Raw genomic sequence first — 57671 nt, 5'->3', positions numbered from 1 at the left:
TCGACCAGGTCGGCTATGCCAATAACGGCACGACGCCGCTTACCGACCACGAGGTGTCCGCCCATGACATCAAGTGGGTCGGCCCGGCCATCCAGAAATATGCAGTGGGCCAGGGCGCTGCCGATCAGAGCCGCCTCGTCTGGGGTTCGGAAGCCGCCGTCTTCAACGAGAAGGACAAGGTCTTCTATCTCACGCGCAACAACATGCGCACCGATGTCTATCTCGGCCAGATCGCCGATGACAACGGCATGCCGATCCTGACCAACCTAACGCTCGACGAAAAGAAGACGCTGCTCGACTGCGCCAGCAAGGATCCGCGCTTCCAGCAGGCGATTGCCGAATACTGCATCGACGATCACAGCTTCATCGACGAGACGCTGATCAAGGATGGCGGCACGGTGATTGTCGATGAGGATGCAGCCCTTGGCGGGTCCCAGGCGAAGGTTCGCCTTGCCGATGGCCGCCTGCGCATCGCTGGCACCGGCATGACGTCGCTTGACCGCGATGTGGTGCTGGAAGGCACGGGTGGCGCGCTCGACATTCAGTCCGCCGGCAATTCCGTCACCATGGCCCGCACCATTTCCGGCACCGGCGCACTCACCAAGGAAGGCCTCGGCCGCCTCAACCTCACGGGCACCAACACCTATACCGGCGAAACGCGGGTGGCCGGCGGCACGCTGTCGGTCAACGGTTCGATTGCCAGCTCGTCGCTCACCACGGTTCTCGATGGCGGCACGCTCGGCGGCACCGGCACGGTCGGCAATCTGCGCATCGCCAGCGGAGGCACGCTGGCGCCCGGCAATTCCATCGGCACGCTGACCGTCAACGGCAATGTCACCTTCGACCAGGGCTCGACCTACCGTGTTGAAGTGGATCAGGCCGGCAATACCGACCGTCTGGTCGCCACCGGCGCGATCACGCTGAACAACAGCGCGCTGTTCTTCGTCCCGACCAATACCAACTACCTGCCGCAGACCGATTACACCATCTTCTCGGCGGCCGGCGGCATCACCGGCACCTTCGGTTCCGTTGGCTCCAGTGCGGCCTTCCTCAACCCCTATCTCACCTATTCGGCGAGCAGCATCAGCATGAAGCTGGTGCGCAACGACGTGGACTTCGCCGATGTCGCCACCAGTGCCAATGGTCGCGCCGTCGCCGCCGTCATCGATGCGCTCGGCTCGGCGGATCCGGTGTTCGATGCCATCCTGCCGCTGCAAGCCTCTTCCGCGGATCAGGCCTTCCGTCAGCTTTCGGGCGAATTCTACGCCTCGATGGCCGGCGCCTTTGCCGAGGAAAGCCAGTTCGGGCGTGATGCGGTATCGACCCGCCTTCGCGCCACCGCTCCGGGCTTTACCGATGGCGTCTGGCAACCCTGGATGCAGGCCTATGGTGCGCATGGCCGCACCGATGGCGATGGCATCGCAGCCCTCAATCGCAACAGCGGCGGCGTCTTCTTCGGCAGCGATACCGGCGTGGACGAGACGACCCGGCTCGGCGTGATGGGCGGCTACGGTTACTCGCACCTGTCGAGCAAGGGCTATAGCGCAACCGCCGACGCCGACAGCGGTCTCATCGGCCTCTACGGCACGACCGTGCTGCAGGGCCTGCGCCTCACCTACGGCTCGTCGGTCGCCTTCGGCCAGGCGGATGTCGATCGCACGGTCGCCTTTGGCAGCTTCTCCAACGCGCTGCGGTCCTCCGTCGATCTGACGACGGCACAGGTCTTCGGTGAAGCGGCCTATGCGATGAAGCTGGAGCAGGCCACCATCGAGCCCTTTGCGGGCCTTGCCCATGTGCGTGTCCGCACCGGCTCCTTCAGCGAAAGCGGCGGCGCGGCAGCTGTGTCCGGCGGCGCATCGGATTATGATGCGACCTTCGTCAGCCTCGGCCTTCGCGCCTCCACCGAGATCCAGCTCGGCGAGAAATCTGCCCGCCTCTCTGGGGAAGCCGGCTGGCGCCATGCCTTCGGCGATACACCGGATGCCACGCTCGCCTTCAACCGCGGCGCGGCCTTCTCCGTCGAAGGCGCCGGCGTCAATCGCGACCGGGCCCTCGTCAAGGCGGGTATCGATGTCAGCCTTCAGGACAACACCTCGCTGTCGCTCGATTATGTCGGAGGTTTCTCCTCCGAAGGTGGCACGCATGGCGTGAATGCCGGCCTGAAGGTCAAGTTCTGATCCCTCCTATCAGCCAGTCACCAGCGCAGGGCGGAGCAATCCGCCCTGTTTGTTGTGTGATGTCGCCGTCCCTGCCATTGCCCGGCGGTGGACGACGGGCTAACTTTTTTGAAAAAGCTGCACGCCCAGATGCGGCAATACCCATAAGGGGCAAGGAATGGATAAGAAGACCCGGCGACAGTCGGAACTCCTGCGTCAGCTGGAGCAGGTCCGCTATATTTCGCTGGAGGACATCGGGCGGCATTTCAACGTCACCACCCAGACGGCGCGCCGGGACGTCCAGGAGCTGGAGTTGCTGGGCAAGGTGCGCCGCCTGCATGGCGGGGTGACGCTCGCCCAGCCCATCGATCCGGTGGTGCTGCGCGCCCGGCGCGTTGAAAATGCCGATGCCAAGGAGCGGATCGGGCTTGCGGTGGCGCGCCGCATCGCAAACGGCTCGGCCGTGTTCATCGACACGGGCACCACCTGCGAGGCGATTGCCCAGGCGCTGCTCGGCCATACGGGACTGCGCGTCGTCACCTATTCGCTGCGCGTTGCAACGCTGCTGAGCGAGGGCGCGAACTTTACCGTGGCGGTGCCGGGCGGTTTCGTACGCCCCGTCGATGCGGGTGTCTTTCGCGCCGAAACGCCGGAATTCATCGGTCGCTTCAAGTTTGACCTCGCCGTCATCTCGGTCAGCGGCATCGATTCGGCCGGCGACATCGGCGATGACGACCATTCGGAAGTCGCTGCCGTGCAGGCCGCCATGCGCCAGTCCGAGCGCATCCTGCTGGCGGTGGATAACAGCAAGTTCGGCCGGCGGGCGCTGGTCAAGCTTGCCCATGTCGGCGACGTGCACGAACTGGTCTGTGATGGCGAACCCGACAAGGGGCTGCGCGCCCAGCTCGACCAGGCCGGCGTGCGGGTCACGGTTGCGCCTTGACCCGCCCTTGATCCGTCAAAGACGCTTCAAGCAATAGGAAAAATGCGCGTCCGGCTCGACGGTCATGAATTCGAACTGCCAGTCGAACTCGACGCAGAAGCGGTTGACCGCCTGCACGACGCCATAGACCACCGGCTTCAGCACATTGCCGGTGCAGAAATCATGGCCGCAGATGCGCCCGTCCGGCTTCACCTTGGCATTGCACAGCACCAGTTCGTTCCAGGTATTCTGGTAGGAATGGTCGGTGTCGATATAGACCCAGTCGAAGGTCGCATCGGCAAAGCTGGGCAGCATGTCCGTCGAGCCGCCGACATGCAGTTTGACGCGCTCTGCCGCGATCTCGTCGGCAAAGGCGGAGCGCACGGTCTCATAGCCTTCGTTGTAGCGGCTGAGATCCCAGGCATCGATGAGATGCAGCTGGCGCGGCTTGTTCAGCGCCATGATCTCGCGCGTATAGTCGCCGAAGGCAACCCCGATCTCGGCCGCCACGCCGCCATGCGGCAGGCGGTTCAGAAGCTCGGTGCGGTTGGGCAGCAGCCGGCAGTTTTCCGTATGATGCAGCGACAGCATGGTGCGCGGCATGCTCTGCTTGAGGGCCAGCCGTTTTTCGGGGGACAACATGTGCGATCAGCCTCCAGAGCAGCGGACGGGTCCTGTCGCCCGGGCTGGAACGCGGACCGCCTGCCGCCGTCTGTAGAGCAAGCGGCGCCGAAGGCCAACGCCTTTGTGGCCGCACCAAGTGTTGATGACGCGCCAGGCGCTCAGAGACGGCGCAGGCAGAAGGAAAAATGCCCGTGCGATTCCATCGTCAGGTATTCGAACTGCCAGCCCGCATCCTGGCAGAACTTCGTCACCGCCTCGACGACGCCATAGACCACCGGCGTGATGATGTTTCCCGTGCAGAAATCATGGCCGCAGATGCGCCCGTCCTTCTTCACCTTGTGATGACTGAGCACCAGTTCCTCCCAGGTGGTGTGGAAGGTGTGGTTGGTGTCGATATAGACCCAGTCGAAGAACTGGTCGGGAAACTCCTTGAGCTTCACCGTCGACAGGCCCTGATGGATCTGCAGCTGGCCCTTGTCGATGCGCGCCTCGAATTTTTCGCGGATCTGCTCGAGCCCGATGCGGTAACGGTCGGTGTCCCAGGCGTCGATCAGATGCAGCTGGGCCGGATGGTTGAGGCTCAAAATCTCGGCGGTGAAATCGCCATAGGCGGCGCCGATCTCGGCCGCCACGCCACCGCGCGGCAGACGCTGCAGCAATTCGCTGCGATTGGGCAGCAAGCGGCAGTTTTCCGTGTGGTGCAGACCGAGCGTGGTCTGCGGCATGCTTTCCTTCAGGCGCTGGCGCTGCTCGACCGTATCCATGAAGACATCCCTTTCCCGGAGGCGCCGGCCCGGCGCCCGTTGTTTTCGAATGTGCGGATATGGTCACACGCATCTTGCGCCAGGATGACCTCGCGCGCGACATTCCGTTCCCAATTTGTTTCGCTGCACTCTTCCCTTTCGCCGCCAACGCCTCCATATTCCGGCCATGTCGAAAGCTCCGAAAAAATCCGCCGCCCAGAGTTTTGATCCGGGCAAGACCTCCCGCCCGGCAAACGCCTCCGGTTTCGAGGAAGCGCCTCAGGCCGCCTTCGAGGGCGCGCCCCTCTCCGGCTCGGTCTCCGACTGGGTGAAGCAGCTGGAAGCCGAAGCGGAAGCCTCCGGCATAGAGACGCAGCGCGAGATCGCCTCCAAGGCCGGCAAGCACCGCAAGAAGATCGAGATCGCCGCCCGCGAGGCCGCAATCCGCGAGGCGAAAGAGGAAGCAGACAGAGCAAAGCGCAGCGGCCAGGCGGCCGCCGCCGGGCGCCCGGCGCCCCGTGCGGAGGCCAGCCCGAAGGGCGGTGCGGCCGTGAGCACCAACAAGAACACCACCGCCTCCAAAACCTCCCGCGGCGTGTCGATCGGCGCTTCCTCCGATCCGAAGACGCGTGCCGCCGCCGGCCTCAATCCGGTCGCGGGCATGGATCTTTCGCTGGAGGATGCCCAGTCGCTGGCGCCGGGCGCGGTCACCGCCACCGTCGACGCCCTGTCAAAACTGATCGAGAGCGGCAATCCGCTGTTCAAGGACGGCAAGATGTGGACGCCGCACCGGCCCGCGCGCCCGCAAAAATCGGAGGGCGGCATCCCCATCCGCATGGCCTCCGATTACGAACCCGCCGGCGACCAGCCGACGGCCATCCGCGATCTCGTGGAAGGCATCAATTCCGGCGAACGCTCCCAGGTCCTGCTCGGCGTCACCGGCTCCGGCAAGACGTTCACGATGGCAAAGGTCATCGAGGCGACGCAGCGCCCGGCCGTCATTCTTGCGCCGAACAAGACGCTGGCTGCCCAGCTCTATTCGGAGTTCAAGAACTTTTTCCCCGACAACGCGGTGGAATATTTCGTCTCCTACTACGACTATTACCAGCCGGAAGCCTATGTGCCGCGCTCCGACACGTTCATCGAGAAGGAATCCTCGATCAACGAGCAGATCGACCGCATGCGCCACGCCGCCACCCGCGCCATCCTGGAGCGTGACGACTGCATCATCATCGCCTCGGTCTCCTGCATCTACGGTATCGGCTCGGTCGAGACCTACACCGCCATGACCTTCCAGATGGAATTGGGTGACCGCATCGACCAGCGCCAGTTGCTCGCCGATCTCGTGGCCCAGCAATACAAGCGCCGCGACATGGATTTCACCCGCGGCTCGTTCCGGGTGCGCGGCGATACGATCGAAATCTTCCCCGCCCACCTGGAAGATGCCGCCTGGCGCATCTCGCTGTTCGGCGATGAGATCGACAGCATCACCGAGTTCGATCCGCTGACCGGCCAGAAGACCGGGGACCTGAAATCGGTGAAAATCTACGCCAATTCGCACTATGTCACCCCCCGCCCGACGCTGAACGGCGCCATCAAGGCGATCAAGGAAGAGCTGAAGCTGCGCCTCGCCGAGCTGGAAAAAGGCGGCCGCCTGCTCGAAGCCCAGCGTCTGGAACAGCGCACCCGCTACGATATCGAGATGATGGAGGCCACCGGCTCCTGCGCCGGCATCGAGAACTATTCGCGCTATCTCACCGGCCGTCGCCCCGGCGAGCCGCCGCCGACGCTGTTCGAATACATCCCCGACAACGCCCTCCTCTTTATCGATGAGAGCCACGTCTCCGTTTCCCAGATCGGCGGCATGTATCGCGGCGACTTTCGCCGCAAGGCCACCCTTGCCGAATACGGCTTTCGCCTGCCGTCCTGCATGGACAACCGACCCCTGCGCTTCGAGGAATGGGATGCCATGCGCCCGCCGACGGTCGCCGTCTCCGCCACACCCGGCAACTGGGAGATGGAACAGTCCGGCGGCGTCTTTGCCGAACAGGTCATCCGCCCGACCGGCCTCATTGATCCGCCGGTGGAAGTGCGCTCCGCCCGCACACAGGTGGACGATGTTCTGGGCGAAATCCGCGAAACCGCGCAGAAGGGTTATCGCACGCTCTGCACGGTGCTTACCAAGCGCATGGCCGAGGATCTGACCGAATATCTCCACGAACAGGGTGTTCGCGTGCGCTACATGCACTCGGACATCGACACGCTGGAGCGTATCGAGATCATCCGCGACCTGCGCCTTGGCGCCTTCGACGTGCTCGTCGGCATCAACCTCTTGCGCGAGGGCCTCGACATTCCCGAATGCGGCTTCGTCGCCATTTTGGACGCCGACAAGGAAGGCTTTTTGCGCTCGGAAACGTCCCTTATCCAGACCATCGGGCGTGCGGCACGTAACGTCGACGGCAAGGTCATCCTCTACGCCGACAAGGTCACCGGCTCCATGCAGCGCGCCATGGATGAAACCGCGCGCCGCCGCGAAAAGCAGATGGCCTACAATACCGAGCACGGCATCACGCCGGAATCGGTCAAGGCACGCATTTCCGACATTCTCGACAGCGTCTATGAGCGCGACCACGTCCGCGCCGACATTTCCGGCACCGGCCAGGGTGGCAAGGGCTTTGCCGATGGCGGCCACCTCGTCGGCAACAACCTGCAGAGCCACCTCAACGCGCTCGAAAAAAGCATGCGCGATGCCGCAGCCGACCTCGATTTCGAAAAGGCCGCTCGCCTGCGCGACGAAATCAAGCGCCTCAAGGCCGTCGAACTCGCCTCCATGGATGACCCCATGGCACGCGAAGAATCAAAGGCGATGGAAGGCATCAAGCGCAACGCCAAGGCCACGCGGGAATCCCTTCTCCCCAGCGGGGGTCCAGAGGACGGGTCGAGACCGGCGGCTCGACCCCGGCAGGTGCCCGACAGGGCGGATGAGGGGGGCGCCTCACCTGCCACCGCGTCGTCCTACTTCGCCAAACCCAAGCTCGACCACATGGGCCCCGGCACCGACGCCACAAAACCGCTGTTCCGAAAGAACACGCTGGATGAAATGACCGTCGGCCGCACCGAAAAACCCGTGATCGGCAAACTCCCGGAAAAACCGTCCGACGCGTCTGCCAAACGCTTTTCACCCCTCCTCGAAGGCCAGCCCGACCGCGCCCCCAAAGACGACCCCCGCCCTATCGTCCGCGGCAAGGTCGGCGCCGGCAGTTACGAGGATGCAGGTGATCAGAAACGCAAGTCGCGGACCAAGGGGAAAACGGGACGACCGGGACGCTAACCCCATCGCCCTTCTCCCCGTCCCGACGGGGAGAAGGTGGCGGCAGCCGGATGAGGGGCTGGCAAGGACTTAATTTATTAGGCTTCAGCATCGAATTATTATAATGTAACCTTAGGAATTCAAAGTAACGGATGTTTCATTGTGCAAGATAAATTTGAATATTTGGACGTTCGATCTGAAATATCCAGGCTTTTAGCCAGTCTTAGGCAGACTGTAGGCGTGCGCTTCGTAAGCAGAAGTCCAGAAGAATTTGAAGATGCCCAAAGATTTTCAATGCGTATCGAGGGCGTAAGATTCCTGTTAAATTCGCTTCACGAGGGTCATAGGCGCCTTGGTCAGGGAAGAGATATCAAGTTTCTTCAGGAAAAAATTCGCCGCGAACTAAATTCTTTGGAAAATTGCGAAGAACTAAATACACTAGGCGCAACACCAATCAAACTATTGAATGGCACTCAAGCAGGGAGGGGAAAGCTTTTACTCGAAGAGAATTACCAGCTTTCCGGCCAGAATATTCGAACTTGACTAAAAGTTCTATCCAAGCTTTTTGAGATAGTTAGAACAGAAGACTATCAACAAAATCTTTTCGAAACAAGAGGCGTACACTTCAGCTCCGAAGCGGTGAAAAAAATTGTTCCTGAACAAAAAATTTCGCCTGTAAAATTTTATTTTGATGATGGAAGACTTAAAGTCCTAAGCGAGGTAAATATAAAAAACTCTCGCGACACCGAGAATATTCGGCAGGCCCTTGACGCAATAATTCAGCAAGGCAACGCGTTAATCGAAAGCCTAATAAACTCGAACTGCGATAAGAGGCTTCTAGAAAGCGTTACAAACATCAGAAAAAACCTCGAAGAGGATACAAATATAGTCAAAACGGGGCTTATGAATATAAGCTGCTCCTCTATTTCGTCCCAGTTTGAGCAAGAACTGCCATCGGCCATAAACGGCATGCTCAAGGGGTTCACAGCATCCGTCCATCTCTACATATCCCAATTTCCGGCTTGGGAACAGTTTGTGGAAAACGCCGCTAACACTGAATTTGATCGCGCTGATGTCGGTACAATTTTGTCGGCCGCTGATGGACTTGCTAAAAACTTGTCGCAATTAGAAGATCATGTAGACGACAATGTACCAAAATCCATACTACTTCTCAGGCATGCGATTGAATCACCTGAGATTTTTTCCAAACGTGCGGCTTTCGCCCTACTGCGGACGGTCGAAAATTTGGTAGCAAAGGTCTACCAATATGGCGCAGAGTTTCTTGATGACACTATTAAGAGCGTATCGAAGGGCACTTCCTCTGCAATCTCCAAGGCCACAATAATTGCAATCTTGAGTTTCACCGTTGCAAATGCAGCGCAGTTATCAACGGTAGTAGTGAAAATCGGCGAAATGCATTGGATGCACGAAGCAACCCTTATGATTCAGCGACAGTTAGATGCGATAACTCGATAAGATAATATATCGGAAGTGCCCCCACGTTTTGAGCTTCCTTTTGCTCATTTGCTGCCCGAGGAACGCGGTGATGGCGGCAGCCTCCCATCCAGTCACTGTGCCTTTACCCGCCCAATTTCGATCCACCCTTCCACCGCAAGCAGATCCTCGGGTCAAGCCCGAGGATGACGACCGTAGGCGGCCCTGCCCCAACATTGTCCCCGCAGTCACTACTTTGCCAACTCCACGAGTGCACACCGCTACCCTCACTTGTGGCACCACCGCCCTCACATACGCCGTCATCCTCGGGCTTGACCCGAGGATCCACCGCCGCATCCGGAACATCTCGGCCCGCTCCCGGTTCGCCTCATGCCCCAATCACGAGGAGAACCCCATGACCGACCATTCATTGTCGCCTGCCGCCTCCCCTTCACGAAGAACGAACACGCTGACCCCACAGTGATCTCCCCACCTGTGGGGGAGAGGCAGGCAGGCCAGAGGGGGGGTAACTCAGCTGCGACACCTGATGCCCGGCCCTGTTCACGTTCCACAAGAACATCCACCGACAGCAGATCCTCGGGTCAAGCCCGAGGATGACGACCGTTGGCGGCACACCCCCTTCAAAGCCCCCCCAGGCGCCCCCACCCTAAAAAAAAATCTGCCCTCACATTTTCCCCACCCCCTGCCCGTGCCCCTATAATGCCTCCGTCCCGCAGCGGATACACCGGCAGGCGTGCCGGCGATGCGGGGCCGGCGCTTGGCGGGAAGAGACGACGCAGGTCTTTCCGAAAAGGGTTCGCGGAAATTGGTCTCCCTCCGGCGACACGGGGGAAATGGCGGGGCATCGGATGTCTTTGGCCGTTTCCAGTCCAGCAAGCGCGCCGGGCGTGTCTGTGCGGCACACAGGGGAACCGCAGGCGGGCATCGGCCGCCCGTGATCCGTCCGGATCTTTTCCCTCCGGGAGAGTTTTCGGCGCGGGCGGCGGCAAAGGTGCTGGCCTTCGGTTCAGGCAGAGAGGCCCCAATCGCGAGCATAAACCGCCGAACGGGACGCTGAGAGGTGTCATTTACTCCAAACCTTATGCGGCAGCTCTCAGCGGCCCGACCGGTTTGATGATTTCGTAAAAATTTCACCACGGGCCGATGCGGCCGCGCGGGTCTTTGGCCTGCGCGAAAAACAGGGGAAGAACCATGGCTGAACAGCTTTTTACCCAGGAGACCTATCTGCGCCGGGTGGCCGAGGGGCTTGGCCACCCGCAGTTCTGTTGCAAGCTGCGGGCCTGCCGCCGTGCGGGCCGCTGCTGCGGCGCCATGATCTATGACGGGCTGCCCGTCTGCGTCGACAGGAGCCTCACCTGCAACAAAACCTATTCCGATGGATTCGTCAGGCTGTGCTCAAACATGTTCGCCGGTTTCGCCCAGCCCACGCTGCCCGCCGATTGGGCAAAGCACGCCGATCCCGATCAGATGGTGGCGGCCGCCGCCGTCATGCGCTCGCTTCTGCCCAACCGCTTCTGGCGCCGGCTTCACCGCTATCTCACAAAAATCACAGCGGAGACCGGCGCGCAAACCGATGCAGAGGTCAGCCCCCGGCCCTGATCAGGCACTCTCGGCCATGTCGGCGCGCGCAGCACTGTCCGCCCCCCGCGTCGGGCCGCCGGCAATATCCACGGCGGCAAAGGCCCGCGCGATCAGCTCCGGATCGATGCCGGGTTTTGTCGCTTCCGAGGAGAGGATCTGGCGATAGCGCCGCGCCCCGGCAAAACCCTGGAACAGGCCAACCATGTGGCGCGTCACATGGTTCAGCCGTCCGCCGGAGGCCATCACGCGCTCGGCATAGGCCATCATCGTTTCGCACAGCGCCTGCCAGTCAAAATCGCGATGCGGCGCGCCATAGATCGCATGGTCCACGCCGGTCAGCAGTCCGGCATTCTGATAGGCCGCCCGCCCCAGCATCACGCCATCGACATGATTCAAATGCTGAAGCGCCTGATTCAGATCCACAATTCCACCGTTTATCCCGATGAAAAGATGAGGAAAATCCCGCTTGACCGCATGCACCAGATCGTAATCGAGCGGCGGAATATCGCGGTTTTCCTTCGGCGAAAGCCCCTGCAGCCAGGCTTTTCGCGCATGGATCCACACCGCATCGGCGCCGGCATCCGCCATCTGCGCAACAAACGCCGGCAACACCTTTTCCGGCTGCTGGTCATCGACGCCGATGCGGCATTTCACCGTCACCGGCACGCGGGCGGCAGCCTTCATCGCCGAAACGCAGTCGGCCACCAGATCCGGCGTCTTCATCAGGCAGGCACCAAACGTCCCGCTCTGCACCCGGTCGGACGGGCAGCCGACATTGAGGTTGATCTCGTCATAGGCAAAATCGGCCGCGATCCGCACCGCCTCGGCGAGCTTCTGCGGGTTCGACCCGCCAAGCTGCAGCACCACCGGATGCTCGGCCGCATCATGCCCGAGAAGCCGCTCGCGCGGCCCATACAAAATCGCATCGGCCACCACCATTTCCGTATAAAGCACGGCCCGTTCGGACAGCTGCCGGTGAAAGAACCGGCAATGCCTGTCAGTCCAGTCGATCATCGGCGCAACGGCGAAGACGGGGGCCTTGGAAGGCTTGGTTTCCGCACGTTTTCCAGGCTCTTGCTGCATGTCTTTCTCCGTCTTGTTCATGCTTGTCCTGGACCAAATTCGGCGATGTCAGCACCGGATCCGGTCCAGCGAACCCGAAGTGATCTCCGTCGGTCGCAACGGACCGTGGCCTTATGCGCTCTCGGTGCGCGGAAGCGGAAGGACGGCAGCGTCACCGATCGGGCGTGGCTGCGCTTGACCCAGGACGGCGCCACATATCACGGGACGGAGGCTTTTGACAGACGTCCGGCAGCCATGGCGTGGATGAAGACACGCACGGGGTCGCGCACCAATCCGGGCTCACGGCTCAATGGCAAACTTTGGGATGCGTTGAATGCCGAAGGGAGAATGGGCGGGTCCCGGCTTTGCTGCGCGTCCGCCACGGCAGTCTCACCCTATTCCGATTTCATGGGCTAGCACGGCAAATCAATGCGCCGCCCCAACGCGCCAAGATATTCTACAGAAACCATAGAAAAAGAATAACCAGTCTTTCTCTCCGGGCGACGGCATCGCTAGGCTCATAGCATTGGTTCAACCCGGATTTGCCAGGAGGAAAACATGCCGAAAGCGCCGCGCTCGACCGTCGACCTCGCTCGATCCTGTAGCTGTTGCCCAGGTTGACGCACCGATTGAACGCAGCGCCGAGGCCGCAAGGGCATCGCGCATTCCTCCCTTGATCTGCCACTCGAAGACCAGGATTTCAAATGTCACACCTTGCACAGTTCGTTTCAATCACCCGCCGCCGCCTGCTGACCGCCGGCTCCGCGTTCCTTCTCGCTGGAGCGGTCACCTTCACCGGCGTCAATCCGGCGCTGAGCGCGGAGGATCCGCGCAATGGCGGCGATATTGTCTTCCTGATCGACTCGCTCGGCGGGACGTGGATCCCCAACAACAGCGCGATCTCCAGCTTCCAGGGTCACGTCTGGGGGCATGTCACGGACAAGCTGGTCTACGTTGACGCGGATGGCAAGGTGAGCCCGTGGCTTGCGGAGCGCTGGGAGCAGAACGCAGAGGCGACCGAGTTTACGCTGCATCTCAAGAAGGGCGTGACCTTCTCCGACGGGACGCCGCTGGATGCCGCTGCGGTCGTCGCCAATCTCGACATCTGGTATGCCGGGCGCAAGAACGAAGGCATCAACCCGATCGCCCTTTTCCCGAAGACCTATGATCGCGCCGACGTCATCGACCCGCAGACGGTCAAGGTGACGTTCAAGAAGCCGACGCTCGGCTTCATCCCGACGCTTGGCTACCATGGCTCGATCCTGATTTCACCAAAGACGCTGGCGCAGCCGGCAACGCAACAGGCCGATCTGGCGAAGACCTCCGGCAGTGGTCCCTATGTGGTGGAATCCTGGAAGGAAGGCGATCACGTCACGCTGGTCAAGCGCAAGGACTATAACTGGGGGCCGCCCGCCGTCGGCCATACGGGGCCGGCCTACCTCGACAGAATCACCTACAAGATCGTCAGCGAACCTTCGCTGCGGGTGTCCGCCGTCCAGTCCTCTCAGGCCGATGTCGCCTACAATGCTTCGCCCCAGGAACTGAAGTCCCTGAAGGATGAGGGTTTCACCGTTGCGACGCCCCGCTATCTCGGCTTCGTCAATGGCTGGGCGATCAATACCAAGCTCGAGCCCTACAACGACGTGAAGGTGCGCCAGGCCCTGCAGGCCGCGATCAACCGCCAGGAGATCATCGATACGGTCTATACCCCCGACTGGAAGCTGGCGACGTCCTTCATCCAGAGCAATGTGCCCGGCGCCACGGACCAGTCCGCTCTGCTGGCCTATGATCCGGCCAAGGCGGAAAAGCTTCTGGACGAGGCGGGCTGGGTGAAGGGTGCGGATGGCGTCAGGGCGAAGAACGGCAAGCCGCTGACACTGACCCTTCATTCCAATCCGTATCTTGCCACCGCAAAGGCCATTGACGAACTGATTGCCCAGCAGCTCGGCAAGATCGGCTGGAAGGTGGACATCCGCGCCTTTGACGTCGTCACCTTCACGGACCGCGTCAAATATGGCGGGCCGACCGTGCCGGCCTATGAAGTGACGCGCAGCTTCATCGATGCCGGCACCATCGCGAGCATCCTGACCAATGCGAACAATGGCGAAAACTGGTTCAATCTGGACGACAGCGACAAGACGCTGAACGAGCTGCGCGACAAGATCGCTGGCGCCGCCTCAACCGACGTGCGCAATCCGCTGCTGAACGAGTTGCAGAAATATGTGCTCGAACAGGGCTACTTCATTCCCCGCACGCAGATCGTCCAGCGCATCTATGTGCAGTCGCCGACGCTGAAGGGTGAAGTCTACAACGGCGTTGCCTATGCAAGCTACTACACGGCCTACAAGAGCGAATGACGCCGGCTGTTGCGACAGAGCGTGAGGAGGAAGCGGCATGAACCGTTCCTATCTGGACTACGCGGCAAAGCGCATCGGCCAGGCGGTCATCGTGATCCTGCTGTCCTATGTGTTCACCTTCATCGTCGTCAGCGTCCTGCCCGGCGATCCGATCACCAACGTTCTGCGGGATCCGCAGAACGGCTTCTCCGAACAGGAGATCCAGCAGATCATCGCGGCGCAGGGCCTTGACCGGCCCGTGCTCGTGCAGCTGTGGGCTTCGCTCAGCCAGTTCCTGTCCGGGGATCTCGGCCTGTCGATGCGCTCCAACCGGCCGGTATCGACCCTCATCGCGGAGGTCTTGCCGTCGACGCTGGTTCTCGCGACCTCCGGGCTTGCCGTCGCCATCGTCCTGGCACTGGTCATTGGCTACGGAACGCAGTTCCTGCCTCGCCGCTATGGCCAGGGTCTACTGAGGGGCTTTCCCTCCCTGTTCCTGTCCGTGCCGAATTTCGTCATCGGTCTCGTGCTGATCCATATCTTCGGGTTTCAGCTGGGGCTCTTCAGGGTCATCAATGCGGACAGCTTCTGGGCGACCTTCTTTGCCGCCGTGGCGCTTGGCATCCCGGTGTCCGCCCAGATTGCCGAAGTGCTGATCGCCAATCTCGACCACGAAGCCCGGCAGGATTACGCAGCCGTCGCCAGGGGTCGGGGCATCTCCCAGTCCCGGTTGTTCTTCCGCCATCTCCTGAAACCCTCCGCACTGCCTGTGGTCACGGTTGTCGCGCTCACCGTCGGCGAACTTCTGGGCGGGTCGCTGATCACAGAAACGGTCTACGGACGCACCGGGATCGGCAGCCTCGTGCAGCGGTCGGTCACCACGCAGGACCTGCCGGTGATCCAGGCCGTGGTGTCGCTCGCAGCCGTCGCCTTCGTCGTGGTCAACCTCCTTGCCGATCTCGTCTATCCGCTGCTTGATCCGCGCGTAAAGCTGATCGGAACGGTGAAACCGCGTCCGGCAACGGGCGATGACGCCTTCGATGACCGTGTTGAAGGAATCCCCTCATGAGCGTCGTCCTTTCATCGCACCCGGTTGAGGAAACGGAGCGCAGGAACGGGAAGCGGCTCAGCATCCCGATCAGCGTCGCGCTCTCCCTGGCCATCATCATCGTCGTGATTGCCTGGTCCGTGGCACCCGGCCTGTTTACCAGCTACAGCCCGGTCGTGGGCGTGCCGGCACAGAAGCTGCTTGGCCCGAGCTTTGCGCACTGGTTCGGGACGGACCATCTGGGACGCGATGTCTATGCACGCATCGTCTATGGCACGTCGTCATCGGTCACCAGCGCCCTGATCGCCGTTGTCATCGGCGTCGTCATCGGCGGCCTGATCGGCCTTCTCTCCGGTTTCCTGGGGGGCTGGACGGATATCGTTCTGGCGCGGCTGGTCGATATGCTGCTGGCCATTCCGAGCTTCCTGCTGGCGGTCATCATCGTCACCGCGCTCGGCTTCAACACCACCAATGCGGCCATTGCCACCGGCATCTCCGCCGTCGCGATCTTTGCCCGCGTCATGCGGTCGGAAGTGATCAAGACCCGGCAGGCCGTCTTCATCGAAGCCTCCTTCATTCTCGGCGGATCGCGCTGGTACATCCTCATCCGTCACATCCTGCCAAATGCCTCGCGCTCGGTTCTGCCGCTTGCCGTGCTGCAGTTTGGCCTCTCCATCCTCGTCATCGCCGGACTTGCCTTTCTGGGCTACGGCGACCCGCCGCCCGCTTCCGACTGGGGCCTGCTGATCTCGATCGGCAAGGATTATCTCAAATGGCCCTGGCTGGTTTACGCCCCTGCGTTCGTCACGATCGTGACCGTCCTCTCCGTCAACAGGATCAGCCGATGGCTTCGCAAGACAAACTGACTCAACGCCCGGACACCCTATCCGCTCTTCTGACGCCGCCGCTGCTCAAGGTGGATGGCTTGTCGGTTGCCTATGGTCGACGCACCGTCGTCGATGATGTGGGCTTCGATCTCGCGCGTGGCAGGAGCCTGGCCCTGATCGGCGAATCCGGCTCCGGCAAATCGACGATTGCCAAGGCCGTCCTGCGGCTGTTGCCGGACGGTGCCCATGCCGATGGCCGCATCGCCTTCAACGGGCAGGATATCCTCAAACAATCCGAACGGCATTTCCGGACGCTGCGCGGTCGCGCCATCGGCTTTGTCCCGCAGGATCCGGCCAATGCACTCAATCCGGTGCGCGCCATCGGCGCGCAGGCGCAGGAGGCCGCCGCCCTCACCGACGAGCCGAACAAGGCACTGCGCAAGGCGCTGATCCTCGACACCTTCGCCGAAGTCGGCCTCGACAATCCGGGCCGCGTCTACGACTCCTACCCGCACCAGCTCTCGGGCGGCATGCTGCAGCGCGTGCTGATCGGGCTTGCCGTGCTGCCGCGTCCGGCGCTTCTGGTGGCGGACGAGCCGACCTCGGCTCTCGACGTCACGATCCAGAAGCGCATCCTCGACCTCCTGTCGCGCCTGCAACACGATCTCGACATCAGCCTTCTCCTGATCACGCATGATCTGGCGATTGCCTCGGAACGGGCGGACAAGCTCGTCGTGCTGAAGGACGGCACGGTGCAGGAGGCCGGCAGGACGCAAGATGTGTTCTCCGCCCCCTCTTCCGCCTATGCCCGCAAGCTGCATGCAGATGTCCCGGCGCTCAATCCGGATCGCTATGCGGCGCTCAGGGACCCCGGTTTTCATCGCCTCGACGGACGGGAGGGCACGGCCACGAAGATTGCCGTCGAGGGCGTGAGCAAGACCTTCTCCGTCGATGGCAAGTCGCTGACGGCTGTCGACAGGATCAGCTTCTCGGTTGCCGCAGGCACCACCCACGCCCTGGTCGGCGAATCCGGCTCCGGCAAGACGACGACGATCCGGCTGCTTCTCGGCCTTGACGAGCCCGATGCCGGCCGCATCACCGTGTCGGGTGAAACAATATCCGGCTCCGACCGGGGCTCGCAGCGCGCGGTGTGGCGCCATCTGCAGCTCGTCTACCAGAACCCGTTCACCTCGCTTGACCCGACCTGGTCGGTCGAACAGCTGGTGCGCGAACCGCTCGATCGCTACCGGATCGGTACGGTCGCTGAACGGCGCGCACAGGTGCGGGAGGCGCTCGCCAATGTCGGACTGGGCGACCACCTGCTGCAGCGCAAACCGGGCGCCTTGTCCGGCGGGCAGCGCCAGCGGGTCGCCATCGCGCGCACCCTCGTCCTGCGGCCGGATGTGATCGTGCTCGATGAGCCGACCTCTGCGCTCGATGTCAGCGTGCAGGCCGACATTGTCGAGGTCCTGCTGTCGCTGCAGGCCAACCTCGGCCTCACCTATGTCTTCGTCTCTCACGACCTCGCTCTGGTGCGACAGCTCGCCCACACCGTTTCGGTCATGCGCAAGGGCCGCATCGTCGAACACGGGTCCGTGACGGACATCTTCGATACCCCCCGCCAACCCTATACCAGGGCCCTCCTGGATTCGATCCCGGCCGGGGTTCACGCCTCACAGACCGCGACACACAAGGCAGCCAACCTGCGTCAGGAGATATTTGCATGACCCTCGCTTTGCAACAGACCGTCGCGGCTGCGCACTTTCGCCCGAAGACGCGGCTCGGCTTCAATACGCGCGTGTCGTTCAACGACATCGACGGACCGGCGAAGGGCCTGCGCGATGGCATTGCCCTTTATCAGGCCGCCGAAGCTTTCGGTTACCAGTCCGGCTGGTCCTATCAACGGCACTTCGACAACTATCTCTCCTCACCGCTGCCATTCTTCGCGGCCGTCGGTCAGCATACCAGCCGCATCACGCTGGGCTCCGCAGTCATTCCGATGCGCTACCAGGATCCGATCCTGCTGGCGGAAGCCGCCGGCACGACCGATCTTCTCGTCGATGGCCGGCTGGAACTTGCGATTTCGACCGGAGAAAACGCCGCCTTCGATGCCGTCTTCGGCGCCGTCGACACAGACTCGAGAACCGAGGCGAAACGTCGGCAGGCACGCTTCCTGGCCGCCGTCGCCGGCGAGGTGCTCCACACGGTGGACGGTCCCGGCCAGGGCGCTCCGGAAGGAACGCAGCTGCGCGTGACGCCCCACAGCCCGACGCTTCGCAACCGTATCCGGCAGGGCGTCGCAAGTGTGTCGTCCGCCATCCAGGCCGCCGAACTCGGCATTGGCCTGATCACCGGAACCGTGCAGCACGGCCATGCGGAGGGCGAAAGCTTCGGTGCCTACCAGGCCCGGATCATCGAGGCCTATCGCTCGGCCTGGCGGCGGATCTGGCAGACCGAGCCGCCCGCGGTCGCCGTCGCTGCATCCATTCTTGTCGGCACGACCGCCGAACTGCGGGAAAAATATGCGGCCTATGATCTGGAGCGCCGCACGCTCGGGATCGCCGCTTCGCGGCCAAAGGGCGCGCTTACGCCGGTGGCTCCGGGGCAGCTGCCTTCGGGCAGACAGATTTCCCCGGTGTTTCAAGGGACGCCCGACGAGGTTACCGAAGCAGTTCTCGCCGATCCTGGTCTTGCGGCCGCCGACGAACTCGTCCTCTTCCTTCCGCCCGCCCATGGCCTGGAGGAGAACCTGCGCGTGCTGCGCGATCTCGCCGAGACGGTGGCGCCGCACCTCGGCTGGACACCAGCCACCTGACAAAAGCAGGACAGGCGCGGCCATCGACCGCGCCTACCCGACAGGAACAATATTTTCCATTAATTCGATAGAATAGAAAGACCTGTCTTTCTCCTAGATGTTCAGCCCCTTAGCCTGACCCTATCGCTCGGCAATCGGAATGGAGACCTCGTCAGATGCCCGTAGAATTTATCAGTGCAAGCTTCGCCAACGCCTCCAATGACCTAACCCCCATTCCCGATGCGCCGGTCGATCCGCTGTTCCTGGAGAGATATGCCCGCGCGCTCGACGATTACGGTTTCAACTACACGCTCATCCCCTACTCCTCGGCGTCCTTCGATCCGTTCACGCTCGGCGCGACGATCCTCGCACACACGAAGCAGATCAAGATCATCGTGGCGCTGCGTCCCAACACGGTCTATCCGACAGTGGCCGCGAAATCGCTGGCCACGCTCGACCAGTTGAGCGGCGGGCGCGTCGTCGTCCACTTCATCGCTGGCGGCAGCGACGAGGAACAGGCGCGGGAAGGCGATTTCCTCAACAAGGAACAACGCTATGAGCGCCAGGAAGAATATATCCGCATCCTGCGCCTCGCCTGGACGTCCACCGAACCCTTCGATTTCGAGGGGAAATACTACCAGTTCAAGCAGTTCCGTGCCGCGGTGCGCCCGACGAAGGGCCTGATCCCGATCTCGCTCGGCGGTTCCTCGGACGCCGCCTATCGCATCGGCGGCTCGCTTTGCGACATCTTCGGCCTGTGGGGCGAGCCGCTGGCGGAAACCAAGCAGCAGATCGACCGGATCTATGACGAGGCGGCCAAGGCCGGGCGCAAGGATCGCCCGCGCATCTGGGTCACCTTCCGCCCGATCATCGCGGAAACGGATGAACTCGCCTGGGCAAAGGCACACCGTGTGCTCGACCGCCTGAACGAAAACCGCCAGAAGGGCCTGAGCCGCGCGCCTCTCTCGGCCGCTCCACCCGCCAATGTCGGTTCGCAGCGCCTGCTCGACATCGCCAAGCGCGGCGACGTGCATGACCGGGCGCTCTGGTATCCGACGGTCACGGCGACCAATGCCAGCGGTGCGACAACCGCCCTTGTCGGTTCCCCTCGCACCATTGCCGACTCGATCCTCGATTATGTCGATCTCGGCGCCGATCTGATCTCGATCCGCGGCTACGACAATTTCAACGATGCCGTCGATTATGGCCGCTACGTGCTGCCGCTGGTCCGCGAGGGACTACGCGAGCGTGAGAACGCCAAGAACAAGGCCGCGGCCTGAGCCTTTGTTTCCGGCAGGAGGGATATCTGCCGGAAACCTTTTTCTCGATGCCTCCTCTCCTCAAGGGGCGGCAGCCAATTTTAGGTCATTTTGAAAGGGCCTCTGCCGATGGTTCTCGATCCCCGCCAGCTCGACCAGATCGTCCGCGCCGTTGCAGACGCAGCGCCCGAGGTCGATCGCAGTGGTGCATTTCCCTGGGCAGGCATTCGTGCCGTTCACGCAAGCGGCCTCTTGGAAAGCACGGTGGCGAAACGCTATGGCGGCAGGGGTGCTTCCCTTCTGGATACCGCCCATATCCTTGCGGCGCTCGGCCGTGGCGACCCGTCGGTCGCCTTGATCACCGCCATGACGCTCTTCAACCATCTGGCGCAGGCCTCCAGAAACCACTGGCCGGAAGACCTTTATCTCAGCCTGCTGGCTGAGGCGAAAGAGCGTCCGCTTCTCCTCAATGCAGCCCGCGTCGAACCGGAGCTTGGCTCGCCTGCCCGTGGCGGACTGCCCGCAACCCGGGCCCGCCGGACCGCAAGCGGCTGGTCGATCTCCGGCCGCAAGCGCTTCGTGACGGGTGCGCACGGGCTGACGCATTTCCTCGTCTGGGCCCATACCGACGAGGCGCCAACACGGGTCGGCACCTTCGTGGTCCCGAATGGTCTACCCGGCATCCGCATCATCGAGAACTGGGACAGCCTCGGCATGCGGGCCAGCGGCTCTCACGACGTGGAATATGAGGACGTGGAAATTCCCCTGCAGAATGTGGTGGACCTGACGGGAACGGAGGTTGCCCAGCAGGACAATCGCGGCCACGCGGCCATGACATTGGCCCTGACCTCGCTCTATCTCGGGGTTGCCGAAGCGGCCCAGGCGGCGTTCAGCCGTTTTGCCCATGAGCGCGTTCCGACCAATCTCGGGCACCCCGTCGCGCGCACGGAGCGGTTCGTGACGTTCTCCGGCGAGATCGATCTCCTGATCGGCGGTGCGCGGCAGCTCATCTTCGACGCCCTGTCGACAGGACAGGCCGATGCGGAACGTCTGGTCCGTGCACGCCTTCTGGCCGGGCGCCAGTTGCGTGATGCCGTACAACTGGCTGTCCGCGGTCTGGGCAATCCCGGGCTCGGTGCCGAGCTGGGCCTTGAGCGGCATTTTCGCGATATCCAGGCCGTGCTTGTGCATGCGCCGCAGGAGGATACGTCGATTTCCATGCTCGGGCGTACGGCCTTCGATCGCTGGCAGCTTGACGAGCGAAATGCCTCTGTGGAGCAGCCGGTTCTTCGCACCGCCTGAGCTCTTTTCCGTTTCACCGCCATCACCTCCTCCCGTCAAGACATGATCCCATGACACGCTACATCATCATCGGAGCCGGCGCTGTCGGCGCGAGCCTTGCTGCGGAATTCGAACAGAGAGGCATCGCCTATGCCCTTGTCGGTCGCGGACAACAGGCGGCCCATATCGCCACGCACGGGCTCACCTATCGCCGGCCGGCGGAAACCCGCACGGTGCGCCTGAACATTCACGACACGGCAAGCCCGCCAAGCCTCGCGCCGGGCGATATCCTGCTGCTGACGGTCAAGTCGCAGGACGTGGAGGCGGCAACGGAGTTCTGGGCCTGGCAGCCTGTCGAAGGCGGCGGCCTTGCGGCAGACCTACCGCTGGTCACCTTCCAGAACGGCCTTGCCGCCGAAGACATCGCCCTTCGCCGGTTCTCGCACGTCTATGCCGCAAGCATTCTCATTCCGGCACGCTTCACGGTCACGGGCGAAGTCGTCGTCGGCAGCGAACCGCAGCTCGGCGTGGTGACTGTCGGGCGGTACCCGCACGGCCTTGATGACACGGCCCGCACCATTGCCGCGGATCTTACGGCTGCAAACTATCTGGTGGAGGCGCGGGCCGATATCCGGCGCTGGAAGGCCGCCAAGCTGGAGCATAACGTGACCAACGTCGTCGAGCTGTTTGCTGGAGATGCGGACGTGCGGACGACGGCTGTGGACGCGCTGGTCGCGGAGGCGCGCCGCGTTCTTCAGGCCGCCGGCCATGACCCCGCCGCCCGCTCCGAACGAACCGTCGACATTTCCGGATGGCGCATCGCCGAAGGCAGCGGCATCGAGCGGGGCCAGCAATCCACCTGGCAGAGTTTTACGCGGGGTGCCTCGAGCGAGGTCGATTATCTGAACGGCGAGATCGTCAGGCTGGGCCGGCTGCATGGTGTCGAGACGCCCCTCAATGCGGCCTTCCAGCGGGCCGCCGCCGAACTTGCGCGCGACGGACACAAACCGGGGACCCGTGACATTCGCGCGGTTGCCGCGTTCTGACATCGTCACCACGAGGCGAAAGGGCGGCCCCCTTCCGTTGAGAGCGCCGAGCGCGGAGCACCAGGACAGACACAATGACCATTCCCATCCAGGACCAGATCCTCTCCACTGCAGGCGCCCTGTTTTACCGGGACGGCATCCGTGCAGTCGGCATCGACCGGATCATCGAGGAGGCCCGCGTTGCCAAGGCGACGCTTTATCGACACTTCCCCTCCAAGGATCATCTTGTCGCCGCCTACCTCTTGCAACGACATGAGCGGGTGGTCGCGTCTCTGGAGGATGTTCTTCGCACTGTCGAACGGCCGCGCGATCAGGTGGATACGATCTTCCAGCGTCTCTTCGAAAAGGCGGAAAGTCCGGATTTTCGCGGTTGCGCCTTCGCGCTTGCGGTTGCCGAACATGGTGATTCCGAACGGGTCGTCTCGGTGGCGCGACGGCACAAAGCTACGATCCTCGACATCTTTGGTCGCATCACCTCCAGCGCAGGCATTCCGTCCGATGAGACGGGCCTCAGCCTGGCATCCCGCCATCTCGCCCTTCTCTACGAAGGCGCACTGGCCACCATCGCCGTCAATCGGGAGCCGCAGTCCGCACTGGTTGCCCGCGATTGCGCCCTTGCACTCTTTGACAGTCTTTATGGAACGGCACGCACATGACACAGGTCATCGACTACTTCTTCGGCATCGGCTCGCCCTGGGCCTATATCGGCTTTGACGCCTTTCTCGAGGTCGCCGCCCGCCATAAGGCCACGGTGCAGCCTCACCTCATCCCGCTGATCGAGGAAAACGGCGCGATCTATTCCCGCAATCGGCCCGAGGCGCGGCGCGCCTACTGGCTGCGTGATCTCAGGCGCTGGGCCTCTCTTCGCAACAAACCGCTGGCCCTCGACAACCGTGCCGGTCTTTCGGATCCGACGCCAGCCGGCCGGCTGGTGGTCGCCGCGCAGATCGACGGCCTCGACTGGATCGCCCTCACCCAAGCCCTGCAAACGGCGCTCTGGGGACGGGCAGACAATATCGGCGCGCCCGATGTCCGCGCAGCCATCGTAACCAAGGCCGGGTTCGACGCGCAGCGGCTGGAGGCCCGCGCCGGCGACGCCGATATTCAAGCCGTTCTGGATGCCAATTTTTTGCGCGCAAAGCAGGCCGGTGTCTTCGGAATCCCGACCTTCCGGTATGAGGATGAACTGTACTGGGGGCAGGACAGCCTGCCCTTCCTCGAGCGCCACCTCGCCGGCGAACGTCTGGTCGCCTGATTTTTCCTCCCGCTTGACGAGACAGACCATGTCCATCTCCCTGCCCGGCCCGCTGGTCTCCACCCGGTGGCTTGCCGATCACCTTGGCTCCGACAACCTTGTCCTCCTGGACGGCTCCTACAAGCTGCCCGGCGTGACGCCGACCGCGACGGAAGATTATGCGCGCCAGCATATTCCCGGCGCCCGGTTCTTCGATATCGACCGGATCGCCGCATCCGGGACGCCCCTCCCGCACATGCTGCCGGAGGCCGCCGAATTCGAAGCGGTCGCTGGCAAGCTCGGCGTCGGAAACGACACGCTGGTGGTGATCTATGACACGCATGGGCTGATGTCGGCGCCACGGGTCTGGTGGACATGGCGCGTCTTCGGTCATGACAAGGTCGCCATTCTGGATGGCGGCTTCAAGCGCTGGCTTGCAGAGGGACGCGCCGTGACGACAGAGGTTCCGGCACCCCGGCCCGCATCGTTTACGGCGCGCTTTCGCGCAGACCTTCTGCGGGACAAGACAGCACTCCTCACAAACCTCACCACGCAGGCGGAACAGGTGATCGACGCGCGCTCCGCACCACGCTTCGAGGGGACGGAGGCGGAAGTCCGGCCCGGCCTTCGCGCCGGCCACATTCCCGGCAGCCGCAACCTGCCGTTCACGACGCTCAGCAATCCGGCCACGGGAGAGGTGCTGTCGCCGGACGCCATCCGCGCGGCCTTTGTTCGCGCCGGTGTCGATCTGGACCAACCGGTCGTCGCGTCCTGCGGTTCGGGGGTCACGGCAGGCGTCCTGCTGTTCGGCCTTCACCTCATCGGCAAGGAGGATACCGCGCTCTATGACGGCTCATGGGCCGAATGGGGCATTCCGGGCGACACACCCATCGCGACGGGACCCGCGGAACATCCGGCATGAGCAGCCTTGCCCCGGATCTTGCCGCAGCCCTGACGGCTCGCTTCGGTGACCGGTTTTCCCAGGGCGAAGCCCTTCGCCAACAGCATGGTCGCGGTGAATCCTATCATGCGGCCGCCGCTCCGGATGCGGTGGTGTTTGCCGAAAGCACGGACGATGTCTCTTTCATCGTGCGCCTGTGTGCCACCCATCAGGTCCCCGTCATCGCCTTCGGCGCCGGCACCTCGCTGGAGGGCCATCTCTCTGCAGTAAAAGGTGGAGTATCGATCGATCTGTCCGCCATGAACCGCATCCTCAGGGTAAGCCCCGAGGATCTGGACTGCACCGTGGAGGCCGGCGTCACGCGCGAAGCCCTGAACAGTTGGCTTCGCGACCGCGGTCTGTTCTTTCCCATCGATCCGGGCGCCAACGCCACCCTAGGCGGCATGGCCGCGACGCGGGCATCCGGTACGAATGCCGTCCGCTACGGTACGATGCGTGAAAACGTGCTCTCCCTCACGGTGGTGCTGCCGAGTGGCCAGGTGATCCGGGTCGGCGGGCGGGCGCGCAAATCGTCGGCCGGTTATGATCTCACCCGGCTGTTCGTCGGATCCGAAGGGACGCTCGGCATCATCACCGAGGTCACATTGCGGCTCTACGGCATTCCGGAAAGCACGACCGCCGCGCTCTGCTCGTTTGCCGATACCGCGCAGGCGATCGATACGGCCGTTGCCGTCATCCAGCTCGGTATTCCCGTCGCGCGCATGGAATTCATGGATCGCGGGCTGATCGAAGCCGTCAACCGCCATGCCGGCCTGTTGCTTGCCGTCGAAGATACGCTGGCCTTCGAGTTCCACGGCTCGCCGGCCTCGACGCTGGAGCAGATCGAGCAGGTGGCAGCGATTGCCGCCGAGAATGGCGGACGGGCTTTTGCCTCGGCTACGACATCCGAGGAGCGCAACCGCCTTTGGAAAGCGCGCCACAATGCCTTCTATGCCGTTGTCTCGCAGCGGCCGGGTGCCCGCGGCTGGTCCTCGGATGTCTGCGTGCCGGTGTCGGCGCTCGCCGAATGCATCCGCTTCACGCGCGAACTTCTCGCCACCTGCCCCGTTCCCACCGCGATCCTCGGCCATGTCGGCGACGGCAACTATCATGTCGTCTTCGCCATCGACCCCGACAATACCGAGGAACTGGCAGCGGTTGCGGCGATCAACAAGAAGATGGTGCTGAAGGCGCTGTCGCTCGGCGGCACCTCGACGGGCGAACATGGCATCGGCACCGGCAAGATCGATTATCTGCGTGCAGAGCATGGCGAGGCCGTGGACCTGATGCGCGTGATCAAACAGGCGATTGATCCGCTCGACATCATGAACCCCGGCAAGATACTGCCGGCGTGAAGAATCATCGGCTTGGCGAGACGTGTGAAGGAGACAAGGGCGTGTCCGACAAAGAAATTGCGGCGGACGGAACGGAAGAGACACCGTTCCTGCCCCACACCGCCCATTGGGGCGCGTTTTCGGCCCGCCTGCGCGATGGGCAGCTGGATGTGAGGCCGCATCCGGACGATCCCGATCCCAACCGCATCATCGAGAACTTGCCCGCGGCCCTCAGCCACCGCGCACGGATTGCGCAGCCGATGGTCCGGCGGGGCTGGCTGGAAAACGGTCCCGGTGCTGACGAGCGGCGCGGACGCGACGAATTCGTGGCCGTCGCCTGGGAGCAGGCCCTCGATCTCCTGTCGCAGGAGCTGGCGCGCGTGCGTGACGGAAGCGGTCCCGGCGCAATCTTCGGTGGTTCCTATGGCTGGGCAAGCGCCGGGCGCTTCCATCATGCCCAAAGCCAGATCCACCGCTTTCTGAACACCGTCTGCGGCGGCTATGTCAGCTCCGTCACAAGCTATTCGTCGGCGGCTGCGCAGGTGATCGTCCCGCATATCATGGGCGACTATGAAGGTCTGACAAAGCACAACGTCTCCTGGGATCAGATCGCCGATCACAGCGACATCGTGCTTGCCTTCGGCGGGATGGCGCTCAAGAACTCCATGGTGGCCGGTGGCAGTGTCAGCCGCCATGTGGAGCGCGGCGCGATGCAGCGGGCGGCCGCCCGCGGCTGCAAATTCGTGCTGGTCAGCCCCTTGCGTTCCGATCTGCCGGACGAAGCAGCCGCGAGCTGGATTTCCTGCGTGCCGGGCAGCGATACCGCACTGATGATGGCCATCGTCCATACGCTCGTCATCGAAGGACGGCACGATCGGACATTCCTCGAGCGTTATACAACGGGCTGGCCGATCTTCGAGCGCTATCTGCTGGGCCTTGTCGACGGGCAGCCGAAGAGTGCCGACTGGGCCGCATCGATCACCGGCGTCTCTGCCGAGGAGATTATCGCCCTGGCGCGACAGCTTTCGGCCAAGCGCTCCGTGATCGTGGTGGCGCATGCTTTGCAGCGCGCTGAGCATGGCGAACAGCCTGTCTGGATGGGCATGGTGCTGGCCGCAGCACTTGGACAGATCGGCCTGCCGGGCGGCGGTTATGCCTATGCGCTGGGCGCCATCGCCTATTACGGGCGGCGTGCCAACGATGTCCCGATCCCGACATTGCTGCAGGGCCGCAACGCCGTGCGCGATTTCATTCCGGTTGCCCGCATCGCCGATATGCTGCTTCAGCCCGGCGCCTCCTACCGGTTCAATGGCCAGACGCGCATCTATCCCGAGATCAAGCTGGTCTATTGGGCGGGCGGCAATCCCTTTCACCACCATCAGGATCTCAATCGTCTGCGTCGTGCCTTTGCCCGTCCCGAAACGATCGTGGTTCATGAAAGTGCCTGGACGGCCACCGCACGCCATGCCGATATCGTGCTGCCCTGCACGCTGACCCTCGAGCGCGAGGATATCGGCGCAAGCTCCCACGACCCGCTTCTGGTGCCGATGCACGCAGTTGCGGCGCCTTACGCATTGGCCCGCGACGATTATGCCATTTTTGCCGATCTGGCGGAGCGCCTGGACATGCGCGAGGCTTTCACCGAGGGGCGCGATGTGCGCCAATGGCTGGCGCATCTCTACGAACCCACCCGCCGAAGCCTGCAGCAAAAGGGGCTGGCCGCACCGGATTTTGATGGGTTCTGGCAGGGGGAAGGCTTGATCCTGCCGCAAAAGCCGGACGACGGCGGCTATCTGCGGGCTTTTCACGAAAACCCTTCGGCACATCCGCTGGCGACGCCAAGCGGGCGGCTGGAAATCTACTCCGAGACCGTCGCGGGATTTGGCGAAGAGGATTGCCCCGGACATCCTGTCTGGCGCGGCCAGGCCTATGATCCGCAACCGGAGACGCCATACGTGCTGATCTCCAACCAGCCGGCCACGCGCCTGCACAGCCAGCTCGATTTCGGCGGCCACAGCGCCGGAGCAAAGATCAAAGGGCGCGAAGTGCTCACGATGCATCCCGCCGATGCGGAGGCGGAAGGCGTTGCGGGAGGCGATATCGTGCGCCTGTCGAATGAGCGAGGCGCATGCCTTGCCGCCGTCCGGTTATCGGACGGCATTCGCCGCGGTGTTGTCCAACTCCCGACTGGTGCCTGGTACGATCCCGACGATCCGGCAGAAGACAAGCCGCTCTGCGTCCACGGGAACCCCAACGTGCTGACGCGCGATATCGGCACATCGGCACTCGCCCAGGGCTGCACCGGCCAACTGACGACCGTCCGGGTCGAACGCTACACGGCACACCTGCCGCCGATCCGCGCCTTCGATTCTCCTGTCGCCGCGGAGTGACAGGCCACCTTCCCCACATCGATGTCGCCAGCGGTTTCAGCCGCTGGCAGACGAACGGATCCTGCACATTGCAATGCGTTCAGGCGCGCAGGAGCGGCAGAAGCGTCTGTCCCTGCCGGGCGATTTCCGTGAGATACGGCGTGTCCGACAGAACGAAATGGCTGATCCCGAGATCACGGTATTTTCTAAGCGAGGCGGCCACGTCCTCGGCCGAGCCGACGAGCCAGGTCGTTCCGGCCCCGCCGCCGCCGAACCGGCCGGGTGCGGTATAAAGATTGTCATCGAGGACATCGCCGCGCGCGGCCAGATCGAGAAGCCGCTGCTGACCGACGGCAACCGGGCCGCGATGATCCTGCCAGTTGCCGCCGGCGCCCTTGGCCATCTGCTCCACCTTCGCCTCGGCATCCGCCCAGGCGGCTTCCCGCGTCTCGCGCACCACGGTGGTGATCCGCAGCCCGAATTCGAGCGGTGGCAGGTCGCGGTCCAGCGTCCTGCTTAGCATCTTCAGCCGGTCGATGCGTTCTGCCACACCTGCCAGAGGTTCACCCCAGAAGAGCTGCACATCGGCTTCTGACGCGGCGACCCGTTCTGCCGCATCGGATGCACCGCCGAAATAGAGTTTGGGGTGCGGGCGGCCGTCGCGTGCCTCAATACGGGGCTCGACCGTGGAATTGCGCACCTGGAAATGCTCGCCCTCGAAGGTCACCGCCTCCTCGGTCCAGAGCCGCCGCACCAGCCGCATGAATTCGCGGGTGCGGGCGTAACGCTGCGCTTGGTCCTGCTCGACATCGCCATAGGCTGCGAGATCATCCTGGCCGGAGACGATATTGACGCGCACACGGCCGCCGCTCAGCCGGTCGAGGCTTGCGGCTGCCGATGCGAAATGCGCCGGGCGCCAGTAACCGGGGCGGATCGCGATCAGCGGCTCGAACGACTTCGTGCGTGCCGCAAGCGCGGTGGCGACGGTGAACGTGTCCGGCCGGCCCCAGCCGGTTCCGATCAGCGCCCCCTGCCAGCCGTTCTGCTCCAGTGCCTCGGCCTGCGCCGTCAGCGTGTCGAGGCCGCCGAGATCGGTCGTCGTGGTATCGCCACGATGGCCTCCCTTGGCGACGTTCGGGATGTACCAGAGGTAGGTCGATGATGCCGTCATGCCAAAATGTCCTGCAATGTCATGTGTTCGAACTATCGCTGCATGCCCCAGCGACGCACCGTCACCGTTTCGACGATCCTGAAGAGGATGCCCTCGACCACGAGGCCGATGATGATGACCATGGCAAGCCCGGCAAACACCTTGTCGGTGAACAGCTCGTTTCGGTTGCGGAAGATGAACCAGCCAAGACCGCCGTTCGAGGAGCTGACGCCGAAGACGAGTTCGGCGGCAATCAAGGTGCGCCAGGCGAAGGCCCAGGCGATCTTCATGCCGTAGAGAATGGAGGGCAGCGCCGCGGGAATGAGGATGCGCACCACATAAGCCGGACCGCGCAGACCATAATTGCGCCCGACCAGCCGCTGCGTTTCCGGCACGCCGTCAAAACCGCTCAGCGTCGCAAGCGCAAAGGGCCAGAGCACGGCATGCACGAGGACAACCAGCAGGCTGGTTTCCCCGAGCCCGAACCACAGCATCGCGACCGGCAGAAGCGCGATTGCCGGCAGCGGATTGAACATGGAGATCAGCGTCTGCAGCAGTTCGCGCACGAACCGGCTGGCCATGGCGAGCGACACGAAGACGAAGGCGCCGGCAATGGCAATCACATAGCCCTTGATCAGCACCGAAAGCGAGGTCCAGGAGGCCGAGAGGAGATTTTCCTTCAGCAGCGCCTCGATGAAGGCCCGGGCGGTTTCCAGAAAGCTCGGAAAGAGGATCGGCTGGGCGCTGAAGCGCGCCGCTGCCTCCCAGACCGCCGCGAGAAGCACAAGGACCAGCACCTTTCGCACCAGCGCCGAACCGCGCAGCCAGTCGATCCAGGTGGACCGCTCAGGCGCGGCTGCCTGCAAAATCCTGCCGGACACCTCAGCCATGCAGCGCTTCCTCCTGTGCGGGTTGGCGGGAAAACAGGATGTCATGCACCTCCCGGCTCAGGGTCTCGAGGCGCCGGCTGCCGAGATCGGCATAGCCGAACTCCGCCGTCGACAGGCTGGTGATCGTGCGGCCCGGATGCGGGCTCAACAGATGCAGCCGCGTGCCGATGAGGATGGCCTCCTCGATGGAATGGGTTACAAACAGCAGGGTGAAGCCGATCTCCTCGGCCAGTTCGAGCAGATCGCGCTGCAGCTGGCTGCGCGTCATCGCGTCCAGCGCGGCAAAGGGCTCGTCCATCAGAAGAACATCCGCGTCGGTCACCAGCGCGCGGGCAATCGCCGCGCGCTGCTTCATGCCGCCGGAGAGCGTATGCGGGAAACTGTCGAGAACCCGTGCCAGCCCCACCTTTCTCAAGGCCGAATCGGCGCGCTCGCGCACCTCGGCCCTGGACAGGCGACCGGCAAGACGCAGCGGAAACTCCACATTCTGCCGCACGGTCTTCCACGGCAGCAACTGGTCGAATTCCTGGAACACGACGATCCGGTCGGGCCCTGGCCCCCTGACGGGTTGACCATGCATGCGGATCGCCCCGGAGGCCGGCTTCAGGAAGCCGGCAACGGCCTTGAGGATGGATGACTTGCCGCAGCCGGACGGGCCGAGCAGCACGAGACGTTCGCCGCCTGCCACCTCAAACGACACATCCTCGACGGCACGCACCGGGCCTTTTGCCGAAGGATAATCCAGCGTCAGACGGTCAACTTCGAAAACGGTCGAAGCCACGGGATCTCGTGCCAGCATGGTCAGCTACCGCTCTCGGCGTGCAGCGTGTCGAAGGTGTAATCCTTCCAGCTTTCCGCCTTCCGCTTGATGGCGCCGGTCCTGTAGAGGAAATCGGCAAAGGCGAAGGATTTGGCCGGAACCACGGTGAACTTGCTGTCCGGGCTTTCGATCAGCGACTGCACGAAGGCCGGCTCCAGCTTGGATTTCTCCACCCGGATATAGGTTTCCGCCGCCGCCTTCTTGTTGGCTTCGATCCAGGCGCTGGCTTCCTTCACGGCATCGAAGAAGGCCTGGAATGTCTTCGGGTTTTCCGCCTGCCATTTGGTGGTGGCATAGAGATAGGTCGGCGTTACCGCACCGCCCAGAATATCGTAGGAGGAAAAGACCTTGTGGATCTTGGGGTCCTTCAGCGCCTGTTCCTGGAACGGCGTGTTGGAGAGGTGCGCGGTAATCTCCGTGGAGCCCGACAGCAGTGCCGCCGTGGCATCCGGATGGGCAAGCGTCACGGTATTGTTGTCGAGCTTGTTCTGGTTGCCGGGGCCGAATTCCTTCTCGGCGGCCATCTGCAGGATGCGCGCCTGAACGGAGACACCGACCGCCGGCAGGGCGATCTTGTCGGTTGGTTTGAAGTCCTTCAGCGTCTTGATGTTCGGGTTGTTGGTCACGAGGTAGTTCGGCTGGTTCGCCAGCCCCGCGACGATCTTGACCGAACCCTGCGTGCGGTCCCAGAGCGTGAGGAACGGACCGATGCCGGCCGCCGCGATGTCGATCGAGCCGGACAGGAGCGCTGCATTGATTGCGTCGCCGCCGGACAGCTGCGCCCATTCCACCTTCACGTCATTGAGGCCGAGCACCTTGGCATGTTTTTCGATGAGGTTCTGGTCGCGGATGACATGCAGCGGCAGATAGAGCGTTCCGAACTGCTGTGAGATACGGATGAGGCCCTCGGCCTGAGCGGTGATGGCGGGAAACAGAGCCGCGATCCCAAGGGCGGAAGTAGCGAACAGGCGCATCAATCGGGTCATCAAGGCATCCTTGGACAAGAGAAAAGGGATAAGGCAGATCAGCCGACAGCGTCCGCCCGTGCCGGGCCAGCGGCGCGTCCGACCGAAAATTCGTTGACGATCCCGTCACTGAGCGTCGTGGTCCGGCGGGGATCGATGCCGAGGAGCGGAAACAGAAGTTCCGCCACGCGGTAGGCTTCCTCGATATGCGGATAGCCGGAACCGATGATCGTATCGATGCCGAGCGCCTGGTATTCCGCAAGCCGGTCTGCGATCTGGCGCGGCGTGCCGACAAGGGCTGTTCCCACACCTGTTCTGACGAGCCCGACGCCTGCCCACAGGTTCGGGGCGATCCGCAACCGGTCGCGCCGTCCGCCGTGCAGAGCGGCCTGCCGCTTCTGCCCGACCGAATCCATCTCTACCTGGAACCGTTGCCAGCTGCGTTCGATCTGTTCGTCGGAAATGTGCGAGATCAGCCGATCGGCCGCCCGCCAGGCATCATCCTCGTCCTCGCGCACGATGAAATGGATGCGCATGCCGAAGCGGACATTGCGTCCGGCCCGCTTTGCCCTGGCGCGGACGGAGTCGATCTTTTCGCGTACCGCTTCGAGCGGCTCGCCCCACGTCAGGTACATATCGGTGGCGTTGACGGCAAGCTCCTGGCCTGCCTCCGACGAGCCGCCGAAATAGAGCGGCGGGTGCGGTGCATGAACAGGCGGAAAATCGCAGCGGGCGCCCTTCAGGCTGTAGTGGCGACCCTCGAAATCCACCGCCTCTCCGGCCAGCAGCCGTTTCCAGATCTCCAGAAACTCGGCCGCCTGCTGGTATCGCTCGTCATGCGAGAGGAAGATGCCGTCTCCGGCCAGTTCGCTCGGATTGCCGCCGACAACGACGTTGAGCAGAAGCCGGCCGCGGCTCAGACGATCAAGCGCTGCCGTCTGCCGGGCGGCAAAGGTCGGCGAGGTAACGCCCGGGCGCAGCGCCACCAGATATTTCAGCCGCTCGGTTACGGCGGCAAGGCCGCTGGCGGTGATCCAGGAATCCTCGCAGGTCTGGCCGGTCGGCAGAAGCACGCCCTCAAATCCCAGCGCATCGACCGTCGTCGCCACCTGCTTGAAATAGGAGAATTCCGGTGGCCGGCTGAGATGCGACGTTCCGAGATAGGATCCATCGCCGTGGGTCGGGATGAACCAGAAGAAGTTCAGGGCGCTTGTCTGGATCGGCGGCATGGCGTTCTCTCTGCGTGTTGAGAGGAAGCCTAAAGACCGATCTGTCTATAGAAAAGGAAGGATATTCTCAATCCGCCGCCTGCGGTGGGTTATTCGTTTCGATCAGGTCGAAGTGCGGGTGGCCCTGAACCACGCGTGGGTGTCGAGGATTGCAGGCGACCCAGGGCCGTCGAGGCATTTCGGGCGTATTTGGCGCGGTCTGGAGTTGCGGCGTCAGAAATATTCCAACTTTCGCATCTTCTGTTTACACCGGGCGACCATCCAAAGATCCGAGGCGACAGGATCACGCTGCATCGGATGCCGCTGCGGCGGGCTGATGGTGGTTCACGGTTCCGACGACCTTCGTGCCACGCTTCAAAAGGTTGAGGATCGGACAGAATGCCTCCACCGCCGCCGTCACCCTGGCGATCTCCGCACTGCTGGCCGGAGACACCAGCGTCACCGTGTAGACGATGTCATGCGGATAGACGGGGATCGCTTCATGGCCCTCGGATCCTCCGCGGGGATCAAGAACCGCGGACACCTCTGCTTCGAGCGTTTCAAGCGGCACGCCCTGATCGGCAGCGTGAATAAGGTAGGTGTGCGTCAGGCAGCTCGACAGTGCCCCGAGCAGCAGTTCGGGAGAGGAAGGTCCGAGATTGTATCCGGCAAAATCCGGTGGGCTGTCGGTGATGACTTGAAAATCGCGGATGCGAATCCGCCGCACGCCGCTGCGTCCTTCGGCGGTCGCACCCGCTTTCAGGGTGATGGCACCTGCTTCACCGCTGCGGATGCGGCTGCGACGCGCCAGCACCGCCTCTCTCTTCTGGCTCAGATAATCATTCAGTGTCGTCACGCGGTCTCTCCATGGTCACGATCAACAACATGATGCCTGCGCCCCAATCCGAAGATCGCGCCGATGAAGCCGGCGGTCAGAAGAAGGGCCTGCAGCCACCGGGGAATCTCGATGGAACAGACGGAAGCCACCAGCGCGAGAACCAGAAGGATGATGCTGGCGCGGCTAACGCGGCACAGCGGCGCGTTGTCCAGGGTCTTCAGGCTGATCTTGGCGATATGCATGTCTTCCACCAGTATGAGGCCCAGCCAATCTCGGTGGGCAAGTCATTTCGATCTTCATTTTCGTCCGTGCGACAGCGATCGCTGCCGATACGCCTCAATCTCGGGCAAGATGGCGCGATGTTCAAAGGCGGTACGTGTTCGATCGCGCAGCGGACGGAAACGCCGTGCCAATTTTCTAGTATTCTGGTAGAAATTTGTGCCCCTCGAGAGGATGTGGCTACCCAATCGAGTTGTTCGCAGTTCGATTAAAGAGGCCGCGACGGATGATTTACTTCTGACGAACGAGCACCAGATAGGTCTGACAGCCTACACGAGGTGAGGATCAGTATGTGCTCAGCAGAATCGTCTCCGGTATCCGCAGCGGCACCGACTGAAAGGGTCATCGCCTGGCTAAAGCCCTCACCTTGCCCACCAAAACAGCATGAATTTTAGGCATCATCGATAAGCGTAGATTTCGTGGGCACCCCGCTTGCACAGGCCCTGTCTTCGTGCTTGTATAGACAACCAAGAGAGCGTCGGAGGACGGGCCAGATCCGATGCCTGATACACGGGAACTGCGCCATGATCACATTTGATGCCGTCAGCAAGCACTATCGGGGCCAGACAGTTGCTGTCGACAAGCTGTCGCTGACAGCGCCCAGCGGGAAGCTGACGATTTTCGTCGGCCCGTCCGGTTGCGGCAAAACCACCTCGCTGCGGATGGTGAACCGCCTGATTGCGCCCTCTTCGGGCAGAATTCTTCTGGATGGCGAACCGACGGACACGATGGATGTCGCCGTGCTGCGCCGAAAGATCGGATACGTCATTCAAAATGCGGGTCTTTTTCCGCATCGCACCGTCGCGCAGAATATCGCAACCACCGCGCGGCTGAACGGGACCCCCAAGGATCAGGCACTGCGCATCGCCCATGAGCTCCTGGAGCGTGTCGGGCTGTCCTCCGCTTTCGCCAATCGCTATCCATGGCAGCTTTCCGGCGGCCAGCAGCAGCGCGTGGGCGTTGCCCGCGCCCTGGCGTCCGATCCGAAATTCATGCTGATGGATGAACCGTTCAGCGCCGTCGATCCGGTCGTGCGCGGGCAATTGCAGGACGAGTTTCTCCGGCTGCAGCGGGACATCGGCAAGACCATCATCATGGTCACGCATGACATCGACGAGGCTCTGAAACTGGGAGACCAGGTGGTCGTTCTGCGCACCGGCGGCACGCTGGCACAGGTTGCGACCCCGCAGGAACTGCTGGCAAGACCGGCGGACGACTTCGTCGCCGATTTCATCGGGCGTGACCGCGGTTATCGCGTGCTTGGCTTTGCCGAATTCGCCAAGGGCGGCGTGCCGCTCGGAGCCGAGCCGACGGCAACGCTTGGCGCCACTCCCGAAACCCTTCGCCAGATTGCCACGGACAGATGGGTCCTCGTTGCGGATTCCATGAACCGGCCGCTGGGCTGGGCGGATGTCGACAGCGTCAAAGGCCCCTTGCGGGACGGCGACCTCAACCTCAGCGGCACGCTGGCCGTCGAAGGCAGCAGCCTGCGGCATGTTCTCGACGCGGCGCTCAGTTCTCCGTCCGGCCGTGGTGTCATCGTCGGGCAGTCCGGCGAGTTGATGGGAACCGTGACGCTGTCGCATGTTGCCGAAGCCATCGAAGCTGCGCGCACCGGTCGCATGGGGACGCAGCCATGAGGTTCGACTGGCTCTACCGCGAGTCCGGCCGCATCGCCGAACTCTTTCTCTGGCACCTCGGGCTGTCCGTGATCCCCGTGGTGATCGGATTGCTGCTTGCTCTGCCGCTGGGATGGCTTGCGCAACGGGCGGGGTTCTTCCGCTCGACCCTGCTGGGTGCGGCAGGCTTGCTCTATACAATTCCGTCCCTGGCGCTCTTCGTGCTCCTGCCGCTTGTGCTCGGCACGCGTATTCTCGATCCCATGAATGTGGTCGTGGCGCTCACGGTCTACGCGCTCGCGCTTCTGGTGCGCACGGTCAGCGACGGCCTTGAGTCTGTCCCCCCGGATGTCATCCAGGCGGCCAATGCCATGGGCTATCGCAGGCTGCCACGCCTCTTCGTCGTCGAACTTCCCCTTGCCGTTCCGGTGATTGCGGCGGGGCTGCGGGTGGCTGTTGTCTCCAATGTCAGCATCGTCTCGGTCGCCGCCCTGATCGGCACGCCGCAGCTCGGGCTGCTGTTCACGCAGGGGCTTCAACTGCGGTTCCTCACGCCCATCATTGCCGGGATCGTGCTTTGCGTGCTGCTTGCCGCACTGCTGGACGGTCTTGTCCTTTTTGCCGCCAAACGCATGACACCCTGGCAGCCGGGAGGTGCCGAGCGATGATTGCATGGTTTTCAGACCCGACCCATTGGACGGGAAGCGACGGGGTGTTCGCGCTTGTCATCCAGCATCTGATCTATAGCGGGGTCGCGCTTTTCTTCGCCTGCCTGATCGGCTTGCCGATCGGACTCTACGTCGGGCATACGGGCCGCGGCGTCGTCCTGATCGCCGGACTTGCCAATGCCTTGCGCTCGCTGCCAAGCCTTGGCCTCATCGTTCTTCTGGTGATCCTGTTCGGGCCTGTCTTTACCTCCGACATGGCCTTCATCGTGCCGAGCATCATCGTGCTTGTCCTGCTTGCCGTGCCGCCGATCATGAGCGGAACCTATGCCGGCGTTGCGGCGGTGGACCCGGCCGCAGTGGATGCGGCGCGCGGCATGGGCAAACGCCCGCTCGACATTCTCTTCGATGTCGAACTTCCCTGCGCCTTGCCGCTGATCTTCTCCGGGCTGCGCAGCGCGACGCTGCAGATCATATCGACGGCAACCATTGCCGCTTACGTTTCGCTGGGCGGGCTCGGGCGCCTCATCATCGATGGCCGCGCCCAGAACGATTACTACCAGATGGCGGCGGGTGCCGTCCTGGTCGGCGCTCTGGCCCTCCTCGTCGATCTGGCAATCGGCATCCTGTCCAGGCTGACAGTCTCACCGGGCCTCACCCGCCGGCTCTAGGCGGGCGACCATCCACCCAACCGCGTTTTCAGTCTCATGACGTTGAACCTCAAGGAGTAGCTAGCATGGCATTCAGTATCTTAAAGGCCGCCGGCGCGTTTGCGCTGATGGCGCTTTCCGCCACCACGACGCTTGCCCAGACCGATCCGCTCGGGGCTGCTCCGGCCGCGCGCACCGACAAGACCACCATCATCGTCGGCTCGGCGGATTTCCCGGAGAGCCAGCTTCTGGCTACCATCTATGCCAAGGCGCTTGCGGCAAAGGGCATCAAGACCGACACCAAACTGAACATCGGCAGCCGTGAGGTTTACATGCCGGCGCTTCTCGACGGGTCGATCGACCTCCTGCCGGAATATGCCGGCGCGACGTTGAGCTATCTCGACAAGAACGCAACGGCGCATTCGCCGGAAGACGTCGCCAAGGCTCTGAAAGCCGCTCTGCCGGCCGGCGTTTCGATGCTGACGCCGTCGCAGGCGCAGGATTCCGACGGTGTCGCCGTCACCCGCGCGACTGCCGAGAAGTACAAGCTGAAGACGATTGCCGATCTCGCACCGGTTGCGTCCCAGCTGGTGCTGGGCGGTCCTCCGGAATGGAAGACGCGCAAGGAAGGCATCATCGGCCTGAAGGAACTTTACGGCCTTGAGTTCAAGTCGTTCAAGTCGCTCGATGTCGGCGGCCCGCTGACGCTTTCGGCACTGGTGAATGACCAGGTCCAGGCGGCAAACCTGTTCTCGACAGACCCGGCGATTGCGGACAACAAACTGGTCATCCTCGAAGACGTCAAGAACCTGTTTCCGGCCCAGAACATCGTGCCGGTCATTGCCAAGGCAAAGGTCAGCGACGTCGTGACGAAGACGCTCGATGCCGTGTCTGCCGCTTTGACGACCGAGGACCTGATCGTCATGAACGGTCGTTTGGCCAATCACGACAGCTTCGACGTCGTTGCCGGCGAGTGGCTGGCGAAACACAAGTTGAACTGACCGAGCTTCGCGGGTATGGCACTCACCATACCCGCGCACGCGCTGAAGATGTGTCAGATGCCGAACCCTTGTCGTTCGCTTTGTGGAGCCTCATGCAAACGGTAGAGAACCAGGTCGAAAAGGCGCGGGACGAGCAAGCATCCGACAAGCCGCTTTACGTCACGCTCAAGGATTATGTTAGAAGCCGCGTCGAGACCGGCGAGTGGTCCATCGGGCAGAGAGTGCCTTCGGAAAACGAACTGGTCGACCTGCTCGGCGTCAGCCGCATGACCGCCAATCGTGCCTTGCGCGAACTGGCGGATGAAGGGTTTCTTGTCCGCGTGCAGGGCAAGGGGTCCTTCGTTGCCAGCAAGAAGCGAACATCCCAGTTCCAGAGCGTTCCCAATATTGCCGACGAGATCACCCGTAATGGTGGCGTCCATACGGCAAACGTGATCGCTCTGCGCATGGAAACCGCCGATGCGCAACTGGCGGACGCGCTCGCCATCGAGATCGGCAGCCCGGTGTCCCATTCGATCATGGTCCATGCGGAAGATTCCCTTCCAATGCAGATCGAGGACCGGTTCGTCAACCATGCGATCGTGCCGCACTATATCGACCAGGATTTCGCAAGGACGACGCCCAACGGATATCTGACCGCCGTGGCGCCGATCGTAAGAGCCGAGCAACATATCGAGGCGGTGACGGCGCAGCCCTGGGAATGCAAGCTGCTGGCAATCTCCAAGACGGAACCCTGCCTTCTGGTTCGGCGCCGCACCTGGTCGCAAGGCGGCGTCATTTCCTCGGTTCGCCTGCTCTATCCGGGCAGCCGCTATCGCCTCTACAGCACCTGATCCTCCGGTCGGTTCAGGAAGGGCAATCGCCTGACCGTGAACGACAGTCGACTACCCTTCCCTAAATTGAATTCAGGAAATCCCATGACCGTGCTGCTCAATGACACGCTGACCTGGCAGGATGTGGCGCGGGTGAGTAAAGGCGATGGACTTGCGCTTTCAGAAGCCGCCTGGCACCGCATCGACAACGCCCACCGGATCGTCGAAAGTATCGTCGAGCGCGGCATCCGCGCCTATGGCATCAACACCGGCGTCGGCGCCCTGTCGGACACGGTGGTGGATCGCGGCGCGCAGAGCAAGATGTCGCGCAGCATCCTTCTCAGCCACGCCTGCGGCGTGGGCACGCTTCTGCCGCGCCGGGAGGTACGCGCCATCATCGCGTCGCAGATCGCCAATTTCGCCCACGGCTATTCCGGAGTTCGCAGGCAGGTCGTTGCCCATCTGGCGACCTTTCTGGAGCGCGACTGCATTCCGGATGTGCCCTCCCGCGGATCGGCCGGCTACCTGACGCACAATGCGCACACCGCCCTCGTGCTGATCGGCGAAGGCTCTGCCCATATCGGCGGACGCGCCTTGAGCGGGCGGGATGCCTTGGCCGAAATCGGTCTTGAACCGCTGGTTCTGGGCGCCAAGGAGGGCCTGAGCCTCGTCAACGGAACGGCCTGCGCCACCGGTCTTTCGAGCGTGGCTCTCGACCGCGCCGCCCGTTTGCTGGATTGGGCCGATGCGATTGCCGCGCTGACGCTTGAGGCGGCGGGCTGCCAGATGCCGGCCTACAGCGAACCCGTGCTGTCGCTGCGCGTGTCCGACGGGATCGCGGCCGTTGGCGCGACTTTGCGCGGGCGGCTTGAGGGCAGCGGGCTGATCGAGGCGGCGCAGGGCAGGCGTACCCAGGATGCGCTCAGCCTGCGCTCCATCCCGCATGCCCATGGCGCTGCCCGCGATCTTTTTGACAATTGTGCGGCTATCGTTGACCGGGAACTGGCCTCGGTCACCGACAACCCCGCGGTTGCGGGCACGCCGGAGGAGCCGCTTGTCTGGTCGGAAGCCCATGCGGTGGCACCGGCGCTGGCCCAAGCCGCCGACGCGCTTGCGATTGCCATCACGCAGATCGCCGCCATGAGCGAGCGGCGGATCGACCGGCTCGTCAATCCTTTGGTGAGCGGGTTGCCGCCCTTCCTCGCCTCCGATCCCGGCAGCCATTCCGGCTTCATGATTGCGCAATATACGGCGGCGGCCCTTGCAAACGAGAACCGGCGGCTGGCCGCCCCCGCCTCGACGGATGGCGGCCTGACCTCCGGCCTGCAGGAGGATTTTCTCGCGCATCCGACCGCTGCCGCCAACAAGCTTCTCGCCCTCCTCGACAATGCCGAATATATTCTGGCAATCGAATGGATGGCAGCCGCGCAGGCGCATGATTTCCTCGAAACCCAGGCCCGACGTGCGCCGGGGACGGATGTGCTCTACCGCCATCTTCGCGCTGAGGTTCGCCATTATTCGGACGACCGGCCCATTTCCTCCGACATGGAAAAGGTCCGGTTGCTTCTGTCGCTGAGTGCCCCGCCCCCCTGATCTGATCGCGGGCGACGCGGCGGCGTCTATATCAGAAAATCGAGGTCGATCCGCTTGGCACGGATGAAGGGCAGCCCCGCTCGCCGTGCCGTCCAGCCGACGACGTGGAGCTCTTTCGCGGCCGGCTCATGCCGCTCCGCCAGCAGCCAGGATTTGCAGTCGATCGCCGCAAAGTCCGCCTTGCCATCGGCCACGGCAATGACCGATGCGCGATGCGCCCCCGTTGCGACCACATCCGCAAACAGGTCGAGGTTTTCACCGGCGGCTTCCAGATCGCGCTTCAGGGCGAGATAGCCTGACATCGACCGGTGCTCGTTGAAGGCCAGTTTCCTGTCGCAGAACAGTTCAATCGGCAAGAGCGCCTCGCCGGTCTCCGGTGCAACGGCGCTTACCCCCTCCCCCTTGTGGGCGACGATGGCGCTGGAATAGAGCGCCCCCGCGCCACCGGCGATCCCATCATAACGGTCTTGCCCAAGGACCTGAACATGCTCCTGCAAGCCAAGCTCCATCGGCCCCCAGCAGGTTTGGGAAACGAGCAGCGCCGGATGGCGCCAGAGAACATCGAGATCAAAGGCATCAGGATCAAGCGTCGCGGGATCCGGCGCGATGACCGAACCATCGTCGCCAAGAATGCCCCCGGGAACTGCCGGCATGTCGCCATTGCGGCGAACGAGATCTCGAGGCGCATCGATGCCCTCTTTGAGGAATCCTCTCCGCATCCTGACCCAGGCGGCATCGGTTTCATCGCGCACCTCGGGCCAGTCATACATGGGAAGTGCTGCGATCCACCTCACAGCGAAAGATCCGGCAAGAGGGCAAGACCGGCCATGCGATGCTCCGCGGCATCGACCTGTTCATTCGCGGCCGGATGAGCTGCGACGGCGTGTTCGTCCCGCCGCAACACAGGGTGCACAACGGGCTCCTTTGCCTTGAACGAGAAAGCGCGAAAAACCTCGAAATAGTTGGCAAAGACATAGCCATCATTCATCGCCTGCCATTCGGCGCGTCTGGCTCTGTAGAGCGAAGGCAGCCTGTACCAGGCAGCGGACGGCAGCTTGTGATGGATGAAGTGCAGGTTGTTGTAGAGGAAGAGCGGTGCAAGCAGCGAGGTCTCGACAATGATCGTGCGTCCATCCGGCCGCTCGGACCATTGGTGCTCGCAATAGGACCGCAGCGCAATGATGGAGAGCCCGAGATAGGCGGAGACGCCGATGTAAAGCCAGACCGGGATACCGAACACAAGGGACACGACCAGCAGTGTCGGGATGAGCCCCAAGACATGGAGGACCCACGCGACCATGACCTGGCGATCGCCCTTCATGATCTTAAGCCACTCCGACGCGGTAAACCCGACGACCATCAACGGCGGTCCGAGCAGCATGCGCCCGATCAGTGTGTTGTTCCAGACCAGCAGACGCTTCAGGACGGCGGGCATCGCCTCCCAGTCCTTCAGCGCGCGATAATAGCTTTCCGGATCGTCGAAGGGGTCGGTCAGGCGCTCATCCTCATGGTGCTGGATGTGGGTCCGCTTGTAGCTGCGATAGGGATAGAAGACGCCCAGAGGCGCAAAGACCAGCGCCTCGTTCAGCCCTACGCTGCGTGTCGGATGTCCATGCAGAACCTCATGCTGCAGCGACGAATGCAAGGCAATGGTGATCCCGATCAGCACCAGTGCGACGATGGGAGCGGCAGGATAAAGGACATATCCCGCCACCCACCAGAGGCCGTAGCAGGCGACAAGCAGCGCGACCGTTGGCCACTCAATTTTCAACGCGCTTGATCGCTCCCGATGGAAAAGAAGCTTCGAACTCCGGAAGGAAATGTCGCTCATAACGTCCCCTGCTCTTCAATGGGAACAGAGTTTCACCAACCGGTGAATCGGACAACGAGACTATGGTGACCAATTGTTGATTTTGACAACAGAAAGCGCAATATGTTTACTATAGTAAACAATGGGGTTATTTATGGACAAGCGCGCGCTCTCGGAGCTTTTCCGCATCCGGTTGATCGAGCTCGTGACCCGGTCCGGCGCCAGCCACTCCGCCTTCGCAGACGGGATCGGCATCGACCGGTCCGCGCTGTCACAGCTCCTCTCCGGCAGTTCGGCGCGTCTGCCGCGGGTGGAAACCCTTCTCAAGATTGCGGAGCGCCATTCGGTGTCGCTGGACTGGCTTCTCGGCATCTCGCACGATCCGGGCCTGACGGGAGAGTTGCGGCCGAGCTTCGAGATCGAGGAGGGCGGCGAGGATTATACCGAGACGCTGCTCATGAAATGGCATGCCGAGGCGACCGGCTCCAAGATCCGCTATGTCCCTGCCCGTATCCCGGATCTTCTTCGCACGCCGGAAATCATCGCCTTCGAGGCCGATTCCGCCCATCAGAGCGTGAAGGCGCAGACAAGCGAAACGGCCTTCCGTCTCGATTATAATCGTCAGCCCGGCACGGATATGGAAGTGTGCATGCCGCAGGAGACGCTGCAAGCCTTCGCGCAGGGGCGCGGCATGTGGAGCGGCCTGAAACGTGATGTCCGCGCCGAACAGCTGCAATACATGGCCAGCCTGATCAACGAGCTCTACCCCTCGTTTCGCCTGTTCCTGTTCGACGAAAAAGAGCGTTTTTCCGTTCCCTACACGATTTTCGGCTCTCAGCGCGCCGCGATCTTCGTGGGCGGAATGTATCTTGTGCTTAACAATGCCGACTCCATCCGAAAGATGCAGCGTCACTTCGACCAGCTGATCAGGTTTACGCGCATCCATGCGCATCAAACCGCAGAATATGTGAGAACCCTCCAAGTGTCGTGACGAGCACGTGGCCTCTTGAAGGGACCGGTGCTTGGGCCGGACCATCCGCGAGCGCCCTAACCTGCGGCCTTCGGGGCAGACGCCATCGTCAGACGCTCCATCGCGCACGGGCTCATGAATTGGAGTCAGCGACCGTCCGCAGTCATGCGCGTGGCGAGATGCCTGCACCCGGACGGTCATCTCAGCGCGGTGGATAGTATCAGGCAGACGTCAGCCGCGATGGCCCGCTTCAGAACTTGACCCCCACCTTGGCCATGGCCGAGTGCTCGTCGACGCCATTTGCCAGGAGGGCGTCATAGCCGAGCGACACATTGACGTTTTCAGCCGGATTGAAACCCACCGAGAGATTGAGCAGCAGCGCATCGCGCGCAGTCCCGGTGCTTGCGACGGTAAAGCTGCCGGCGCCGGCATAGGCAAGCGCAGCTTCTGACGTCGTATCGCTGAAGGCATGACGCCAGCCGACACCCGCCGTCACATTGCCGCGCATGGTCTCGACGGCGATGTCGCGGCCGACCCGGACGCCGAGCGTGGAATAGACCTGCTCGTCATGGCGCGAGGCTGACGAGAGGGTGGCCGCGCCGCCGGTCTCGGCAAAACCGTCCGTCCTGGTGTTGACGTAAGCAAGGTTCGCATAGGGCTCGACATGCGCCTGGTCGAGGTCGAAGCGCCAGGCGCCTTCCGCAAAGATCTGGCTGGTCGATGCGTCGTAATCGGCCTTCAGACTGTCGCTGAAGGTGGAGAAGGAAATGTTTCGACGGCTGTCGACATCCTGGAAGGCATGGATCGCACCGAAGCGGATGGAGGCTGGACCGATGGTCGTTCCACCATAGGCCGCGATGTAGTAGCTATCCACATCCGCCGATGCGTTGAGCGCGTTTTCCGCCACACGGTCCTGGCCGTAGCCGCCCGCCAGACCAAAGCGCCACTGATTGTCGAGGACGGTATCGGCGCCGAGCATGACGCCGCCGCCATTGACGTCGATGGTGGAACCGTTGCCATCCGACCCGTAACGGCTCCAGGAACCGAGACCGCTCGACCAGACCGTCACGCCTTGCGCCTGAGGCAGGATCGCCTCGCCGTTCCCCTGGCTTTGGCCAGCGATGCCAGATTCCGACGGATCCTGCGGTGCAAAGGCATCCCGCAGGCGGTTAAGGATGGTATCGCGGCTGAGGCGGCTGCGCTCCAGGAGCGAGGCGCTGACGGACGGGTGCAGTTCGCCGGACAACTGCGAGAAGGCCTGCTGGGTTTCATTGGTCGTCAGGTAGAGCACCTTGTCGTAAAGCGTTGCCCCAGACCCCAGCGCCTCGACGGCATTGGCGGCCGCCCGGGCATTGGGCGTCGACGTGGCTGCGGCAAAGGCACCGGGATCGGCGGTCGTCCGATTGAGCGTCAGGTAAACGGCCGTATTGTCCGCGCTCTTGTCGACTGCCGCCGTCAGGAAGGCAAAATTTTCCGTTACGCTGTCGAACAGGCCGGTGACGCCGCCCGCCGCGGTGATGATCGTGTATTGCGTGTTGAGGGCATAGGTTGCGCCGGTGTCGGTGCCGTTCTCCGGCGTCACGGCAAGCGTGACGCCATTGCCGATCGTGACCGCTCCGCTTGCCGAGAGACGATCGGATGCGCCGAGGCTGTCGACCTCCACCGCATAGGTCGAGCCGTTGGCGAAGCTGGCATTGCCATTCACCGTCAGCGTTCCGATGGAGTTGCCGGGCGCAAGCGTCGCGCCGGAGAGCAGGGAAATCCCGCCCGTCGAACCAATGCCGCCAAGCGTTGCGCCATTGCCCACCGTCACCGCACTGGTCAGGCTGCCGTTGATGGAGAGCGTGCCGCCTGACACCAGCGTCGAGCCCGTATAGGTGTTTGCACCGGTGACGATTAGCTTGCCGGAGCCCGCCTTTTCGAAGGTGCCGGTGCCTGAAACGGCATTGGAGAAGGTTCCGGCGCCGTTGACCACAAGGGCTGCGTCATCGACGATGGCGCCGGTGCCGAAACTGTCAGCATTGCCGGTGAGAACGCCTGCGGAAATCGTCGTGCCGCCGGTATAGGTGTTGGCACTCGTCAGCGTCAGATCACCGGCTCCGGTCTTCAGCACGCTGCCGGAACCCGAGATCACGCTGCTATAGGTGCCGTCGAAGGCCTGATCGAATTCAAGGCGGCCTTCGTTGATGACCGAGCCGCCGAGCGTCGAGGTGTTGCCGATGAGCTTGCCGGCCAGGACCGTGGTGGTGCCGCTATAGGTCAGGTTGCCGGTGAGGGTCACGACGCCAGTGCCGTCCTTGACGAGATTACCGGTGCCGGAAATATCGCCGGCGAAGGTGCCGTCGGTTGCCTGATCGAAGAGCAGCGTGCCGTAATTGGCGACATTGCCAAAGAGGCTGGTGGTCGTCACCGCCAGCGTGCCGCCGGAGATCGTCGTGCCACCGGTATAGGTGTTGGTGCCCGAAAGGGTGAGCGTGCCGCTGCCGGCCTTTTCGAAGGAGCCGGAGCCGGACATGTCGTTGGACAACTCGCCGCTGCCGTTCACCACCAGTGCGCCATTGTTGACGATGGCACCCGTGCCGAAACTGCTGCCCGAGGTGCCGATCAGTGTGCCGCCCGAAATCGTCGTGCCGCCGCTGTAGCTATTGGCGCCGGACAGGGTCGTCGTCCCGCTTTCGACGAGAAGCTGACCGCCGCCGCTGATATCGGCCGAGAGGTCGTAGGCGCTGCCCGTATGGTTGAGCACCAGCGTGCCGGTGCCGTCGCCGAATTCGATGGCGCTGGTGTCGAGCGTGCCGGCTGTTGCGGCCGCCTGCCCGGATGCCGCCCCGATGTTGAGCGTGCCCGTAATGCCTGCCGCGTAGGCGATGCGGATATCGCCGGCCTTCAGCGTCGCCCCGTCCGTCAGCGTCAGTGCGCCGTCACCGTCGGCGCCGATATAGAGGCGGCTCGTCATGTCGACCTTCGAGCCCGCACCCGTCAGCAGCACGGTGCCGCTGGAGCCGGCCTCGTTGCCGATATAGAGCCGGTAGCCGGTCACGCTGCCGCCATCGGAAACAGTCAGAGCCCCGTCTCCGAAGCGGCCGACATTCATATATCCGGAATAGGCGATGCTGTTGTCGACGAAGGCGTTCCATTGGGAACCCGTGCCGGTCACGGTCATCGTACCGGTCGATCCGGCGAGATCCCCGAGCGTGCCCTGAAGCGCGCTGATGCGGCCACCATTGCTGAGCGTCACCGTCGCATTGCCATTGTAACCGGCGATGAAGGGGGACGTCATGGTCCATTCGGACCCCGATCCGTCAATCGTGACAGACGAATTGGAGCCGGCCATCGTGCCGACATAGCCGGCGTCGCTGCTGACAGTGGCGCCCGCACGCACCGAGAGGTCACCATCGCCGCCATTGCCGACATAGATATTGCCGCTGGCAGTCCAGGAACTGCCGGTGCCGGTGATGGTCGCCGTGCCGCTGGCATTGGCATTCTGGCCAAGGATTGCATTGGCGGAGCTGAGCGTCGCGCCGTTGCGGATCGTGACTGAGCCCGTGCCGGAGCTTCCGATTTCGAGATTGCCGCCGGTAATCGTCCAGCCGGAGAGAGCGCCATCGACAATCAGCGAGCCCTCAGCTCCGAAGACATCGCCGAGCCGTGCCGATGTGCTGCTGACCGCGCCCCCATCCGAGATCGTCAGCGTGCCCTCGCCCAGCGTGCCGCTGGCATCTCCGCTGTCACCGCCGATGACCAGTGCGCCGGTGGACCAGGACGAGCCGGAACCGGTGACGGTGGCGGAACTTGCGGAATGACGACCGATCAGGGCGCTGGCACTCGTCACCGTCGCCTCATCCTCCACGGTTAGCGTGGCGCTGCCGGCATTGCCGACGATCAGGCCGCCGGTGATGTCCAGCGTCGACCCCGTCCCGGTGACGGAGACGCTGCTACCGGCGCTTGAGGTCAGGCCGCCGATGGCGAAATCACCGTTATTGTTCATCGTTGCGCCGTTCTCGATCGTCAGGCTGCCAATGCCGCCGCCGCCGACGCTCAGAATGCCGGTATTGTTCCATTCACTGGAAGAACCGGAAAGGGTTGCCGTGCCGCTGGAGGCAATGCCGTCGGCGATGATCGCGCCGGCACTGGTGACGTCACCGGCGGTGACGGTCAGCGTCCCCTTGCCGCCTGGACCGTTGGCATTGCCACCGTAACCGACATAGAGGAACCCGGTGGAAAACTGGCCAAGACCAGCAACCGTCAGTGCGCCGGTGCCGGTGACACCTGCGCCGAGATAGGTCGTGCCCGCAGTGACCGAGCCGCCGCCGATCGAAACAGTACCTTCGCCGTCATTGCCGACATAGAGCGAACCCGAGACAGTCCATGTGCCGCCCACCGTCACCGTGCCTTCGGCGGCAGCGCTGTAGCCGAGTGTGGCGCTGGTATTGGCAAGGGTGCCGTTGATGCTCAGCGAGCCCGTCTGTCCCGTGCCGACGAGGAGCGTACCCGCAGATCCGGTCGTGCCGGCCCCGATCAAGGGACCGGACGTGTTGATGGTTGCGGTGTCGCCGGCCGCAGGGGTGTGTCCGTCCCAGACCCAGTTGCTGTCGCTGAACCAGTCACCGCCTGCCGGACCGTTCCAATAGACGGAATCCGCACGAGCCGGCTGACCAAGGGAGCCGCCGAGAATGACGGCGAGAACGCTGGTGGAGGCCCGCATCGCCCGACGCTTTCTGCCTATCGCAGAATAGTGGTGTTCCTTCCCGCGGCAAGCTGCAGCAGGAAAACCGTTCGAGCCAGTCATCTTCATTCCCCTCACCCTTTTCATGCCATGCAATCTGCACGCAACACTGCCGTCCCGAACAACGGTGATTCCGAAATTCGATTTTATGGAGAGATGCCATTCCCGATGGTGTATCGTCTTTTTCTCGAAGCAGCAAAAACTTCGAAATCAGCAGTATCAGCAGCGCCGCCGTGGCTTGATGTGCTTGCACGCATTATGCAACAGGACCAATAACGCTTGCGCTGGCGGGAATGGAGACAAAGGTGAGCAAGCCGTTTCGGTGGGGGAGTTTTTCACAGCTTGTTGATGCGGGGATCGTGGACGACAGCCAGCTTCAACAGGACAAGAACGGATGGTTCGAATGCACCTCAAAGCGGCTGAACGTCGATGAGGGCGAGGGTCATCTCCTCTACGTGAATACCCCCGACATGCGCGTTCTCGTGGCCAACTGCACCTTTCAGGAGGAACGGCGCTACGAGATCTGCGACGATGGCCTCTTTCGTTTCCATTTCGGCTTCGATGTCTCGATCGAGACCTGGATCGGCCGTGAGGTACGGCCGGAACTTACCGATAATGCGGCGGGCGTTCTCCTGGCCGGGGCGGATGATCGCATTCGGGAGCGTGTGCCTGCCGAGCAGCGCCAGACTTTCGTCACGATTGCCTGTCGTCCCGACTGGATCGAGGGGTTTTTCGGCATCCGGCTGCGCGATCAGCTGCCCGAGGGCGATGAGGAGCGGATGCATTATCCCCTGGCTTTCACGCCGACCCTGCGCAGCACGACGCAGGCCATTCTCGGCCGCGGCTATACGAGCATGCTCGACGCGGCCTTCGTGACCACTAAGGCTCAGGACATCATCCTCTCTGCCATCGACGGTGTCGCGCAGACGCGCAAGGCAGCAGCGCAAAGGCTGAGCCAGGCCGATATTGCGGCCGTGCGGACCGCGCACATGATACTCGAGGGTTGCTACAAAGATCCCCCGGATATCCAGACGCTCAGCCGGCGGGTCGGGGTCAATCGCACGAAACTCTTCTACGGTTTCAAACGGCTCTATGGCGTGTCGGTCGCGCAGTTCATCGACAGCCTGCGCATGAACGAGGCCCGCCGACTACTTCTGGACACCGACCTGTCTGTCTCACAAATCTCAGCGGAAGTGGGCTATGGCTATGCGGCCAGTTTCTCTACACGCTTCAAGGGCCATTTCGGCCATCCACCGCGGGCCTTGCGCGCAAGACACTCTGCGACAGAGTAGAGATCAGCCATCTTGAGATATCGACATCCAGCCTCGCCGCCCCTGCCCCCCTGCGCGACGTGATGGTTCAGCCGCTCTTCGGCGAGACGATGTGCTCATGCCGGCGATAGTTGGGCAAGGCGTTCGCCCGCCGTTCGATCGCGGCGATCAGACGCTGCACGGTGGACGGCAGAGGTGCGCCGGTTGCGGTAATCACGCCCCAGTAGAAGGGGATGTGAAAGGCAAGCGGCACCACGACGACATCGGCCACAGGCAGCCCGCTCAGCGTCACCGATTCGACGATGGCGACGCCAAGCCCCGCGCGCGCCAGCGACAGCGAGACATAGGTGGCATTGCTGTCGATGACGCCGCCCGGCTCGATCGACAATTCCGCAAGCGCCTCGTCGATGCGCATCCGCAGCCGGTAAGGATTGGCGGACGCGATCAGGCGGCGGCTCTTCAGGTCTTCCGGACGGATTGCCTCGCGGCTGGCCAAAGGATCACCGGCGGCCACCACGGCGACGCAGGGCACCTCGCCGATCCAGTGCACATCGACGCCGGGATTGTCGAGCGGCAGGCTCGCGATGCCGACATCGGCCGTCCGTGCCACAACCGCCTGAACCACGCTCTCCGACGCAATGCTCTGTACATGGACATGGGCGGGAAAGAGCTCGGCGGGGAGATCCTGCAGGGCCAGCGGAACGATGCCGGCCGCAATGGCCGGGATGGATGCGAGTTCGATGGCCTTTGCCTGTGACGATTCGATCTTTCGGGCCCGCTCGCTGATCGTCCTCAAGCCACTCAGGAACAGCTCGGCCTCTGCAAAGAAGGCAATGCCTTGCGCGGTCGGCCCGATGCGCGGGCCGTTGCGATGCAAAAGCGGAAACCCCAATTCGTGCTCCAGATCCTGGATCAGGCGGGTCACGACAGGCTGCGACTTTCCCAGCGCCTTTGCAGCACCGGTCATGCTGCCGATCGAGATGACCGCAACGAATGCTTCCAGCTGGCGGGTATCGAGGTATTCAGGCGGCATCAATGCTCCTGTGGACTTGGACATCCCGAATCACCGGTCCATTGTCGATGATGCGGTACGGGAAGGATAGCGACGCCGCGTGGCCGGCCTAAGACATGTGCAGGTGAGCCTATGCAGCATCGTCATGCTGCCAAAATCTGGTGCGGGCATCGAACGGATCGGTTTCAAACGAAAAACCTGCCCTGCGCTGCAGGCGCAAGACTGTCGGTTCCTCGCGACAATAGCGGGGCCAGAGACCGGCTGGCGTTACCGGCTGATGATCGCGGATGAACGAGGCCCAGACCGCGTGTACGCTTTCGGCAAAGAGCGGGTCACTGACTGCGTGGCGAGCGGGAAGCCGCGCCACATCCATGCCGCGGCGATACCAGACATCGGCCACTTCGGCGCCATGTCTTTCCCCCAGTTCGTCGGCTTCAATTGCACCGTAGAGATATTTGTAGACCGGCTGGCGGACGGCGTGCAGCCTGGCAAAGCGAGTCGCCGGGTTCTGGAACACGAGGTCGCCGCCGATGGCGCGCCAGATGCCGAGGGGCGAATGGTCCGGCAGCGCCTCACGGTATCGCCCGATGATTTCGGCGCCGGTCCACCCCATGGGCTGGACCCGTTCATGCAGAAGCCTTGCCGCATCGCCAAAATCCATCGGCGGCTGCGCCGTCGCATGCGTCGAATATTCCGCCGTGGTGCATCCGATCATCATCGGCACGTCAGCCGTTTTACCAAGCAGCGCGGCCTCTTCCGGATGGCGGGGAAGAGAGACGCCGTCGATGACCGGCACGAAGGGAACGCCGAGCATGGCGGCCGAGCCATCGCGGGCAAAATCGTGGTGCGTGTAGGACTGGTTGCAAAGGTCGCGCTGGGCGATCAGCAGCCGCTCGATGGGCATCGTGTGAAGCGCCGCCTCATCCGCCTGCAGATATGCGAGGAAGCGTCGATTGAGCTTTACGGCATCGTCCGTGGTTGCGATGGCGGTGCTTGCCCCGCTCTGCGGCATGGCTTTGGAAAACAGCCCCCTCGCCTGCGGCATGGCTATGAGGGCGGCGACGGAAAAGCCGCCGGCCGATCGTCCCGCCAGCGTCACCCGCGCCGGATCGCCGCCAAAGGCCGAAATGTTTTCCTTCACCCATTGAAGCGCGGCGATCTGGTCGAGCAGGCCACGATTGTCCGGCGACCCGTCGCTGAGGTGCAGGAAGCCGAGCGCGCCCAGCCGGTAATTGACGGTGACCTCGACAATGCCGCTTGCGGCAAAGGCACCGCTCTGCAGCACAGCCTCGTTGGCCGATCCGACCGCATAGCCGCCGCCATGGATCCAGACCAGAACGGGCGCTGAACCATCGAGCGAAGGCGTGCGGATGTTGAGCGTCAGGAAATCCTCGCCGACATCGAGGCTGGAGGTGGCAGCTGTTCCGACCGGGCCATAGGTCGGGATCTGCGGACAGACGGCGCTCAGCCTGTCTGCCTTGCGAATGCCGGACCAGCGCTCCACCGGCTGTGGCGCGGCAAAGCGGCGCTCGGGCGTGATTGGAGCTGCATAGGGAACGCCGAGAAAGACGGCGTAGCCATTTTCTTGAAAACCCTCGACGGTGCCGGACCTCGTTTCAACCTGCATGTCAGAGCGCCTTGCGCAGGCCGATCAGCCTTTCCACCCCGATCACCACGACAACCGAGATGAGGATGAGGATGACCGAGAGTGCTGCGATCTGTGGGTCGGTAGAGTGCTCGAGATAGTGATAGATCTCCGTCGGCAGCGTCGAGGCCTTCACCGACACGATGAACAGCGAGATCGTCGCTTCGTCGAAGGAAATCAGAAAGGCGATCACGCCGCCGGCCACCAGGCCCGGGCGCACCAGCGGCAAAGTGATCCGCCAGAAGACCATCAGCGGCGATGCGCCATGCACCCGTGCCGCCTCTTCGACACGCGCATCGACCGCCGTGAGGCTCATGGTGATGGTGCGCACCGTGTAAGGAATGGTGATGCCGAGATGCGCAAGCACGATGCCCGGATAGCTGTCCAGGAGACCGATCGGCGCAATCACCAGCATGATCCCAACGGCCAGCACGATATGCGGCACCAGGAACGGCGCCAGAATGAGGAAATTCACCGCTCCCCGTCCGCGAAATCTGTAGCGCACCAGAGACAGCGAAAGCAGCATGCCGGCCGATACCGCCACGAAGCCGACGACCGCCCCGATGGCAAGGCTTCGCCAGAAGGCGGAGACGAACTTCGCATTGTGGAAGACCTTGACGTAGGAGCCGAAGGACAGGCTCTCGGGCGGAAAGGCCAGATACTGGCGGGTATCGAAGGAAATGATGAAGACGATGATGATCGGCGCCAGCAGGAAGAGATAGAGCAGCGTGATCAGGATGGCCCAGGACAACCTGGGAAGGAAATTCTTGTCCGCCATGGCGTGCCTCACGTCTCGAGCGCGCTCAGCGCGCGCTGGTAGAGTAGGATGATGCTGCTGAACAGAACGAGCAGCATGACGGAAAGAGCGGCAGCCAGCGGCCAGTTGAGCGTCACAGTCGCCTCGTTGAAGACTTCCGTCCCCAGCACGAAGACGCGCCCGCCGCCCATCAGCCGCGGCGTGACGAAGGAGGAGATGGCCAGAACGAAGACCAACAGGGCCGCCGTCAGCACGCCCGGCAGGCTAAGCGGCAGGATAATGCGGGTGAACACTTTCAAGCGGTTGGCGCCGAGCATGGCGGCCGCTTCCTCCAGCTGCAGATTGAGCCGGCCAAAGCCGCTCAGCATGGCGAGAATGGCATAGGGCATCAGGATCTCGACCAGGGCAACCGTCGCGCCCAGACTGTTGTTGGACAGGCGAATGGGGCCACCGGTCAGCGACAGCGCCTGCAGCCCGCTGTTGATCACGCCACGATCCCCGAGGATCACCATCCAGCCATAGGTGCGCACGACGGAGGATGTCAGCAGCGGCGCAACGGCAAGCGCCGTCAGCACGCCGCGAAACCGGCTGGTGGTGCGGGTGAGAAAGAGCGCGATCGGATAGGAGAGAACGACCGCGGGCACGGCGACGTTGAAGCCGAGCACCAGCGTGTTCCAGGCCACCTGCCAGTAGAACGGATCAAACAGCACCGCCCGGTAGGACTCGAGCGTGACATCGCCACCGCCGAACGCGCTGGTCGTGTCGGAGGCAAACGAGGCGCGCAGCAGCCAGATCAGCGGCAGAAGAAAGGTCACCATCAGGGCGGCAAGCCCCGGCAGAAGCAGCATCAGCAGCAGCGCGCGGGAGTTCCCCCCGCTTCGGGGGGAGCCTGTGGCAGGCGCGGCACTCATGGTGCCTCCTCGCCCACCAGCGTGACATCCTCGGCAGCCACAGACAGCGTGACCTCGCTCTGCTTTTCCGGCAGCACGCCGGCATGCGTCGGCAGATCGGCCTGCAACAGCCTGTCACCGCAGCGCACCTGCAGGGTGAGCGTCTGGCCGCGATAGACGACATGCTCGACCGTGCCGGTAAAGCTGTTCGGCTGGCCTGCATCGGTTGCCAGGACCAGCCGGTGGGGACGGATCAGCAGTTGCACGGTCGAACCGAGCCTCGCATGACTGGTAAAGCGCAGCGGCTTCAGCCCCTCGACCATGGCAAGGCCGGGCTCGACCACCTTGCCCTTGAAGAAGGTTCCCGCGCCGATGAAGGAGGCAACGAACTGGGTCTGCGGCCGGTCAAAGATTTCGCGCGGCGTGCCGATCTGCTCCAGCCGGCCCGCCGACATCACCGCCAGCCGGTCGGCCATCGACAGCGCCTCGTCCTGGTCATGCGTCACGAAGATCGCCGTGACACCCGTGCGCGCCTGGATGTCGCGGATTTCATCCCGCATCTCGTCACGCAGCTTGGCATCGAGATTGGACAGCGGCTCGTCGAGAAGCAGAAGTTCCGGCTCGATCACCAGCGAGCGGGCAATCGCCGCACGCTGCTGCTGGCCGCCGGAGAGCTGGCTTACCTTGCGCCCGCCAAGGCCCGTAAGCTTGACGAGATCGAGCGCCTTCAGGACACGCTCCTCCCGCTCGCTTCGCCCGACCTTGCGCATTTCCAGACCAAAGGAAATGTTCTCGGCCACCGTCATGTGGGGAAACAGGGCATAAGCCTGGAAGATCATGCCCATGTTGCGCTTGTGCACGGGGATCGACGACACGTCCCGACCGTCGATCCGGATCGCCCCCGACGTCGGGTCGACAAGGCCGGCGATCATCCGCAGGATCGTCGTCTTACCGCAGCCCGATGGTCCGAGAAGCGCCAGCATCTCGCCGCGCGGCAAGGAGAAGCTGACGCTGTCGACGGAAGGTTTCGGCGCGCCCGGATAGGTCTTCACGAGTTGGTCGATGACGACGTGATGATCAGCCATGGCCGCCGGTTCTCCCTGAGGGTCAGTTGAGTGCGATGACTTCGCGGGTGATGCGCTGGATCCAGGCCGCATACTTGTCGGCGACGAAGTTCCAGTCGAGCGACATCTGGGCGGCCTGGGCCTCCTTAGACCCGTAGATGCGGACAGCCACGGCATCCGGCAGGCTCACCTTGGTGTTGACCGGACCGTAGAAGCTCTTTTCCGCGAATGTCGCCTGCGCCTCGGTGCCGAGGGCATAATTGATGAACAGCTGCGCTGCCTCGGCATTCTTGGAATTTTCGACTAGGCCAATCGTATTCGTCTGGCCGATCGAGCCTTCCTTCGGTGCCGCAACGCCGATCTTGCCGCCCTGGGTGTCGTGCAGATACTGCGCGCGGCCGTTCCAGCAGATCGACAGGTCCGCTTCGCCGCTCTGGATCACCGCGTAGCAATCGGGTGCCGGTTCCCAGGTGGAGACGTTGGGCGCCATCTTCTTCAGGAAATCCAGCGCCGGATCGATGCTCGTCTTGTAGTCGGTGCCGGCAATCTTGTCGAGGATGGGCAACAGGATGACGCCGCGCGTATCGCTGAGCTTGGCGGCGATCCGGCCCTTGTATTTCGGATCGGCGAGATCCGTCCAGCTGGTCGGAGGCTGCTTTACCGTCTCGGTGTTATAGAGGATCGCCAGGTTATCCTGCGAAAAGGCCACGGCCTGATCGCCCTCGAGGCGCGCCCAGGCGGGCATCTCGTCGAGCACTTTCACCTTGGAGGGATCGAGCTTCGCAAAAATTCCGCCCTTTGCCGCCTTGATGGCAACGGCCACGTCGATCAGCGCCACGTCGATCTTCGGATCGGCCTTTTGCAGCGTGAGCAGGGCAAGCGTTTCCGCCGAATTCTTGCTCTGCTGGTAGGTGACGGTGATATCGGGATACTTGGCCTTGAAGGGGTCGATGACGAATTTCTGGTAGTTTTCCGCAAAGACGCCGGAAAAGCCGACGATGTTGACGGTGCCCTTCACGGAGGCATCCTGTGCCAAGGCCACGCCCGAAAGCGCCAGCAGCCCGGCCGCGACAAGGCCGGTGCGGGCGAAGAATTGCGTCATGCGTTTGTTCGTGTCCATTGTCATCTCCGTCTGTCGGTTGTCGGCGAACACGTCCCGTGATCGCCACGCAGGTTCAGTCTTGGCAATGCATTGCTGACGCAGCCGCGATCAGGGCGTCGGTGTCCAGGCCTGATCCAGGACACGAAGCCAGTTGCCGCCGAGGAGCTTGCGCACGAGATCGGCACTCCAGCCGCGCGCCAGCATCCGCGCCGTCAGGTTCGGCATTTCGGTCATCCGCTCGATGCCCTTCGGCTTGTTGATCTTCACATTGCCGAATTCGGTGAGTTTGCGGGCCGTGCCCTTGTCCTTATTGGCCCAGAGCAGCCAGGGGCCGGGGCGCGGACGGTCCAGCGAGAAATCCGTTCCGATGCCGACATGATCCTCACCGACCAGATCGATGATATAGGCCATGGCATCGAGATAATCCTCGACGGTGGCATCGTTTCCGGCGGCAAGCCCGGGCGCAAACAGGCTGACGCCGATCAGGCCACCCTTTTCGGCGCAGGCCACGAACAGTTCGTCGGGCTTGTTGCGCTTCACATCTTTGAGCGCCCGCGGCAGGACGTGCGAAATGCAGACCGGGCTTTTGGAGCGCGCAATCACGTCGGCGCTGGTCTTGTCGCCGACATGGCTCAGATCGCAGAGCACGCCAACGCGGTTCATCTCGGACAAGATCTCGCGGCCAAAGCCGGTCAGGCCGCTGTCGACCTCTTCCAGATAACCGGCGCCCGAATAGTTCTGGGTATTGTAGGTCAGCTGCATGATGCCGACGCCGAGATCCTTGAAGATTTCGACATAATCCAGCTTGTCCTCGAGCGGCGAGGTGTTCTGCCAGCCGATGATGATGCCGGTCTTGTTCTCGGCCTTTGCCGCGTGAATATCGGCCACCGTGCGGACCGGCCGCAGGATGTCGTCGTTCTCGCGCAGGAAGCGCTTCAATTCGGAGACATAGCCGATGCCTTCGCGGAAATTCTCCCACAACAGCGAGGAAACGTTGACCGCCGTCAGGCCGCCGGCGCGCATTTCCTCGAAAATCGACCGGCTCCACTGGCAGGTCTGCAGCCCGTCGACAATGATGGCGCCCTCATGCAGTGACTTGGCTTCGGCCGGGATTGCATCGGTCATCAGATGGCTTCCTTTCGTGCAAGGGTCGCGTTACGGGCGTTCAAAGCCCTGTCCACGAAGTCGAGACGATCCTGTCCCCAGAAGAGTTCGTCGCCGACGACATAGGTCGGCGTTCCGAAAATGCCGCGCTGCTCGGCCTCGGCGAGATTGCCCTGCCATTCCGCGACAATTGCCGGCGGCTGGTGCTCGACCACAAGCGCGGCCGCATCCGCGCCGACGGTGGACATTGCAATCGCCCGCAGGGTGTCGAGATCGGCGATATCGCGATCCTCGGCCCAAAGCGCGCGCTGGACGGCAAAGGAAAAGGAGAGCGCGTCGAGCCCCGCCGCCTGCAGGGCAATGACTGCCTGCGCGGCAGGCTCGATGGTGCGGCACGGATAGAATTTTGGCTTGAGGTTCAGGGCCATGCCGAGAAATTCGCGCCAGCGGCGGAGCTCGATTTCATGATAGAGCTGGCGTGCATCGGGGCGCGTGCGCAGCGGAATTCC

48 protein-coding genes (2 of these 48 only partly in view) are annotated in these 57671 nt (G+C 62.9%); 27 read left to right on the top strand and 21 right to left on the bottom strand.

Annotated elements, in window-relative coordinates:
* On the top strand, positions 1 to 2177 hold the 3' portion of the coding sequence (locus tag J2858_RS11060; protein ID WP_348635475.1) for an autotransporter domain-containing protein. It extends 1027 nt beyond the left edge of the window; the window shows 2177 of its 3204 coding nt (coding positions 1028-3204); its start codon lies off the left edge, out of view; the stop codon is at positions 2175 to 2177.
* 157 nt (positions 2178 to 2334) lie between these two features.
* Entirely contained in the window at positions 2335 to 3099 is a 765-nt protein-coding gene (locus tag J2858_RS11055) for a DeoR/GlpR family DNA-binding transcription regulator (protein WP_210104870.1), read from the top strand.
* 15 nt (positions 3100 to 3114) lie between these two features.
* Here J2858_RS11055 and J2858_RS11050 read toward each other — a convergent pair whose 3' ends face one another.
* Positions 3115 to 3720, bottom strand: a complete 606-nt coding sequence (locus J2858_RS11050; RefSeq protein ID WP_210104869.1) for a class I SAM-dependent methyltransferase — start codon at positions 3718 to 3720, stop codon at positions 3115 to 3117.
* A 140-nt stretch (positions 3721 to 3860) separates the two neighbouring features.
* The gene (locus J2858_RS11045; protein ID WP_210104868.1) at positions 3861 to 4466 is read right to left on the bottom strand and encodes a class I SAM-dependent methyltransferase; all 606 of its coding nucleotides are present in this window, start codon (positions 4464 to 4466) and stop codon (positions 3861 to 3863) included.
* 166 nt (positions 4467 to 4632) lie between these two features.
* On the opposite strand from J2858_RS11045, the gene uvrB reads away from it, so the two are divergent.
* From uvrB to J2858_RS11025, 4 genes are all read left to right on the top strand, one after another.
* Positions 4633 to 7776 (top strand): excinuclease ABC subunit UvrB, encoded by a 3144-nt coding sequence (gene uvrB, locus J2858_RS11040; RefSeq protein WP_210104867.1) that lies wholly within the window; start codon positions 4633 to 4635, stop codon positions 7774 to 7776.
* Between the two features lie 141 nt (positions 7777 to 7917).
* A complete protein-coding gene (locus J2858_RS11035) occupies positions 7918 to 8298 on the top strand; it encodes a hypothetical protein (RefSeq protein WP_210104866.1) in 381 nt (126 codons plus the stop codon).
* Between the two features lie 96 nt (positions 8299 to 8394).
* Positions 8395 to 9231, top strand: coding sequence for a hypothetical protein (locus tag J2858_RS11030; protein WP_210104865.1), 837 nt, complete (start codon positions 8395 to 8397; stop codon positions 9229 to 9231).
* A 1170-nt stretch (positions 9232 to 10401) separates the two neighbouring features.
* Positions 10402 to 10809 carry a hypothetical protein gene (locus J2858_RS11025; RefSeq protein WP_210104864.1) on the top strand — a complete coding sequence of 136 codons (408 nt, stop codon included), beginning with the start codon at positions 10402 to 10404 and terminating at the stop codon, positions 10807 to 10809.
* On the opposite strand, the gene dusA is transcribed toward J2858_RS11025, so the two are convergent.
* Positions 10810 to 11874 carry a tRNA dihydrouridine(20/20a) synthase DusA gene (dusA, locus tag J2858_RS11020; RefSeq protein ID WP_210104863.1) on the bottom strand — a complete coding sequence of 355 codons (1065 nt, stop codon included), beginning with the start codon at positions 11872 to 11874 and terminating at the stop codon, positions 10810 to 10812. It lies immediately after the preceding gene.
* Between the two features lie 683 nt (positions 11875 to 12557).
* Between dusA and J2858_RS11015 the strand changes: the two genes are divergently transcribed.
* The 13 genes from J2858_RS11015 to J2858_RS10955 all read left to right on the top strand — a co-directional run bounded on the left by J2858_RS11015 (position 12558) and on the right by J2858_RS10955 (position 28342).
* Positions 12558 to 14210: an ABC transporter substrate-binding protein gene (locus tag J2858_RS11015; RefSeq protein ID WP_210104862.1), complete on the top strand. Its 1653-nt coding sequence runs from the start codon at positions 12558 to 12560 to the stop codon at positions 14208 to 14210.
* A 37-nt stretch (positions 14211 to 14247) separates the two neighbouring features.
* Positions 14248 to 15258, top strand: coding sequence for an ABC transporter permease (locus J2858_RS11010; protein ID WP_210104861.1), 1011 nt, complete (start codon positions 14248 to 14250; stop codon positions 15256 to 15258).
* Complete coding sequence (locus J2858_RS11005; protein ID WP_210104860.1) at positions 15255 to 16103, top strand: ABC transporter permease; 849 nt, start codon at positions 15255 to 15257, stop codon at positions 16101 to 16103. The genes J2858_RS11010 and J2858_RS11005 overlap by 4 nt, the downstream gene beginning before the upstream one ends.
* A complete protein-coding gene (locus J2858_RS11000; protein ID WP_210104859.1) occupies positions 16082 to 17791 on the top strand; it encodes a dipeptide ABC transporter ATP-binding protein in 1710 nt (569 codons plus the stop codon). The genes J2858_RS11005 and J2858_RS11000 overlap by 22 nt, the downstream gene beginning before the upstream one ends.
* Positions 17788 to 18879 carry an LLM class flavin-dependent oxidoreductase gene (locus J2858_RS10995; protein ID WP_210104858.1) on the top strand — a complete coding sequence of 364 codons (1092 nt, stop codon included), beginning with the start codon at positions 17788 to 17790 and terminating at the stop codon, positions 18877 to 18879. Before J2858_RS11000 ends, J2858_RS10995 begins: the two co-directional genes overlap by 4 nt.
* A gap of 155 nt (positions 18880 to 19034) precedes the next feature.
* Complete coding sequence (locus J2858_RS10990) at positions 19035 to 20138, top strand: LLM class flavin-dependent oxidoreductase (protein ID WP_210104857.1); 1104 nt, start codon at positions 19035 to 19037, stop codon at positions 20136 to 20138.
* Between the two features lie 108 nt (positions 20139 to 20246).
* Positions 20247 to 21419: an acyl-CoA dehydrogenase family protein gene (locus J2858_RS10985; RefSeq protein ID WP_210104856.1), complete on the top strand. Its 1173-nt coding sequence runs from the start codon at positions 20247 to 20249 to the stop codon at positions 21417 to 21419.
* 50 nt (positions 21420 to 21469) lie between these two features.
* Entirely contained in the window at positions 21470 to 22444 is a 975-nt protein-coding gene (locus tag J2858_RS10980) for a ketopantoate reductase family protein (protein WP_210104855.1), read from the top strand.
* A 74-nt stretch (positions 22445 to 22518) separates the two neighbouring features.
* Positions 22519 to 23100: a TetR/AcrR family transcriptional regulator gene (locus tag J2858_RS10975; RefSeq protein WP_210104854.1), complete on the top strand. Its 582-nt coding sequence runs from the start codon at positions 22519 to 22521 to the stop codon at positions 23098 to 23100.
* Entirely contained in the window at positions 23097 to 23699 is a 603-nt protein-coding gene (locus J2858_RS10970; protein ID WP_210104853.1) for a 2-hydroxychromene-2-carboxylate isomerase, read from the top strand. Before J2858_RS10975 ends, J2858_RS10970 begins: the two co-directional genes overlap by 4 nt.
* Positions 23700 to 23727: 28 nt before the next feature.
* The gene (sseA, locus tag J2858_RS10965; protein ID WP_210104852.1) at positions 23728 to 24600 is read left to right on the top strand and encodes a 3-mercaptopyruvate sulfurtransferase; all 873 of its coding nucleotides are present in this window, start codon (positions 23728 to 23730) and stop codon (positions 24598 to 24600) included.
* On the top strand, positions 24597 to 25973 hold the full coding sequence (locus tag J2858_RS10960) for an FAD-binding oxidoreductase (RefSeq protein WP_210104851.1): 1377 nt from the start codon (positions 24597 to 24599) through the stop codon (positions 25971 to 25973). Before sseA ends, J2858_RS10960 begins: the two co-directional genes overlap by 4 nt.
* Positions 25974 to 26014: 41 nt before the next feature.
* On the top strand, positions 26015 to 28342 hold the full coding sequence (locus tag J2858_RS10955) for a molybdopterin-dependent oxidoreductase (RefSeq protein WP_210104850.1): 2328 nt from the start codon (positions 26015 to 26017) through the stop codon (positions 28340 to 28342).
* Positions 28343 to 28421: 79 nt separating this feature from the next.
* On the opposite strand, the gene J2858_RS10950 is transcribed toward J2858_RS10955, so the two are convergent.
* From J2858_RS10950 to J2858_RS10920, 7 genes are all read right to left on the bottom strand, one after another.
* Complete coding sequence (locus J2858_RS10950) at positions 28422 to 29492, bottom strand: LLM class flavin-dependent oxidoreductase (protein ID WP_210104849.1); 1071 nt, start codon at positions 29490 to 29492, stop codon at positions 28422 to 28424.
* A 32-nt stretch (positions 29493 to 29524) separates the two neighbouring features.
* Positions 29525 to 30361: an ABC transporter permease gene (locus J2858_RS10945; RefSeq protein WP_210104848.1), complete on the bottom strand. Its 837-nt coding sequence runs from the start codon at positions 30359 to 30361 to the stop codon at positions 29525 to 29527.
* Positions 30354 to 31142 carry an ABC transporter ATP-binding protein gene (locus J2858_RS10940; protein WP_348635474.1) on the bottom strand — a complete coding sequence of 263 codons (789 nt, stop codon included), beginning with the start codon at positions 31140 to 31142 and terminating at the stop codon, positions 30354 to 30356. Before J2858_RS10940 ends, J2858_RS10945 begins: the two co-directional genes overlap by 8 nt.
* A 20-nt stretch (positions 31143 to 31162) precedes the next feature.
* Positions 31163 to 32167, bottom strand: a complete 1005-nt coding sequence (locus J2858_RS10935; protein ID WP_210104846.1) for an ABC transporter substrate-binding protein — start codon at positions 32165 to 32167, stop codon at positions 31163 to 31165.
* Between the two features lie 38 nt (positions 32168 to 32205).
* Positions 32206 to 33375 (bottom strand): FMNH2-dependent alkanesulfonate monooxygenase, encoded by a 1170-nt coding sequence (gene ssuD / locus J2858_RS10930; protein ID WP_210104845.1) that lies wholly within the window; start codon positions 33373 to 33375, stop codon positions 32206 to 32208.
* A 283-nt stretch (positions 33376 to 33658) separates the two neighbouring features.
* On the bottom strand, positions 33659 to 34210 hold the full coding sequence (locus tag J2858_RS10925) for an OsmC family protein (RefSeq protein WP_210104844.1): 552 nt from the start codon (positions 34208 to 34210) through the stop codon (positions 33659 to 33661).
* On the bottom strand, positions 34207 to 34434 hold the full coding sequence (locus J2858_RS10920) for a hypothetical protein (protein WP_210104843.1): 228 nt from the start codon (positions 34432 to 34434) through the stop codon (positions 34207 to 34209). Before J2858_RS10920 ends, J2858_RS10925 begins: the two co-directional genes overlap by 4 nt.
* Before the next feature lie 561 nt (positions 34435 to 34995).
* Between J2858_RS10920 and J2858_RS10915 the strand changes: the two genes are divergently transcribed.
* From J2858_RS10915 to J2858_RS10890, 6 genes are all read left to right on the top strand, one after another.
* The gene (locus J2858_RS10915; protein WP_210104842.1) at positions 34996 to 36111 is read left to right on the top strand and encodes an ABC transporter ATP-binding protein; all 1116 of its coding nucleotides are present in this window, start codon (positions 34996 to 34998) and stop codon (positions 36109 to 36111) included.
* On the top strand, positions 36108 to 36758 hold the full coding sequence (locus J2858_RS10910) for an ABC transporter permease (RefSeq protein WP_143127653.1): 651 nt from the start codon (positions 36108 to 36110) through the stop codon (positions 36756 to 36758). The genes J2858_RS10915 and J2858_RS10910 overlap by 4 nt, the downstream gene beginning before the upstream one ends.
* Complete coding sequence (locus tag J2858_RS10905) at positions 36755 to 37426, top strand: ABC transporter permease (RefSeq protein ID WP_210104841.1); 672 nt, start codon at positions 36755 to 36757, stop codon at positions 37424 to 37426. The genes J2858_RS10910 and J2858_RS10905 overlap by 4 nt, the downstream gene beginning before the upstream one ends.
* Positions 37427 to 37491: 65 nt before the next feature.
* Positions 37492 to 38406 (top strand): ABC transporter substrate-binding protein, encoded by a 915-nt coding sequence (locus J2858_RS10900; RefSeq protein ID WP_210104840.1) that lies wholly within the window; start codon positions 37492 to 37494, stop codon positions 38404 to 38406.
* A 92-nt stretch (positions 38407 to 38498) separates the two neighbouring features.
* Entirely contained in the window at positions 38499 to 39239 is a 741-nt protein-coding gene (hutC, locus tag J2858_RS10895; protein WP_210104839.1) for a histidine utilization repressor, read from the top strand.
* Positions 39240 to 39323: 84 nt separating this feature from the next.
* A complete protein-coding gene (locus tag J2858_RS10890) occupies positions 39324 to 40811 on the top strand; it encodes an HAL/PAL/TAL family ammonia-lyase (protein ID WP_210104838.1) in 1488 nt (495 codons plus the stop codon).
* Between the two features lie 26 nt (positions 40812 to 40837).
* Here J2858_RS10890 and J2858_RS10885 read toward each other — a convergent pair whose 3' ends face one another.
* Entirely contained in the window at positions 40838 to 41581 is a 744-nt protein-coding gene (locus tag J2858_RS10885; RefSeq protein WP_210105220.1) for a phosphate/phosphite/phosphonate ABC transporter substrate-binding protein, read from the bottom strand.
* Between the two features lie 20 nt (positions 41582 to 41601).
* On the bottom strand, positions 41602 to 42582 hold the full coding sequence (locus tag J2858_RS10880; protein ID WP_245365726.1) for a fatty acid desaturase: 981 nt from the start codon (positions 42580 to 42582) through the stop codon (positions 41602 to 41604).
* Positions 42583 to 42775: 193 nt separating this feature from the next.
* Between J2858_RS10880 and J2858_RS10875 the strand changes: the two genes are divergently transcribed.
* On the top strand, positions 42776 to 43612 hold the full coding sequence (locus J2858_RS10875; RefSeq protein WP_210104836.1) for a helix-turn-helix domain-containing protein: 837 nt from the start codon (positions 42776 to 42778) through the stop codon (positions 43610 to 43612).
* Between the two features lie 229 nt (positions 43613 to 43841).
* Here J2858_RS10875 and J2858_RS10870 read toward each other — a convergent pair whose 3' ends face one another.
* Positions 43842 to 48296, bottom strand: coding sequence for an autotransporter domain-containing protein (locus J2858_RS10870; RefSeq protein ID WP_210104835.1), 4455 nt, complete (start codon positions 48294 to 48296; stop codon positions 43842 to 43844).
* 326 nt (positions 48297 to 48622) lie between these two features.
* Between J2858_RS10870 and J2858_RS24310 the strand changes: the two genes are divergently transcribed.
* Complete coding sequence (locus tag J2858_RS24310) at positions 48623 to 49609, top strand: helix-turn-helix domain-containing protein (protein WP_210104834.1); 987 nt, start codon at positions 48623 to 48625, stop codon at positions 49607 to 49609.
* Positions 49610 to 49676: 67 nt separating this feature from the next.
* Here the strand turns inward: J2858_RS24310 and J2858_RS10860 are convergent, their stop codons facing one another.
* The 8 genes from J2858_RS10860 to J2858_RS10825 all read right to left on the bottom strand — a co-directional run.
* Positions 49677 to 50621, bottom strand: coding sequence for a LysR family transcriptional regulator (locus J2858_RS10860; protein ID WP_210104833.1), 945 nt, complete (start codon positions 50619 to 50621; stop codon positions 49677 to 49679).
* A 109-nt stretch (positions 50622 to 50730) separates the two neighbouring features.
* Positions 50731 to 52227: a carboxylesterase/lipase family protein gene (locus J2858_RS10855; protein ID WP_210104832.1), complete on the bottom strand. Its 1497-nt coding sequence runs from the start codon at positions 52225 to 52227 to the stop codon at positions 50731 to 50733.
* Between the two features lies 1 nt (position 52228).
* Positions 52229 to 53023, bottom strand: coding sequence for an ABC transporter permease (locus tag J2858_RS10850; RefSeq protein WP_210104831.1), 795 nt, complete (start codon positions 53021 to 53023; stop codon positions 52229 to 52231).
* Positions 53024 to 53031: 8 nt separating this feature from the next.
* Positions 53032 to 53913, bottom strand: coding sequence for an ABC transporter permease (locus J2858_RS10845; protein WP_210104830.1), 882 nt, complete (start codon positions 53911 to 53913; stop codon positions 53032 to 53034).
* A complete protein-coding gene (locus J2858_RS10840; RefSeq protein ID WP_210104829.1) occupies positions 53910 to 54977 on the bottom strand; it encodes an ABC transporter ATP-binding protein in 1068 nt (355 codons plus the stop codon). Before J2858_RS10840 ends, J2858_RS10845 begins: the two co-directional genes overlap by 4 nt.
* A gap of 22 nt (positions 54978 to 54999) precedes the next feature.
* Positions 55000 to 56076, bottom strand: a complete 1077-nt coding sequence (locus J2858_RS10835; protein ID WP_210104828.1) for an ABC transporter substrate-binding protein — start codon at positions 56074 to 56076, stop codon at positions 55000 to 55002.
* A 90-nt stretch (positions 56077 to 56166) separates the two neighbouring features.
* On the bottom strand, positions 56167 to 57183 hold the full coding sequence (locus J2858_RS10830) for a dipeptidase (RefSeq protein WP_210104827.1): 1017 nt from the start codon (positions 57181 to 57183) through the stop codon (positions 56167 to 56169).
* A protein-coding gene (locus tag J2858_RS10825; RefSeq protein ID WP_348635473.1) for a 2-hydroxychromene-2-carboxylate isomerase crosses the window boundary here: on the bottom strand, positions 57183 to 57671 show its 3' portion. Its footprint extends 153 nt past the window's final position; 489 of the gene's 642 nt are visible here — the last part of the coding sequence; its start codon lies beyond the right edge, outside the window; the stop codon is at positions 57183 to 57185. Before J2858_RS10825 ends, J2858_RS10830 begins: the two co-directional genes overlap by 1 nt.

It is taken from the genome of Neorhizobium galegae, from assembly GCF_017877135.1.
GTDB lineage: Bacteria > Pseudomonadota > Alphaproteobacteria > Rhizobiales > Rhizobiaceae > Neorhizobium > Neorhizobium galegae_A.
Note: the sequence above shows the minus strand (reverse complement) of the source record. Positions and strands in the feature narration are given on the sequence as shown.

What these genes read in the sequence shown, in the direction of transcription:
- J2858_RS11010 (WP_210104861.1), top strand. Translation starts at nt 14,248, where the DNA reads ATGAACCGTTCCTATCTGGACTACGCGGCAAAGCGCATCGGCCAGGCG.
- J2858_RS11050 (WP_210104869.1), bottom strand. Translation starts at nt 3,720, where the DNA reads ATGTTGTCCCCCGAAAAACGGCTGGCCCTCAAGCAGAGCATGCCGCGC.
- J2858_RS10875 (WP_210104836.1), top strand. Translation starts at nt 42,776, where the DNA reads ATGGACAAGCGCGCGCTCTCGGAGCTTTTCCGCATCCGGTTGATCGAG.
- J2858_RS10830 (WP_210104827.1), bottom strand. Translation starts at nt 57,183, where the DNA reads ATGACCGATGCAATCCCGGCCGAAGCCAAGTCACTGCATGAGGGCGCC.
- J2858_RS10870 (WP_210104835.1), bottom strand. Translation starts at nt 48,296, where the DNA reads ATGCGGGCCTCCACCAGCGTTCTCGCCGTCATTCTCGGCGGCTCCCTT.
- J2858_RS11005 (WP_210104860.1), top strand. Translation starts at nt 15,255, where the DNA reads ATGAGCGTCGTCCTTTCATCGCACCCGGTTGAGGAAACGGAGCGCAGG.
- J2858_RS11015 (WP_210104862.1), top strand. Translation starts at nt 12,558, where the DNA reads ATGTCACACCTTGCACAGTTCGTTTCAATCACCCGCCGCCGCCTGCTG.
- J2858_RS10995 (WP_210104858.1), top strand. Translation starts at nt 17,788, where the DNA reads ATGACCCTCGCTTTGCAACAGACCGTCGCGGCTGCGCACTTTCGCCCG.
- J2858_RS10905 (WP_210104841.1), top strand. Translation starts at nt 36,755, where the DNA reads ATGATTGCATGGTTTTCAGACCCGACCCATTGGACGGGAAGCGACGGG.
- J2858_RS10980 (WP_210104855.1), top strand. Translation starts at nt 21,470, where the DNA reads ATGACACGCTACATCATCATCGGAGCCGGCGCTGTCGGCGCGAGCCTT.
- J2858_RS11025 (WP_210104864.1), top strand. Translation starts at nt 10,402, where the DNA reads ATGGCTGAACAGCTTTTTACCCAGGAGACCTATCTGCGCCGGGTGGCC.
- dusA (WP_210104863.1), bottom strand. Translation starts at nt 11,874, where the DNA reads ATGCAGCAAGAGCCTGGAAAACGTGCGGAAACCAAGCCTTCCAAGGCC.
- J2858_RS10850 (WP_210104831.1), bottom strand. Translation starts at nt 53,023, where the DNA reads ATGGCGGACAAGAATTTCCTTCCCAGGTTGTCCTGGGCCATCCTGATC.
- J2858_RS11055 (WP_210104870.1), top strand. Translation starts at nt 2,335, where the DNA reads ATGGATAAGAAGACCCGGCGACAGTCGGAACTCCTGCGTCAGCTGGAG.
- J2858_RS11000 (WP_210104859.1), top strand. Translation starts at nt 16,082, where the DNA reads ATGGCTTCGCAAGACAAACTGACTCAACGCCCGGACACCCTATCCGCT.
- J2858_RS10990 (WP_210104857.1), top strand. Translation starts at nt 19,035, where the DNA reads ATGCCCGTAGAATTTATCAGTGCAAGCTTCGCCAACGCCTCCAATGAC.
- J2858_RS10900 (WP_210104840.1), top strand. Translation starts at nt 37,492, where the DNA reads ATGGCATTCAGTATCTTAAAGGCCGCCGGCGCGTTTGCGCTGATGGCG.
- J2858_RS10935 (WP_210104846.1), bottom strand. Translation starts at nt 32,167, where the DNA reads ATGACCCGATTGATGCGCCTGTTCGCTACTTCCGCCCTTGGGATCGCG.
- J2858_RS10950 (WP_210104849.1), bottom strand. Translation starts at nt 29,492, where the DNA reads ATGACGGCATCATCGACCTACCTCTGGTACATCCCGAACGTCGCCAAG.
- J2858_RS10855 (WP_210104832.1), bottom strand. Translation starts at nt 52,227, where the DNA reads ATGCAGGTTGAAACGAGGTCCGGCACCGTCGAGGGTTTTCAAGAAAAT.
- J2858_RS10960 (WP_210104851.1), top strand. Translation starts at nt 24,597, where the DNA reads ATGAGCAGCCTTGCCCCGGATCTTGCCGCAGCCCTGACGGCTCGCTTC.
- J2858_RS10970 (WP_210104853.1), top strand. Translation starts at nt 23,097, where the DNA reads ATGACACAGGTCATCGACTACTTCTTCGGCATCGGCTCGCCCTGGGCC.
- J2858_RS10885 (WP_210105220.1), bottom strand. Translation starts at nt 41,581, where the DNA reads ATGTATGACTGGCCCGAGGTGCGCGATGAAACCGATGCCGCCTGGGTC.
- J2858_RS10890 (WP_210104838.1), top strand. Translation starts at nt 39,324, where the DNA reads ATGACCGTGCTGCTCAATGACACGCTGACCTGGCAGGATGTGGCGCGG.
- J2858_RS10975 (WP_210104854.1), top strand. Translation starts at nt 22,519, where the DNA reads ATGACCATTCCCATCCAGGACCAGATCCTCTCCACTGCAGGCGCCCTG.
- uvrB (WP_210104867.1), top strand. Translation starts at nt 4,633, where the DNA reads ATGTCGAAAGCTCCGAAAAAATCCGCCGCCCAGAGTTTTGATCCGGGC.
- hutC (WP_210104839.1), top strand. Translation starts at nt 38,499, where the DNA reads ATGCAAACGGTAGAGAACCAGGTCGAAAAGGCGCGGGACGAGCAAGCA.
- J2858_RS10920 (WP_210104843.1), bottom strand. Translation starts at nt 34,434, where the DNA reads ATGCATATCGCCAAGATCAGCCTGAAGACCCTGGACAACGCGCCGCTG.
- J2858_RS10915 (WP_210104842.1), top strand. Translation starts at nt 34,996, where the DNA reads ATGATCACATTTGATGCCGTCAGCAAGCACTATCGGGGCCAGACAGTT.
- J2858_RS10835 (WP_210104828.1), bottom strand. Translation starts at nt 56,076, where the DNA reads ATGGACACGAACAAACGCATGACGCAATTCTTCGCCCGCACCGGCCTT.
- J2858_RS11045 (WP_210104868.1), bottom strand. Translation starts at nt 4,466, where the DNA reads ATGGATACGGTCGAGCAGCGCCAGCGCCTGAAGGAAAGCATGCCGCAG.
- J2858_RS10985 (WP_210104856.1), top strand. Translation starts at nt 20,247, where the DNA reads ATGGTTCTCGATCCCCGCCAGCTCGACCAGATCGTCCGCGCCGTTGCA.
- J2858_RS10840 (WP_210104829.1), bottom strand. Translation starts at nt 54,977, where the DNA reads ATGGCTGATCATCACGTCGTCATCGACCAACTCGTGAAGACCTATCCG.
- J2858_RS10845 (WP_210104830.1), bottom strand. Translation starts at nt 53,913, where the DNA reads ATGAGTGCCGCGCCTGCCACAGGCTCCCCCCGAAGCGGGGGGAACTCC.
- ssuD (WP_210104845.1), bottom strand. Translation starts at nt 33,375, where the DNA reads ATGCCGCCGATCCAGACAAGCGCCCTGAACTTCTTCTGGTTCATCCCG.
- sseA (WP_210104852.1), top strand. Translation starts at nt 23,728, where the DNA reads ATGTCCATCTCCCTGCCCGGCCCGCTGGTCTCCACCCGGTGGCTTGCC.
- J2858_RS10910 (WP_143127653.1), top strand. Translation starts at nt 36,108, where the DNA reads ATGAGGTTCGACTGGCTCTACCGCGAGTCCGGCCGCATCGCCGAACTC.
- J2858_RS10860 (WP_210104833.1), bottom strand. Translation starts at nt 50,621, where the DNA reads ATGCCGCCTGAATACCTCGATACCCGCCAGCTGGAAGCATTCGTTGCG.
- J2858_RS10945 (WP_210104848.1), bottom strand. Translation starts at nt 30,361, where the DNA reads ATGGCTGAGGTGTCCGGCAGGATTTTGCAGGCAGCCGCGCCTGAGCGG.